General features: G+C 40.1%; 62 protein-coding genes and 2 pseudogenes (2 of these 64 only partly in view). 41 read left to right on the forward strand and 23 right to left on the reverse strand.

From position 1 onward, the window contains the following. The 4 genes in view from metF to I7X29_RS07030 are tightly spaced (at most 56 nt apart) and all read right to left on the reverse strand, a layout consistent with a single transcriptional unit that may run on beyond the window. A protein-coding gene (gene metF / locus I7X29_RS07015) for a methylenetetrahydrofolate reductase [NAD(P)H] (protein ID WP_198473565.1) crosses the window boundary here: on the reverse strand, positions 1-571 show its 5' portion. Its footprint begins 383 nt before the window's first position; only the first 571 of its 954 coding nucleotides appear in the window; its start codon is at positions 569-571; the stop codon falls past the left edge of the window. Further along, positions 549-1,142 carry a GrpB family protein gene (locus tag I7X29_RS07020; protein ID WP_198473567.1) on the reverse strand — a complete coding sequence of 198 codons (594 nt, stop codon included), beginning with the start codon at positions 1,140-1,142 and terminating at the stop codon, positions 549-551. The genes metF and I7X29_RS07020 overlap by 23 nt, the downstream gene beginning before the upstream one ends. A gap of 32 nt (positions 1,143-1,174) precedes the next feature. Next, positions 1,175-3,589, reverse strand: a complete 2,415-nt coding sequence (thrA, locus tag I7X29_RS07025) for a bifunctional aspartate kinase/homoserine dehydrogenase I (protein WP_198473569.1) — start codon at positions 3,587-3,589, stop codon at positions 1,175-1,177. A gap of 56 nt (positions 3,590-3,645) precedes the next feature. Beyond that, positions 3,646-4,623, reverse strand: a complete 978-nt coding sequence (locus I7X29_RS07030; protein WP_198473571.1) for an alpha/beta fold hydrolase — start codon at positions 4,621-4,623, stop codon at positions 3,646-3,648. 439 nt (positions 4,624-5,062) lie between these two features. On the opposite strand from I7X29_RS07030, the gene I7X29_RS07035 reads away from it, so the two are divergent. Then, positions 5,063-5,560 carry a lipocalin family protein gene (locus tag I7X29_RS07035; protein ID WP_198473573.1) on the forward strand — a complete coding sequence of 166 codons (498 nt, stop codon included), beginning with the start codon at positions 5,063-5,065 and terminating at the stop codon, positions 5,558-5,560. Positions 5,561-5,589: 29 nt separating this feature from the next. Here I7X29_RS07035 and miaB read toward each other — a convergent pair whose 3' ends face one another. Continuing rightward, entirely contained in the window at positions 5,590-7,038 is a 1,449-nt protein-coding gene (gene miaB / locus I7X29_RS07040; protein WP_009413742.1) for a tRNA (N6-isopentenyl adenosine(37)-C2)-methylthiotransferase MiaB, read from the reverse strand. A 160-nt stretch (positions 7,039-7,198) separates the two neighbouring features. On the opposite strand from miaB, the gene trpS reads away from it, so the two are divergent. From trpS to I7X29_RS07060, 4 genes are read left to right on the forward strand one after another with little or no spacing between them, the layout of a single operon-like run. After that, positions 7,199-8,167: a tryptophan--tRNA ligase gene (trpS, locus tag I7X29_RS07045; protein ID WP_198473575.1), complete on the forward strand. Its 969-nt coding sequence runs from the start codon at positions 7,199-7,201 to the stop codon at positions 8,165-8,167. A gap of 1 nt (position 8,168) precedes the next feature. After that, positions 8,169-9,131 carry a Gfo/Idh/MocA family protein gene (locus tag I7X29_RS07050; protein WP_009413740.1) on the forward strand — a complete coding sequence of 321 codons (963 nt, stop codon included), beginning with the start codon at positions 8,169-8,171 and terminating at the stop codon, positions 9,129-9,131. After that, entirely contained in the window at positions 9,128-10,543 is a 1,416-nt protein-coding gene (locus tag I7X29_RS07055) for an SPOR domain-containing protein (protein WP_088595014.1), read from the forward strand. The genes I7X29_RS07050 and I7X29_RS07055 overlap by 4 nt, the downstream gene beginning before the upstream one ends. Positions 10,544-10,549: 6 nt before the next feature. Further along, a complete protein-coding gene (locus I7X29_RS07060; RefSeq protein ID WP_198473577.1) occupies positions 10,550-11,182 on the forward strand; it encodes a 7-carboxy-7-deazaguanine synthase QueE in 633 nt (210 codons plus the stop codon). A 62-nt stretch (positions 11,183-11,244) separates the two neighbouring features. Here I7X29_RS07060 and I7X29_RS07065 read toward each other — a convergent pair whose 3' ends face one another. Beyond that, entirely contained in the window at positions 11,245-11,949 is a 705-nt protein-coding gene (locus I7X29_RS07065; protein WP_198473579.1) for a class I SAM-dependent methyltransferase, read from the reverse strand. After that, positions 11,949-12,917 (reverse strand): DUF438 domain-containing protein, encoded by a 969-nt coding sequence (locus I7X29_RS07070; RefSeq protein ID WP_198473581.1) that lies wholly within the window; start codon positions 12,915-12,917, stop codon positions 11,949-11,951. Before I7X29_RS07070 ends, I7X29_RS07065 begins: the two co-directional genes overlap by 1 nt. Before the next feature lie 109 nt (positions 12,918-13,026). Here I7X29_RS07070 and I7X29_RS07075 point away from each other — a divergent pair, with 109 nt between their 5' ends. Both I7X29_RS07075 and I7X29_RS15365 read left to right on the forward strand, forming a co-directional pair. Further along, entirely contained in the window at positions 13,027-13,311 is a 285-nt protein-coding gene (locus tag I7X29_RS07075) for a hypothetical protein (RefSeq protein ID WP_288868987.1), read from the forward strand. Positions 13,312-13,397: 86 nt separating this feature from the next. Next, positions 13,398-13,802: a hypothetical protein gene (locus I7X29_RS15365; protein ID WP_225883686.1), complete on the forward strand. Its 405-nt coding sequence runs from the start codon at positions 13,398-13,400 to the stop codon at positions 13,800-13,802. A 196-nt stretch (positions 13,803-13,998) separates the two neighbouring features. Here the strand turns inward: I7X29_RS15365 and I7X29_RS07085 are convergent, their stop codons facing one another. After that, positions 13,999-14,604: a superoxide dismutase gene (locus I7X29_RS07085; protein ID WP_198473583.1), complete on the reverse strand. Its 606-nt coding sequence runs from the start codon at positions 14,602-14,604 to the stop codon at positions 13,999-14,001. Between the two features lie 154 nt (positions 14,605-14,758). Between I7X29_RS07085 and I7X29_RS07090 the strand changes: the two genes are divergently transcribed. The 9 genes from I7X29_RS07090 (at position 14,759) to I7X29_RS07130 (ending at position 21,996) form a co-directional block, all read left to right on the forward strand. Beyond that, positions 14,759-15,631, forward strand: coding sequence for a hypothetical protein (locus tag I7X29_RS07090; protein WP_198473585.1), 873 nt, complete (start codon positions 14,759-14,761; stop codon positions 15,629-15,631). A 70-nt stretch (positions 15,632-15,701) separates the two neighbouring features. Beyond that, entirely contained in the window at positions 15,702-16,094 is a 393-nt protein-coding gene (locus tag I7X29_RS07095; RefSeq protein WP_198473587.1) for a hypothetical protein, read from the forward strand. Between the two features lie 82 nt (positions 16,095-16,176). Then, entirely contained in the window at positions 16,177-17,178 is a 1,002-nt protein-coding gene (locus I7X29_RS07100; protein ID WP_198473589.1) for an outer membrane beta-barrel protein, read from the forward strand. A gap of 30 nt (positions 17,179-17,208) precedes the next feature. Further along, positions 17,209-18,198, forward strand: a complete 990-nt coding sequence (locus tag I7X29_RS07105) for a hypothetical protein (protein WP_198473591.1) — start codon at positions 17,209-17,211, stop codon at positions 18,196-18,198. 3 nt (positions 18,199-18,201) lie between these two features. Next, complete coding sequence (locus I7X29_RS07110) at positions 18,202-19,023, forward strand: carboxypeptidase-like regulatory domain-containing protein (protein WP_198473593.1); 822 nt, start codon at positions 18,202-18,204, stop codon at positions 19,021-19,023. A gap of 105 nt (positions 19,024-19,128) precedes the next feature. After that, on the forward strand, positions 19,129-19,596 hold the full coding sequence (locus I7X29_RS07115) for a DUF192 domain-containing protein (RefSeq protein WP_198473595.1): 468 nt from the start codon (positions 19,129-19,131) through the stop codon (positions 19,594-19,596). Between the two features lie 87 nt (positions 19,597-19,683). Further along, entirely contained in the window at positions 19,684-20,223 is a 540-nt protein-coding gene (locus tag I7X29_RS07120) for an RNA polymerase sigma factor (RefSeq protein WP_198473597.1), read from the forward strand. A gap of 2 nt (positions 20,224-20,225) precedes the next feature. Further along, a complete protein-coding gene (locus I7X29_RS07125) occupies positions 20,226-20,912 on the forward strand; it encodes an anti-sigma factor (protein ID WP_198473599.1) in 687 nt (228 codons plus the stop codon). A 16-nt stretch (positions 20,913-20,928) separates the two neighbouring features. After that, positions 20,929-21,996 (forward strand): hypothetical protein, encoded by a 1,068-nt coding sequence (locus I7X29_RS07130; protein ID WP_009413723.1) that lies wholly within the window; start codon positions 20,929-20,931, stop codon positions 21,994-21,996. Positions 21,997-22,189: 193 nt separating this feature from the next. Here the strand turns inward: I7X29_RS07130 and I7X29_RS07135 are convergent, their stop codons facing one another. Continuing rightward, positions 22,190-22,408 carry a hypothetical protein gene (locus I7X29_RS07135; protein WP_009413722.1) on the reverse strand — a complete coding sequence of 73 codons (219 nt, stop codon included), beginning with the start codon at positions 22,406-22,408 and terminating at the stop codon, positions 22,190-22,192. 104 nt (positions 22,409-22,512) lie between these two features. On the opposite strand from I7X29_RS07135, the gene I7X29_RS07140 reads away from it, so the two are divergent. From I7X29_RS07140 to I7X29_RS07190, 11 genes and pseudogenes are all read left to right on the forward strand, one after another. Then, positions 22,513-23,049, forward strand: coding sequence for an isochorismatase family protein (locus I7X29_RS07140; RefSeq protein ID WP_198473601.1), 537 nt, complete (start codon positions 22,513-22,515; stop codon positions 23,047-23,049). 92 nt (positions 23,050-23,141) lie between these two features. After that, the gene (locus tag I7X29_RS07145) at positions 23,142-23,585 is read left to right on the forward strand and encodes a DUF2262 domain-containing protein (RefSeq protein WP_198473603.1); all 444 of its coding nucleotides are present in this window, start codon (positions 23,142-23,144) and stop codon (positions 23,583-23,585) included. 36 nt (positions 23,586-23,621) lie between these two features. Beyond that, positions 23,622-24,135 (forward strand): annotated as a pseudogene (locus I7X29_RS07150) (N-acetyltransferase family protein). A 29-nt stretch (positions 24,136-24,164) separates the two neighbouring features. Then, positions 24,165-24,494 carry a hypothetical protein gene (locus tag I7X29_RS07155; protein ID WP_198473605.1) on the forward strand — a complete coding sequence of 110 codons (330 nt, stop codon included), beginning with the start codon at positions 24,165-24,167 and terminating at the stop codon, positions 24,492-24,494. Positions 24,495-24,500: 6 nt separating this feature from the next. Further along, a complete protein-coding gene (locus I7X29_RS07160; RefSeq protein ID WP_009413716.1) occupies positions 24,501-24,872 on the forward strand; it encodes a hypothetical protein in 372 nt (123 codons plus the stop codon). Positions 24,873-24,972: 100 nt separating this feature from the next. Then, the gene (locus I7X29_RS07165) at positions 24,973-25,344 is read left to right on the forward strand and encodes a hypothetical protein (RefSeq protein WP_198473607.1); all 372 of its coding nucleotides are present in this window, start codon (positions 24,973-24,975) and stop codon (positions 25,342-25,344) included. Between the two features lie 218 nt (positions 25,345-25,562). Further along, positions 25,563-26,630 carry a hypothetical protein gene (locus tag I7X29_RS07170; RefSeq protein ID WP_009413712.1) on the forward strand — a complete coding sequence of 356 codons (1,068 nt, stop codon included), beginning with the start codon at positions 25,563-25,565 and terminating at the stop codon, positions 26,628-26,630. Continuing rightward, positions 26,618-26,773 (forward strand): YdeI/OmpD-associated family protein, encoded by a 156-nt coding sequence (locus I7X29_RS07175; RefSeq protein WP_009413711.1) that lies wholly within the window; start codon positions 26,618-26,620, stop codon positions 26,771-26,773. Before I7X29_RS07170 ends, I7X29_RS07175 begins: the two co-directional genes overlap by 13 nt. Positions 26,774-26,959: 186 nt before the next feature. Continuing rightward, positions 26,960-27,565, forward strand: a complete 606-nt coding sequence (locus I7X29_RS07180) for a DUF4304 domain-containing protein (RefSeq protein WP_034555813.1) — start codon at positions 26,960-26,962, stop codon at positions 27,563-27,565. Between the two features lie 72 nt (positions 27,566-27,637). Next, positions 27,638-27,814, forward strand: a pseudogene (locus I7X29_RS07185) (class I SAM-dependent methyltransferase); the annotation flags it as partial. Between the two features lie 5 nt (positions 27,815-27,819). Then, the gene (locus I7X29_RS07190) at positions 27,820-27,996 is read left to right on the forward strand and encodes a hypothetical protein (RefSeq protein WP_198466321.1); all 177 of its coding nucleotides are present in this window, start codon (positions 27,820-27,822) and stop codon (positions 27,994-27,996) included. A 41-nt stretch (positions 27,997-28,037) separates the two neighbouring features. On the opposite strand, the gene I7X29_RS07195 is transcribed toward I7X29_RS07190, so the two are convergent. From I7X29_RS07195 to I7X29_RS07220, 6 genes are all read right to left on the reverse strand, one after another. Next, a complete protein-coding gene (locus tag I7X29_RS07195; RefSeq protein ID WP_198473609.1) occupies positions 28,038-29,741 on the reverse strand; it encodes a bifunctional alpha/beta hydrolase/class I SAM-dependent methyltransferase in 1,704 nt (567 codons plus the stop codon). Between the two features lie 66 nt (positions 29,742-29,807). After that, on the reverse strand, positions 29,808-30,554 hold the full coding sequence (locus tag I7X29_RS07200; protein WP_198473611.1) for an SDR family NAD(P)-dependent oxidoreductase: 747 nt from the start codon (positions 30,552-30,554) through the stop codon (positions 29,808-29,810). Further along, on the reverse strand, positions 30,551-31,591 hold the full coding sequence (locus tag I7X29_RS07205) for a patatin-like phospholipase family protein (RefSeq protein ID WP_198473613.1): 1,041 nt from the start codon (positions 31,589-31,591) through the stop codon (positions 30,551-30,553). Before I7X29_RS07205 ends, I7X29_RS07200 begins: the two co-directional genes overlap by 4 nt. Beyond that, positions 31,579-32,355 carry a phosphatidate cytidylyltransferase gene (locus tag I7X29_RS07210; RefSeq protein ID WP_002679931.1) on the reverse strand — a complete coding sequence of 259 codons (777 nt, stop codon included), beginning with the start codon at positions 32,353-32,355 and terminating at the stop codon, positions 31,579-31,581. Before I7X29_RS07210 ends, I7X29_RS07205 begins: the two co-directional genes overlap by 13 nt. Next, complete coding sequence (locus I7X29_RS07215; protein WP_088594990.1) at positions 32,345-32,947, reverse strand: CDP-alcohol phosphatidyltransferase family protein; 603 nt, start codon at positions 32,945-32,947, stop codon at positions 32,345-32,347. The genes I7X29_RS07210 and I7X29_RS07215 overlap by 11 nt, the downstream gene beginning before the upstream one ends. A 228-nt stretch (positions 32,948-33,175) precedes the next feature. Further along, positions 33,176-33,523, reverse strand: a complete 348-nt coding sequence (locus tag I7X29_RS07220) for a hypothetical protein (protein WP_009413704.1) — start codon at positions 33,521-33,523, stop codon at positions 33,176-33,178. A 516-nt stretch (positions 33,524-34,039) separates the two neighbouring features. Here I7X29_RS07220 and I7X29_RS15370 point away from each other — a divergent pair. The 6 genes from I7X29_RS15370 to I7X29_RS07250 all read left to right on the forward strand — a co-directional run bounded on the left by I7X29_RS15370 (position 34,040) and on the right by I7X29_RS07250 (position 40,629). Beyond that, entirely contained in the window at positions 34,040-34,432 is a 393-nt protein-coding gene (locus tag I7X29_RS15370) for a transposase (RefSeq protein WP_225883687.1), read from the forward strand. Between the two features lie 254 nt (positions 34,433-34,686). Next, the gene (locus I7X29_RS07230; protein WP_034555613.1) at positions 34,687-34,965 is read left to right on the forward strand and encodes a DUF6794 domain-containing protein; all 279 of its coding nucleotides are present in this window, start codon (positions 34,687-34,689) and stop codon (positions 34,963-34,965) included. Between the two features lie 7 nt (positions 34,966-34,972). Beyond that, positions 34,973-35,497: an O-acetyl-ADP-ribose deacetylase gene (locus tag I7X29_RS07235; RefSeq protein WP_198473615.1), complete on the forward strand. Its 525-nt coding sequence runs from the start codon at positions 34,973-34,975 to the stop codon at positions 35,495-35,497. 30 nt (positions 35,498-35,527) lie between these two features. Then, positions 35,528-36,166, forward strand: a complete 639-nt coding sequence (locus I7X29_RS07240) for a WG repeat-containing protein (RefSeq protein ID WP_198473617.1) — start codon at positions 35,528-35,530, stop codon at positions 36,164-36,166. 8 nt (positions 36,167-36,174) lie between these two features. After that, the gene (locus I7X29_RS07245; RefSeq protein ID WP_198473618.1) at positions 36,175-37,041 is read left to right on the forward strand and encodes a DKNYY domain-containing protein; all 867 of its coding nucleotides are present in this window, start codon (positions 36,175-36,177) and stop codon (positions 37,039-37,041) included. 72 nt (positions 37,042-37,113) lie between these two features. Then, positions 37,114-40,629: a 1-acyl-sn-glycerol-3-phosphate acyltransferase gene (locus tag I7X29_RS07250; RefSeq protein ID WP_198473620.1), complete on the forward strand. Its 3,516-nt coding sequence runs from the start codon at positions 37,114-37,116 to the stop codon at positions 40,627-40,629. A 30-nt stretch (positions 40,630-40,659) separates the two neighbouring features. On the opposite strand, the gene I7X29_RS07255 is transcribed toward I7X29_RS07250, so the two are convergent. From I7X29_RS07255 to I7X29_RS15375, 5 genes are all read right to left on the reverse strand, one after another. Continuing rightward, entirely contained in the window at positions 40,660-41,325 is a 666-nt protein-coding gene (locus I7X29_RS07255) for a uroporphyrinogen-III synthase (protein WP_198473622.1), read from the reverse strand. A 58-nt stretch (positions 41,326-41,383) separates the two neighbouring features. Beyond that, on the reverse strand, positions 41,384-42,928 hold the full coding sequence (locus tag I7X29_RS07260; RefSeq protein ID WP_198473624.1) for an Rne/Rng family ribonuclease: 1,545 nt from the start codon (positions 42,926-42,928) through the stop codon (positions 41,384-41,386). Between the two features lie 224 nt (positions 42,929-43,152). Beyond that, the gene (locus I7X29_RS07265) at positions 43,153-43,446 is read right to left on the reverse strand and encodes an HU family DNA-binding protein (protein ID WP_034555618.1); all 294 of its coding nucleotides are present in this window, start codon (positions 43,444-43,446) and stop codon (positions 43,153-43,155) included. Positions 43,447-43,626: 180 nt separating this feature from the next. Next, a complete protein-coding gene (locus I7X29_RS07270; protein ID WP_198473626.1) occupies positions 43,627-44,877 on the reverse strand; it encodes a 3-phosphoshikimate 1-carboxyvinyltransferase in 1,251 nt (416 codons plus the stop codon). A 207-nt stretch (positions 44,878-45,084) separates the two neighbouring features. Then, positions 45,085-45,336: a hypothetical protein gene (locus I7X29_RS15375; RefSeq protein ID WP_225883688.1), complete on the reverse strand. Its 252-nt coding sequence runs from the start codon at positions 45,334-45,336 to the stop codon at positions 45,085-45,087. 900 nt (positions 45,337-46,236) lie between these two features. Here I7X29_RS15375 and I7X29_RS07275 point away from each other — a divergent pair. The 8 genes from I7X29_RS07275 to I7X29_RS07310 all read left to right on the forward strand — a co-directional run bounded on the left by I7X29_RS07275 (position 46,237) and on the right by I7X29_RS07310 (position 55,196). Next, complete coding sequence (locus I7X29_RS07275) at positions 46,237-46,419, forward strand: hypothetical protein (protein ID WP_198473628.1); 183 nt, start codon at positions 46,237-46,239, stop codon at positions 46,417-46,419. Between the two features lie 31 nt (positions 46,420-46,450). Next, complete coding sequence (locus I7X29_RS07280) at positions 46,451-46,807, forward strand: hypothetical protein (protein ID WP_225883689.1); 357 nt, start codon at positions 46,451-46,453, stop codon at positions 46,805-46,807. 107 nt (positions 46,808-46,914) lie between these two features. After that, a complete protein-coding gene (locus I7X29_RS07285; RefSeq protein WP_002673751.1) occupies positions 46,915-47,136 on the forward strand; it encodes a DUF2795 domain-containing protein in 222 nt (73 codons plus the stop codon). Positions 47,137-47,407: 271 nt separating this feature from the next. Further along, positions 47,408-50,770 carry a preprotein translocase subunit SecA gene (secA, locus tag I7X29_RS07290; RefSeq protein WP_198473630.1) on the forward strand — a complete coding sequence of 1,121 codons (3,363 nt, stop codon included), beginning with the start codon at positions 47,408-47,410 and terminating at the stop codon, positions 50,768-50,770. Positions 50,771-50,782: 12 nt separating this feature from the next. Beyond that, the gene (locus I7X29_RS07295; RefSeq protein WP_198473632.1) at positions 50,783-51,325 is read left to right on the forward strand and encodes a DUF3592 domain-containing protein; all 543 of its coding nucleotides are present in this window, start codon (positions 50,783-50,785) and stop codon (positions 51,323-51,325) included. A gap of 191 nt (positions 51,326-51,516) precedes the next feature. Beyond that, complete coding sequence (locus I7X29_RS07300) at positions 51,517-53,271, forward strand: DEAD/DEAH box helicase (protein ID WP_198473635.1); 1,755 nt, start codon at positions 51,517-51,519, stop codon at positions 53,269-53,271. After that, positions 53,271-53,846 carry a phosphatase PAP2 family protein gene (locus I7X29_RS07305; RefSeq protein ID WP_198473637.1) on the forward strand — a complete coding sequence of 192 codons (576 nt, stop codon included), beginning with the start codon at positions 53,271-53,273 and terminating at the stop codon, positions 53,844-53,846. Before I7X29_RS07300 ends, I7X29_RS07305 begins: the two co-directional genes overlap by 1 nt. Positions 53,847-53,927: 81 nt before the next feature. Continuing rightward, entirely contained in the window at positions 53,928-55,196 is a 1,269-nt protein-coding gene (locus I7X29_RS07310; RefSeq protein WP_198473639.1) for a DUF2851 family protein, read from the forward strand. Positions 55,197-55,291: 95 nt separating this feature from the next. Here I7X29_RS07310 and I7X29_RS07315 read toward each other — a convergent pair whose 3' ends face one another. The 3 genes in view from I7X29_RS07315 to I7X29_RS07325 are tightly spaced (each overlapping or abutting the next) and all read right to left on the reverse strand, a layout consistent with a single transcriptional unit that may run on beyond the window. Further along, on the reverse strand, positions 55,292-55,693 hold the full coding sequence (locus I7X29_RS07315; RefSeq protein ID WP_198473641.1) for a pyruvate carboxyltransferase: 402 nt from the start codon (positions 55,691-55,693) through the stop codon (positions 55,292-55,294). Then, complete coding sequence (locus I7X29_RS07320; RefSeq protein WP_198473643.1) at positions 55,690-56,322, reverse strand: HAD family hydrolase; 633 nt, start codon at positions 56,320-56,322, stop codon at positions 55,690-55,692. Before I7X29_RS07320 ends, I7X29_RS07315 begins: the two co-directional genes overlap by 4 nt. Then, positions 56,322-56,665, reverse strand: partial view of a Wzz/FepE/Etk N-terminal domain-containing protein gene (locus tag I7X29_RS07325; RefSeq protein WP_262895892.1) — the 3' portion only. The gene runs 799 nt beyond the window's last position; only the last 344 of its 1,143 coding nucleotides appear in the window; its start codon lies off the right edge, out of view; its stop codon occupies positions 56,322-56,324. Before I7X29_RS07325 ends, I7X29_RS07320 begins: the two co-directional genes overlap by 1 nt.

Consider the following 56,665-nt stretch of genomic DNA (forward strand, 5'->3'; position numbering starts at 1 on the left):
AGGTGAGTGAGGGGGCTTCAATGTGTTTTTCAGGATATCCTGCTACTCCTATACAGAAATTAGCCTTATGGTCGGCAGCAATGCCGTTGAGGTAAATCCCCTTGTTCAAATTACTGATTTGAGTAACGAGTTCGGTAGCGTAAGTATGTCCGCCCTCAGTAGGCTGAAAGTAGCGTTGTTCTTTCATCGCATCACCGCGCAATGCCATTATGTTGTCAATACCCAAGTAGAGGCAATCTACCAAAAGGTACTCAGTTTCTTCTTTTGAAAAACCACCACAAAGCACGTGAGGTACTGTATCTACCTTGTATTTATGCTGAATAGCCGCACAAATACCCACCGTACCAGGGCGCATACGGGTTACTTTCTTTTCCAATAACCCATTAGGGTGTTCAATGTAATAATACTCCTCGCGTGAGGTAGTTACATCTATAAACGGAGGATTGAACTCCATTAGAGGGTCTATGTTTCGGTATAGTTCTTCAATATTATTTCCCTTTTTAGGAGGTACTACTTCAAAGGAGAAGAGCGTTTTTCCTTTGGCATTCTTAATATGGTCTGTTATTTTCATATTTTCCTTTAAATTCTTCTTTTGCTATCAGTGTATATCGTTTTATAAAGTCTGTTTTGTGAGCGGTATAAGCATCTCGATCGTACTGGAAAGGTTTCCAAAGAGACAATTTAAGTGTTTCATAATCTTTAGCTACCGATGGGTGTGCTTGCAGTTCATCGCGAAAATAGAGTTCGTCATTATCGTCTTCATAATGCAAGTGCAGATGAAATACACGTTCTGCAAACCCATTAATAGTATAGCCTTTATTAAAAGAAATCCTATCGTTTGTTTCATTCATACATAGATAACCTGATTGTAATATGAGTTCCTTTAGCTTCTGAAATGAACTGTCCTTTTTCACTTCTAATAACATATCTACAATAGGTTTGGCTTGTATCCCTTCCACAGCAGTACTGCCTATATGGCTTAGCCGTACCACTTTGTTAGAGGGCAATTGTTTTAAAAGGAAATTGCGTTCTTCCTCATACCATTCTTTCCACAAAGGATTATGCTGCGTAAGATTGATAGGGAATAGTTGCCACAATTCCTGCAACGACATTTTTAACAAAGGATTTTCTTCTTTATTCATAGTTTTAGTCCCTAACACCTGAAACCTGATACCTAAAGCCTACTTTTCTCTGCTAACCTTAAAATATCGCCAAATACCCCACGTGCGGTTACCGAAGCGCCTGCTCCTGCTCCTTGTATCACGATAGGGTTATCGCCGTAAGATTCAGTGTAAATCTCAAAAATAGAGTCAGCTCCTTTTACCTGACCGAGGGCACTGTTGCGCGGAACGGATACGAGCGATACGTCTAACTGTACCGTTTCGGTAGAGGCTAAGTCGCCGTGAAGGTCGCCTACATAACGCAGTACGTGGTCAGGGGCTTGGGCTTCTTTGATTTGCTGATAAGGTGCGTTGAACTCATCTAAACGTTGCAAAAAGTCTTCCACAGAGCCTTCTCTCAAATGTTCTGGGATAAGGTTTTGTATCTTTACATCAGTAAATTCATTGCCTAAATCGAGTTCGCGGGCTAAGATGAGCAGCTTGCGCCCTACATCGTTACCACAGAGGTCTTCACGAGGGTCGGGTTCGGTATAACCGCTGTTGATAGCGTGTTGGAGCACCTCGCTAAACGGCTTGTTTTCTGCTGAAAAGGTGTTGAACAGATAGCTGAGTGTCCCTGAGAATATTCCCTTAATACGGGTGATGTTCTCGCCCGAATGGTGCAAGAGGCGAATGGTGTCTATCAATGGTAAGCCTGCCCCTACATTGGTTTCGTAGAGATAAGTTTTTTGATGTTGTTTGAGGGTTTTACGCAGTTCTTGGTAGAAACCAAACGAAATAGTATTCGCTATTTTATTAGCCGAAACCAAGTCGTAACCGCTTTTAATAAGTGGAATATAATTATCTACAAAGGTTTTGCTGGCAGTTACATCCACGGCGATGAGGTTCTCTAAGTGATTTTTATCTACAAAGGCTTGCAGAGTGTCGAAACTATAAGGCACAGCTTCTTTATCGAAGGTAGAGCGCCAATTGTTATTAATTCCTTTTGCATTGGTGAGTAGCTGTTGTGAATTGGCGATAGCAACGATACGCAAACTGATGTTCTTGCGGTGCAGTATATTGTCGTGTGCGGCAATCACTTGGTCGATGAGGGTAGCCCCTACGGTACCTTTACCAAAGATTACCAAGTTGATACGGCGCGAAACCCCAAAGATTTCACCGTGAATTACGTTCAATGCCTTGTGGAGTTTTTCGGTTTTGAGTACCAAACTCACATTTCTACCCGTTACGGCATTATTGATGAGTAAAGGAACGATTTGGTTGCGTATCAGTGCGTTATAAGGGTGGTGGAAAGTAGCAAGCGGTTGCCCTACAATAGAAATTACGGCTACATCTTCTACAATGCTCACACTGCTCACATCATTGGTGTAGAAATCGTGTGAGAATTCCTCGTCTATAGCAGCTTTGGCAAGTTTAGCATCTTTAGAAGCTACTACCAAACCTACCCCGCGCTCCGATGACCCTTGCGAGATGATACTCACACTGATACCTTTTTGTGCGAGCGCTTTAAAAATACGAGCATCTACACCCACTTTGCCCAAGAGTCCGCGACCTTCCATCACGATAAGGGCATTGTCTTTAATTACTGAAATAGATTTGATGCCCTCTTGCACGCTTTCTTGGTGAATGAGGGTGCCGGCGTCCTCACTGTTGAAAGTGTTTTTGATACGCAACGGAATGCCTTTTTCAATAAGAGGGATAATAGTTTTGGCGTGAAGTATAGAAGCTCCAAAATTAGCCAATTCATTAGCTTCTTCGTAAGAAAGATGGCGTATAATTTTGGCTTCGGGTACTAACTCAGGATTGGCAGTGAAAATACCATCGACGTGGGTGTAGTTTTGCAGTTCGGAAGCGTTGAGGTAGTTAGCCAAAAGTGCTGCCGAATAGTTGCTGCCATTGCGCCCCAAGGTAGTAGTGTCGCCTTTTTCGGTGGAAGCGATAAAGCCTGTAACCACCACCACGTGATGAGGAGGAATGGTTGCAAAGCGGTCGCGGGTGAGTTTTTCGGATACTGAGTTGATGATTTGTGCATTACCTACTACCGCATCGGTTTTGAAGATTTCACGACTATCTACAAAGGTACTTTCCAAGCCCTTGCGCTGGAGTAGTGCTACCACGAGCTTAGCCGACACCAGTTCGCCTTGTGCCAATACCAAATCTTTGGTCTTAGGGCTGTAATCTTTCAGTAGCGAAACACCTTCAAGGAGTTTTTCGAGCAACTGAAATTCAGGCTCAAACGACATAGCATCCTCATACTGCTGTTCGTCTTTCAGTTGTTGAAAGTCGGCAGTATAATCCTCGCCTTTACTCGCTTTTTCGAGCAAAGCCTCTAATTCATCGGTAGTGTTGCCTCGCGCTGAAACTACTACTGATATAGGTTCAGTTGTAGCAAGCCCAGCAATGATACTGAGTACCTTTTCAATGCCGTCATTGGCAAGTGATTTTCCACCAAATTTTAATATCTTCATCTTATAACAATTAACAATTGAAAATTAACAATTAACAAATTCTTATCTCTTACCTCTTACCTAACAAACACTTTCTTTAAAAACTGTTCTAACTGTTTGTGTTCTATCAGGAAAGCATCGTGACCGTGTACTGAGTGGATTTCGTAATAATCTACGGGTTTGCCCATTTCACGGAGTTCGGTTACGGTATCGCGGTTCTCTTGAGGAACGAAATACAAATCAGAATCGGTGCTTACGATGGTGATGTGTGCGGTGATAGGCGCTACAGCCTCGGCAAAACTGCCCCGTTCTTTTGAAATATCTATGGTTTTCACCAATTGGTTCATCAGTTTGTAGGCGGAGAGTGAGAAGCGTTTGTGCAGCTTGTCGCCGTGGTGTAAGAGCCACGTTTCTACATTGTACAACTGCAACGGAATGTTGGTGGTGCGCTCAAACTTGAGTTTCAACGATTGAGGCGTGCGATAACACAACATCGCGTGGAGGCGTGCATCGTGCAAGGGGTGTGTAGAGTTTTTGAGTATCTGCTCTTGCAAGAGGCAGTTGCCTATAATCCAGTCGGTTGCTTTCCAATCGGCAGCTACGATTACCAATTCTTTGAAAAGAGTAGGGGCGAGGGCTGCCATTTCCCAAGCAATACCACCACCTAACGAGCACCCTACAAGGGCAAATACTTCATTGAGACCTAAATGCTCAGTGAGCACTTGGTTGAAAATACGCGCTATATCTATACCTGCCCAATGCTCATAATTAGGAATCATATCTTCTTCGCGTGCTCCAAAACCATTGCCAGGGATATTAAAAGCTACTACCGTGTATTTAAGGGTATCTATCAATTTTCCTTCACCGATGGCTTCTTTCCACCAGCCGTTTTCACCCGTTACTTGTGAATTGCCTGTAAAAGCGTGGTTTACTACCACCACCGGAGCTGTGCCTAAGGCTTTTCCAAATACTTGATAATACACCCTAAGAGCGGGAATACGCACCCCGTAGGAGGTGACAAAATCAGTAAGAGTATAATGCAAAATATCTGACATAGGTTATGGGGAATATTTCTGTAACTATTATTTCAAATAGCGATTTTTTCTATTTGAAACGTAATGTACTCTGTATATGTAATTAAAGCGGCGCAAAAGTAAGAATGTTTTTCTTATAAAACAAGTTTTTGACAATGAATTGTTTAAATTTACTGATTTGTCAATAATCTTATATCATTTAGAATTATCGAGATAATGAAAATTGTTAAACAAAATAAACATTCGTAACTATACACTTATTTTCTTTGGTAAGAAGGAAGGTTATGAACGAAAAATAGCAGTTTTGAAGGCTAAATTTTCAGCTGAAGAGTTAAAAAAATGAAAGAATGTGTAGATTATTACTATAAATACAATCCACCTACTGAAAAAATACTATTCTCTTGTAGTATCTTCTAAATAAAATTTTGTACATTTGTAGCGAATTTTAAACTTTATAGCAATGAAAAAAATATTATTAATAGCACTTTCTGTGATAGCTTTCACAGCGTGCACTAAAAAAGACAATGAGGATACTAAGCATCCTAAAGAATTACAAGGTACTTGGGTTTATGAAAAATCAATTTTGCCTGATGGTAAATTGTTTTCTGAGATAACTTCTTCTGAACAAATAGAATGTTCCAAAAAGACCAAATATACCTTTTATGGTGAGTTTTTAACTTCAGAAGAACATATTTTCAAAGGGGGTAATTGCCAGCAAAATACAGCTAGCGTAAAGTATTTTGTAGAAAATAATAAACTATGTTTAGATAATGGCAATGGTGTTGTACTTAAAGCTTATGATATAGTTAGTCTCACCTCCACACAGTTTGTTTTTAAATACAATAGTGAACTTAAAACATTTTTGTACTCCCAAATACCTTATGACCCAGATCTTAAAGGAAAAGGTTATACTATTGATGACATTTTGAATGTAACAATCACTTATCGAAAACTATAAATAAAAAAGCTGCCTCACGGGCAGCTTTTTTATTGTCGTTTATCACTAATTCCTATCGCTTTTCCTATAAGGGTTGTTGAGGTGCAATTTGTTATTTCAACTAATACAAAATCACCTACTTTATAGTCTTCTTTCGGGAATACAACCACAGTGTTTTGGGTGTTGCGACCCATCCATTCAGCAGCTGATTTTTTAGAAGTCCCCTCAATGAGTACTTCAACAACCTTACCTACTTGGGCTTGAGTGCGGTACAAGCTGTGTTTTTGTTGTAAGTCAATAATTTCGGCAAGACGGCGTTTTTTTACTTCTTCAGGTACATCGTCTTCTATTTTGCGGGCGGCTAATGTGCCAGGGCGCTCAGAATAGGCAAACATAAATCCAAAATCGTACTTCACATATTCCATTAGCGAAAGTGTATCGCGGTGATCTTCTTCAGTTTCGGTGGGGAAACCAGCAATCATATCTTGCGAAATAGCACATTCAGGGATGCGTTCGCGTATGCTATCGATGAGTGTGAAGTACTCTTCGCGAGTGTGGAGGCGGTTCATTGCTTTGAGAATACGATTGCTACCGCTCTGTACTGGCAGGTGGATATACTTACAAATATTAGGATGTTTCGCCATTGTGTCAATCACATCAAGGGTCATATCCTGCGGATTAGAAGTAGAAAAGCGGATGCGCATTTCAGGCTGAGCTGTAGCCACCATATCGAGGAGTTTTGCGAAGTTGATAGCAGTAGCTTGTTGCATCTCACTTGCTTTGCTAAAATCCTTTTTGAGTCCGCCGCCATACCATAAGTAACTATCTACATTTTGCCCCAAGAGAGTCACCTCTTTAAAGCCGCGCGCTTGGAGGTCGGCTATTTCGTTAAGGATAGAGTAGGGATCACGGCTGCGCTCACGTCCGCGAGTGAAAGGCACGATGCAGAAAGTGCACATATTGTCGCAACCACGTGTAATCGATACAAATGCTGTTACTCCATTGCTATTGAGACGGATAGGTGCAATATCAGCATAAGTTTCATCTTTAGAGAGAATCACATTCACTGCCTCGCGACCTTCTTCTACTTCTTCAAGAAGATTAGGCAAATCTTTATAAGCATCAGGACCTACTACCATATCCACAATTTTTTCCTCTTCAAGGAAAGCGTGTTTTACCCTTTCAGCCATACAACCCAATACGCCCACTTTCATCGTTGGTTTCTTGCGTTTGTACACATTGAACTGTTCCAAGCGCTTGCGAATAGTTTGTTCTGCCTTTTCGCGCACCGAACAGGTGTTGATGAGCACCAAATCGGCTTCATCAACCGTGTCGGTAGTGTTATAGCCCGCTTTGGAAAGGATAGAAGCCACAATTTCACTGTCGGAGAAATTCATTTGGCAACCATAACTCTCGATGTATAGTTTTTTGGAATTGTTGTTATCAGCTTGTAGTACAAGGCTTTGCCCTTGTTTACTTTCGTCTATTTCTTTAGCCATAGAGGTTTTGAGTTTCTGAATTGAGGGCGCAAAGATACAAAACAATTGATAATTAACAATTGATAAGTAGCAAAAGAGGACTAATAGCTATTTTGCTATTTCTAAAATATTTATTACCTTTGCGCTTTGAACTAATAATTAACAACTAACGACTGATTATATGGCTCGTGTTTTAACAGGTATTCAAAGTACCGGTACTCCTCATTTGGGGAATATTCTGGGGGCAATTCTCCCCGCTGTGCAAATGGCGTCAGATCCTGCTAATGAATCGTTTCTGTTCATTGCCGATATGCACTCTCTCACTCAAATAAAAGACGGCGCTCTCCTTCGCGCCAATACTTATAGCGTCGCTGCCACTTGGTTAGCTTTTGGTTTAGATACAAACAAAGTTACTTTCTACCGCCAGAGCGACGTACCTCAAACTGCTGAACTCTCGTGGTATTTAGCGTGTTTTTTTCCTTACCAACGCCTCACCCTCGCCCATTCGTTTAAAGACAAAATGGACTACTTGCAAGATGTAAATGCAGGGCTCTTTACTTACCCTATGTTGATGGCTGCCGATATCCTCCTCTATGATGCTGAGGTGGTACCTGTAGGTAAAGACCAATTGCAACACCTCGAAATTACCCGCGATGTGGCTTCTCGTTTCAATCATCAAATGGGTGAAACTTTTGTGTTGCCACAAGCTAAAATAGAGGAGAAAATAATGATTATCCCTGGTACCGATGGTGAGAAAATGAGCAAATCACGCAACAACTTCATCAATATTTTCTTACCCGAAAAACAACTCCGCAAGCAAATAATGGCAATCCAAACTGATAGTACGCCTTTAGAAGCTCCTAAAGACCCCGATACTTGCAACGTGATGCGCCTCTACCGTCTATTAGCTTCTCCTGAGCGAATACAAACGATGGAAGCTGCTTACCGCGCTGGTGGTTACGGTTTTGGCAATGCCAAACAAGCCCTCTACGAACTGATATTAGAAAAATTTGCTACCCCACGTGAACGCTACAATTACTATATGGAGCATTTAGATGAACTCGATGCTATCCTCAAAGAAGGTGCTGCCAAAGCACACCGTGTAGCCGATGAAACTTTGCGTAGGGTACGTGCTAAAATAGGATATTAAAATGACAAAACTAAAAGCAGGCGTCCTCGGTGCAGGACATTTAGGAAAGATACATTTGCGATTGCTCAACCAATCGGATAGATATGAACTCGTAGGTTTTTACGACCCCGATGAAGCTAATGCTCAAAAAGTGAGCGAAGAATTTGGCTACAAGCGTTTTGATAGTATAGAAGCCCTTATTGCCGAATGTGATATGGTGGATGTGGTAACTCCAACTCTCAATCACTTTGTGTGTGCTGAAAAGATTATCAAAGCGGGCAAACACCTCTTTATCGAAAAACCTATCGCTACTACAGTAGAAGAAGCTGAAGCGATTATCGCCCTTGCCAAAGCACATCACGTGAAAGGACAAGTAGGTCACGTAGAGCGTTTTAACCCTGCCTTTACAGCTGTACGCAACCAAATTCACAACCCTATGTTCATCGAGGCACACCGCTTGGCTGAGTTCAACCCTCGTGGTACCGATGTACCCGTAGTGCTCGACTTGATGATTCACGATATCGACGTGATTTTGAGCGTTGTAAAATCAAAAGTGAAACACATTTCGGCAAGTAGTGCAATGGTCATCAGTCATTCACCCGATATTACCAATGCCCGTTTGGAGTTTGAAAATGGTTGTGTAGCCAATATCACCGCCAGCCGTATCTCTATGAAAAATATGCGCAAAAGTCGTTTTTTCCAGAAAGACGCTTATATATCTGTAGACTTTTTGGAGAAAAAAGTAGAAGTGGTGAAAATGAAAGACGCCCCCGAAGTGCCGGGTGATTTCGATATGATATTACAAAATGCGGAAGGAGAGCGCCGTCAAATTTATTTTGAATACCCTGAAATACATAATAACAACGCTATCTTAGACGAACTTGAGAGCTTTGCCGATGCTATAGAAAACGATACAACTCCTATGGTTACCCTCGAACAAGGCACTGAAGCCCTTAGAATAGCCAAACAAATTGTAAGTCTATGAAACAACTCATTACGCTCTTAATTTGTGTAGTAGTGAGCCCACTATCAATGGCACAATCTGCTACCGATTTTAAAATCCGCTACGAAACTTTTATCAAAGGGGATATTAAAATTATAGGGAATAACATCCTCAACCGCAAGGAAAAACGCGATACACCTAACGACCCTTACAACGATCGAAGTCCTAAAGCAAAACTCAACGATGAGTTTGATATGCAATACATTGATATTGATAGCGACCCTAGCACGTTTTCATCTAGTAGTGCCAACTTCGCGTATGAAAGTGCAGGGGGAGGCAAGGTGGCTTATGCAGGTTTGTACTGGTCGGCTACTTATCCGTATGCTAAAGGACAGCTAAAAGGTAGTAAAAACACTATTATTGATGCTAATAGAGAAGATGCGAGTAGTGTATTACTCAAAATACCTGAGAACAATACTTATGTGCCTATAAACGGCGAATTGATATTTGATGGTCGTACCGATTCCGATTTGAAAAACTCAGCACCTTATGTGTATTACGCCAATGTAACTAATTTGTTAGCAGCTGCAAATACTGTAGAAGGAGAGTACACCGTTGCTAATGTAAAGGCTGCCTTAGGGCAAGTAGAAGGAGGTTCGGCTGCAGGTTGGGCACTCGTGATAGTTTACGAGAATGCCAATAGCAATATCAAAAAAATAATTACTTACGACGGTTTTTCGGCAATTACTAACGACGCTGCTAAAACTTTCACCTTTAGTGGTTTTAAAACTCCTGAAGCAGGTGATTTCAAAACTCGCATTATGGGGGTCACCCTTGAGGGTGATTTTAATATGATGGGCGACAATGTTTCTATAGGTGTACCTGCCAGTGGTAAAACTACTTCTTTAGAAACCAAATTACGCCCTAATCAAAACTTTTTTAGTAGTGCCATTACTTATAACGATGAGATGGTGAAAACGCGCAAACCTAACAGTGAGAATACTTTAGGCTTCGATATTTTCCGTATGGATATAAAGAACGACAACCAATATCTCATTCCTAACAACGCTACCTCATTAGATTTGAGCTATACCCGTAGTCGCGACCGTTATTACTTGTTCCTCACAGCTTTGGAAATAGAGAACAACCCTAAAGAGATTACCCAATTGCACCGTAGTACCCGTGTGACTAAACTTACCGCAAAAGATACTGAAAAAGGATATTACGTGATTGTAGGGGTTTTCCTCAATATCAACAATGTGAATAATAGAGTAGAAGAGATGAAAAAATGGGGCTATGATGCTCAAGTGTATTACAACCGCGACCAAGTGTTGAACTTCATTTATGTGGCTCGTTACGACAAGTATGAAGATGCAGTGAAAAAGGTAGACGAAATACGCGAAAATACCGAAATCCCCGACCCTTGGATTTTGGATGTTGCCAATTACGATTAATTTTAGATGTTAAACAAGAATACACAAGTAGCCTTGCAGAAGGGGGAGCTTCTCCCCCTGATGGAGGCTTTTTACAGCTTACAAGGTGAAGGTTTTTACAAAGGAACTGCCGCTTACTTCATTCGCTTAGGCGGTTGTGATGTAGGCTGTCATTGGTGTGATGTAAAGGAAAGTTGGGCTGCCGAAGCACACCCTTTAGTGCCTGTAGATACTATTGTAACCGATGCCTTAGCACTCTCCAAAACTATGATCATCACGGGAGGAGAACCCTTGATGTGGAATTTAGATCTCCTTACCGAAAAACTGAGAGCTGCAGGGGCGCGCACTCATATCGAAACTTCAGGGGCTCATCCGCTGTCAGGTACTTTTGATTGGATATGCCTCTCTCCTAAAAAAATAAAACGCCCCGTAGGAGACGTTCTTCAAAAAGCTAATGAGCTCAAAATGGTGATTTACAACAACAACGACTTCCTTTTCGCTGAAGAAATGGCTGCACAAGTATCACCAGATTGCCTGCTCTATCTACAACCCGAGTGGAGCAAACGCGATAAGGTAATCCCCAAGATTGTAGATTATGTAATGGCTCACCCTCAGTGGAAAGCCTCCTTACAAATGCATAAATACCTTGATATTAGGTAATTAGATAATGTGATAATTAGAAAATGTGAAGCTACCCAATCATTTGCTAATTTCCTAATCTGCTAATTTCCTAATTTTGCAAGATAATCAAAGTGTTCACCTTCGGCGATAAGTTCACATTCTAAGCCTACTGAAATAGCTACATTCTGCAAAGTATTGTAATCTACATACATCCACGGGAAAGGTTTTTCTTTCTGTCCCTTGTACTTCACCACGTAATCCACTTCTCCGTAATAATCGAAATAGAGCGGTACATCATAACTGCCATCAGGGTTTTCATCGAACATATAGATAATATCAGATGAGTCGGTGAGAATTTGTCCGTGCGGAGCTAAAAGTGTTTTGAGGTGAGCATAGAAAGCGCCCATTTTTTTGAGTCGTCCACACATACCTGCGCCATTCATCAGTAAGAGAATGGTGTCGTACTGCCCTGAAGTTTCCAATACATTCTGTACTTGGGCGTTGCGTAAGCCTCTCAACAGGCACGCCTCAATAGCCTTAGGCGATAGGTCGATAGAATGTACTTCAAGTTTGCGTTCATTCTGCAAATAGAGACCGTGAGAGCCTGCCCCACAGCCTACTTCTAATACTTTTCCTTTTGCCATTTGTAGAGCTTTTTGCTCTAATGCAGGCATCTGTTCAAAGGAACGAAACAAATAAGGCAAGGGCAATACATCTTCCTCGGAAATAGTAGTTTCCGTTTTGATATCTTCAGTATATTGCCCTTGCTGATAATCTAAAATAGCTTGCCCGAATAAGTCTTTCATTAGTTATCCCATTCTAATAGGCGACGTTCCCCTTCTATTTTTTGAATATCGGTAATATCTTGCGACATTTCAATCACGCCTTTGTAGTTCTTTTCTTTATCGCGTACCGCAAAATAACGCACATAGATAAGGCGACCGCGATAATTGAACCAGAAATTAGCTTCGTTTTGAGTACCTGCTTTGAAGTTCTCTACGATTTTAAGCACCGTGCCCACGCTCTTAGGAGGGTGACAGAACTTCACTTCGCGCCCTATAATACCAGCACTGCGAGGGAATACACGTTCTTCGCCGCGGTTGTAGAAAATCACGCGGTCGTGTTCATCTACAAAAGTGATATCAATAGGGAGAGTTTTGAGCAAGAGGTTCACCTGTTCAACAGTCATATAGCCCTCATCATAATGGGCAGCAGCATCATCAAATTTAACATCGGTGCGGCGTTCGGTATCCATTGAAGGGTGTACATATACAGGTTCATTGGGGTTGTTGTTAGGGTAGGGGGCAGGTTCATCTTTCAGCATCCAGCCTATTTCTTCCTCGCCTTTGCGCATTTCAATCCAATCTTCTTCGGTGAGCAACTGCAAAGCATTAGGGAAGAGAATATTAGCTTCTACATTTAGCAAACGACCTAAGTTTTCTTCGATATAGCGCACATTAGTTTGTGCCGCATCAAGGTCTTTTTCTTCTAAGTTTTTGCGTACTAAGCGGAAGATATCGCGAATGGTATCGTGAAAAGACCACATATTCTGTGAAGGATTCATCCAGCCGCGTTTTTCCAAGAAAGGAAAGAGCTGGTTTTCCTTGCGAGCAAAGTGTTTTTCTACGGTTGCCAAATGGTTGAACACGTTGTAGAATTTCTGATAATCGGTATGAGGGTCTATGCTAAGTAGCTCGTCCATTAGTGAGTAAATAAGGTCAGCTTCAAGCATATAGGTATGCACGGGGTGTCCTGCGGGTAAAGTTTGTTCCATAAATGATTTTATTTTAGGAGGCAAAGGTATGAAATAATTTGCTAATTTACCAATTTGTTGATTAGCAAATCAAAAAAAGATGTATATTTGTACCTTAAAAAATAACATTGTGAAAGAGTTCATTCATATAGGGCAGCGGTTGATTTTATTAGTTGTAGTATGGATATTGTCATTCATTCCTATCTCGATATTCACTACTAAAAGTTCTTGTGCGACAGGTGATGTGTTTGTATTTGCCTTTTGGATAGGATTATTTTGTGGACTTTATGGTATATTTTTGGTGATAGAGGCTTATTTTTTGTCGCAGAAGCGAGAGCGAGGTTGTGCTATAGCAAATATAGTAATGGCTATTCCACTTTTGTTGTTACTATTAGGAGCATTAGCTTTGTTATAGCTAATAAATTGATAAGAAAGAGTAAATATAAAACCTTCTGAATCCAATGAAACTATATGGAATTATTTTTATAAAAATTACAACAAATGATGAACGTACTTTATTATTATATTTATCTTTTTAATGTGAAGTTTTTGCCTTATACTTTCTCAGATTTAAACACTGTTTGGATATTAGGATCTTTATTTGCTTTAATAGTCAATTCTTCACTTAATATGGGATTGGCATATTTTTTTGGTTATACTTTAGGTCGTTTTCAAATACTAAGTATAATAATACTTCTGGTGATTTTCTTTCACTTTAAATACGATAGAAGTGGTAGAGGAAAACGAATTGTTAAAAAAGAAAAACCTAAGTTTTTGGGTAGCAATATAGCTTCTATAATACTAACAATTTTATTTTTTTTGATAAGTATATCATTCTTTTTATTTAGTGAAGATGTAGTAAAAGAAATATTAGAAAAGAAAAAAGCTACTACCTTACCTATGTAATCAAAAAGATGTATATTTGTCCCTTAAAATCATTATAACTATGGAAGAAGTGCTACCTCATATTGCTAAACGCGTTTTATTGCTCATATTATTGTGGATACTTCCATTTTTTATAGCCATATTCGTCTTTAGAATATAAAAAATAAAGCCTCCTAATCTCTCAGGAGGCTCTTTTTGTATTGTGTTTGTCGTGCTACTACTTATGTGCGCTGTAGAGTTCAGCAACTTTTGCCCAATTGATTACGTTAAAAAACGCTTCGATATAATCAGGACGACGGTTTTGATAATGCAAGTAGTAAGCGTGTTCCCATACATCTAATCCTAAGATGGGGAAACCGCCACAACCTGTGTTAGGCATCAACGGGTTATCTTGATTTGCAGTAGAGCAAATCTCTACTTTGCCGCCTTTGTGAACACAAAGCCAAGCCCAGCCTGATCCAAAACGGGTAGCTGCAGCTTTGCTAAAAGCCTCTTTAAAACCTTCAAAACTGCCAAAAGCCTCATCAATTGCTTTAGCGAGTTCTCCAGTAGGTTTGCCACCGCCATTGGGGCTCATTATTTCCCAAAAAAGATTGTGATTGTAGAATCCACCAGCGTTGTTGCGAAGCGCAGCGTTGTTCATATCGAGGTTTGTAAGAATCTCCTCAATACTTTTGCCTTCTACCCCAGCAGAAGCCAAAGCGGCATTCAAGTTGGTTGTATAGGCATTATGGTGTTTTGTATGGTGAATTTCCATTGTACGCGCATCGATATAAGGCTCAAGTGCGTTGTAAGCATAAGGTAATGCAGGTAGTGTAAACATAATATATTCTTTTTAAATTTGTTGCAAAATTACTATAAAAATAAATGAGTGAGAGTATTTCAGTTATAGATTTTTCTTATAAAGCTATAGTTTTATTTGCAAAAGAGAGCGTTTCTACTTATTTTTGTCCTCTGAATAACGTAACTTATTAATTATGAAACATTATATTCTATTTTTCTTTGGTAGTTTTTTGTGGGCTACCTATGCACAAGAATTGCCCTTGTTAGACCGTCTTTCAGCTATCAAAAACGGCAATAGAGAGTTTTATGCGATTGATGGCTATACCATTACTAATGAAGATTTGAAGCTTCCTTTTGATGAAAAGGGTTTTAAGAAGGCTTACCGAAAGTTGAAAATCAATGCGCAAGACGCACAGCCTAACCCTCGCATACTCACTGATAACTATGTGGTTAATAGAGATAAAGAGGGGTATGTAGAGTCTCTTTATTTTGTGAAAAGCCCAGCAAATACTATTTCCCTTGTTTGGTTTTCAAAACTGAGAGATAGAGAGGTTGAGGTAGAAGAAGCCTTAGTAAACCTCATTGTTGAAAATAAAATCCCTCAGGAATTATTTGCTCCCACCGATGCCAGAAGTATTGATTTTGCAGGACGAAAAATCCCGATGTTAAACGACTGTTATTTCACGGGTATCAACATAGTGCAATGTCCATACAACGGCGAAATGAATTGGGGAGTGTACCGCACTTTGGAAGACGCTCAACAAGCTGTAGCCGACCAGTTTGCAGCCAACAAACAACGCAAGATTGTCAAACCTATAGAAGAGCAAGAAGTTGAGGTATTTTTTGAAGAGGTACCCACCAAAGCCAAGAGAGTAGTATTTGATATCAAGGGAATTGTATCGGCTTTAGCAGGGATGTCGGGCGGAAAAACCCTTACGGTGTACTATGTAGCACAAGTGGTGCGCAATCGCCCTATTGCTTGTGTGATGAGCTTTTGGAATAATGATAATATCAATGCTACAACAGGCTTGCCTCCGCTCTTGAGTCGTGTAATGCGATTGAAATAAATGGTTAATTTGCTAATTTGCAAATTATTTGTACTTTTGCACCATTAAATAATTCTAAAAATAACAAACAATGAAAAAAACAATTCTTTTATTAGTTGCTATCTTTGCGATGGTAGCTTGCGGCAAAAGCGATGACAGCAAAGACGGAGGTTCTTCCTCAGGAAAATTTAATCCTCCTGCTTGGATTCAAGGTAAATGGTTAAACAAATCAGCTGGAGGAAACATAGGTTATGAATTTGCAAAAAATGATATTTGCGTTATAGCCAATACTACAACTTTATGTCATGGTAGTGGGGTAAATGCAGATTTCACTACTAACGTTAAAGAAGAATCAACAGATAAAGTCTATAAAGTTTCTTTCACAGTGAGTGGTACTATAATGAAATCTTATGAATTTACTAAAGTATCAGATAAAACTATCACTTCTAATGAGCATCCAGGTATGATATTGACTAAACAATAAATAACATATCTAAAAAAAAAAGACTTAACGCAGAAGGAGTTAAGTCTTTTTTATTTATAAATCAAACAAATAAATCCCCATCATGAAACAAATTGTATCACTCATCACTCTATGCCTCGCCCCCTATCTTTGGGCACAAACCCCTTTTGAAAACATTATCCAGAAATCAAAAAATACGTTTGACTCCTTAAAACTTGCTGAAGATAACCAGAGGTATTATAAATTGGAGTTGCTTAGATACTTGTTCAACAAAGAGAAAATTACCTCAGAACAGTATGACAAAATGGCAAAGGAAATCCGCGAGGCTAACGAGCAACACATTCTGCTACATTACTACAAACAAGCCTTGCAATTGAACTCTGAACTCCAGCAAAAAAACTCTCAAATCGCTATAGATACCGTCCCTAAAACAACCACTCTCGACAGCCTCATTACCGATGAGCTGAAAGCTGCTTACGAAGAAGAAAAAAGACAGTTCTATATGAATAGAAGGCGATATAATGACGATAAATATAGTAAAATATACCCCCGACCTTATATGGCAATGGGCTTGCAAACAGCAACAGGCGACAGCAATCACCTTAAACCTCATCTCCATACCGATTTAGGTTTGGGACTTATAGCACGCATCAGCAAAAAACAACGACTCTTCTTTAGCACAGGCTTGGTGTGGCAAAACAACCGATTTGAAATCAAAGGCGATAACTATTTTGTAACAGAAAATGAAACCTCGCGCTTAGTGCCTTATGGAAAACCCTTGAAAAGCTCAAAATTGCGTCTGCATTACCTTATCATTCCTATCGAATTGCAAAAGAAAATTAGAGAAAGCCATATAGGAATAGGTTGTTATTTTGGTGCTCTCATAGATGCTACTCAAAAAATTAAATATGAAGAAAATGATGAGGATTACAAACTCGTTCTTCGCAACAATCTAAAGCCTAATAGAGCCACTTATGGGGTTTCTGCTCAAATAGGCTATGGAGGTTTTGCTATCTATGCCAAATACAGCTTAGCTCCTCTCTTCCAAAATAGCCCTACCGAGATACATCCCCTTTCTATAGGATTGAGTTTTTATCTCAATTGACAAATTGACAAATTGAAAAATCAAAAAACGATGAAACAATTTTTATCATTTATCTTCCTGCTTTTGGCAGCAAATCTCTTAGCTCAGAATCCTTTTGAAAGAGAGATTTTACAATCGAAATATACCATCGATTCATTGGTGGCTACCGAAAAGAAACTGATGTTACAGAAGGAGGAAGCTATTCAACAGCTGCTTAGTGAAGGAAAAATTACCAAAAAGCAAAGCGTGAAAATGCTTAAGGAAATTAAAGAGGTATGGCAACACAATGTACAAGTGCACAGCTATAAAGAGGGCTTGCGCCTCTCAACGCTTATCCAGAAAAAAGCTACTGAAATAAAATTAGACACCTTGCTTCGCTCTTCAAATCTCGATAGCGTAATGACTGTTGAAGAGAGAAAACAGTATCGCCAAAAAATACAAACTATAGATTCTCTCCCTGAAAATTCTTTAAAAGAAGAAGCTAAAACAAATATCAACATAAGCTTTGGAGTAGGGATGCGCGCTACTACAAACAGCAATTTTAAACCTGCTACCTCTGTTGAATTAGCTTTTATAGCCAATACACGTATCCATTCCGCTAAACGCTTGTACCTTCAATACGGTTTTTCGGTAGTAGGTGAAAATTTAAATATCAAAAACAATAAATATTTTGTTCTTGACAACGAAGTCACTAAATTGGTGCCTTATGAGCGTTCTTTAGATGTATCTCGCTTGCGCACAAGCTATTTCACATTGATGGCAGGTGTAGAAAAGAAGTTCCCTTCAAAAATTCGTATAGGGGCAGGAGGTTACTTTGGTAGCCTGATAAATGCTAAACAGAGAATAAAATACGGAGAAGGTGATAAAGACTATGATGTATGGCTAAAACACGATATAAAGGCAAATCCACTCACTTATGGGCTTTCAGCACATATAGGCTATGGCGTTATAGCCTTGTATGCCAAATATAGTTTAGCTCCCCTTTTCAAAAATAGTCCTGATAACACATACCCCTTTGTAATAGGTCTCAAATTCTGGTAATATATGCTGAAAATTTACTTCTTTCTGTTGTCAATATTCTTTTCACTGCCTTGTTTAGCACAAAATAGGGTGGTGAATACCCATCACGAGCCTATAGAATACGTGAATGTAGGGATAGTAGGCACTAATAAAGGAATTATTAGTGATGAAAACGGCTATTTTTCACTTGAAAAACTTGGGGTAAAACCTACAGATAGCATCTATTTTTCTCATTTAAGCTATCAACATAAAGTATTAGCTTATCGCGATATTTCCAAAGAAATACAACTTACCGAAGCTGTGTTCGACTTGCCTACTACTACCCTAAAAATGAAAAAACCTAAAGTGCGTGACGTAAAAAGTAAAGGAATCACAACCTTTTTTACGCTCTACGGCGAGATGAAACACTATTTTCAAGAAGAAAATGGAGTGTTATCGGAATTAGGTGATTTTGTAACCCTCCCTAATGATACCCAGCTCACCGAGTTCAGTATTGAGGTGAAAGAAAGCACTTTCTATTTAGCAGTATTACGCGTAGTAGTGTATCAAACCGATAAAGAGCACAAAACCTTTACCCCCCTGATTAAAGAACCTATCTACATCAATCTATTCCCTACCGATAAACCACAAACGTTTACCCATAAACTATCAATATTAGCACCCAAAGGCGAATTGTGGGTAGGGGTACAATTTGTAGAAATGAGAGGCAAGGACGATGCGACCCTCTCTTTCCACGGCACTACCAATACCTGCTGGTTACGTTTCCCTAACAATACCATTAGAAAAGTAAACCGAGGATTAGGCATTCCCTTTACTGTAAAAGGCTACGACCTCATTAAACAATAAAATCCAACTTTGCTAAAGTTAAATAATTTGCTAATTGACAAATTTTTTAATTATTTTCCAACCTTTTTATTTTTTCTTCGTTTATAAGGGCAAATTGGAGGACTTATGAAAAAGAAAATATTTACATCTGCTAAACTATTGTTGATGGGAGTTATCCTATTGTGCTACCTTGTTTTTAGCGCTTGTTCAGCACTCACGCTTGAGTTTGAAGAGAGGGACTTGACCATTACAAATCTTGACGGCAAGACCATTCCCATAAGAGTTGAGCTTGCTCGCTCCATACGAGAGATGTCAAAAGGTTATATGGGGCGTGAGAATATTCCCGAAGGAACGGGTATGCTTTTTATCTTTAAAAGAGACGAAAAGTTAAGCTTTTGGATGAAAGATACGCCTACTCCCCTTTCGATTGCGTTCATTAACTCGAATGGCGAAATTCGCGAAATTCGCGATATGACACCGTTCAGCCATCAAAGTGTGGACTCATCGGAACCTGTGCGTTATGCTCTTGAAGTGCCTCAAGGATGGTTTGAAAAAAACAACATAGGAAAGGGCTGTATAATCAAACTGCCGTAACCGATGAAGTTGAACGATCTCCTGTTTTTCTACATCGTACTTAATTTGAACCTTAAAAAGAATAAATCATTCATCATTTAAAGAAAAATGCAAATCGACCATCGTCTCATCGAGAAAGCCCAGCGCAACGACCGCTTAGCGCAAAAGCAGTTGTACGACCAGTACGCTCCTGCTTTGCTGAGTGTGTGCAGGCTGTACATCAACGATTTGCAATTCGCCGAAGATGCCCTGCTAAAAGCCTTCTTCAAAATTTTTACGAATCTCTCTAAGTATGAAGAACAAGAGCACTTCTATGCTTGGATGCGCCGAATCGCTGTAAATGAGTGTATAGATTTCCTCAAAAGCAAAGTCCAAAAGCTATCTTTCGCCGATTGGAGTGACACTTACGATATAATAGATGATGTCTACTTAGAGAATGAAACTTTTAGCGAATCCGAAATACAATCCTTTGTAGACCAATTGCCTACCGCGTGCCGTACCGTTTTCAACCTCTATGTGTTTGAGGACTATTCACACAAGCAAATTGCCGAAGAACTTTCTATCAGCGAAGGTACTTCTAAATCACAATTGGCGTATGCCAAAAAACTTTTGCAACAACACGTAACAACTTATAAAAAAAGAGCTTAAAAATGTGGAAAGACAATATACAACGCCTGTTTAGGTACAGAAAAATCAATCCTTCACCTGCTTTGTGGGAGCAATTAGAAGCCCAATTAGCCGAGAGTGAAACCTTGCCAACTGAGCAAAAGAGGCGGAAACTGTGGTATTATACTGCGGCAGCTGCGGTGCTGTTATGCCTTGCAATAGGATATTTGTGGCAACAACACACTGAAACCAATAATGACCTTCAAGTCTCAAAAAAACTCATTGTTGTAAAGTCATCAGTTCCCACAACCAGCCCGCACCCTACAGTGCCTACAACTCTTAAAGACAGCCAGTGCAGTTCATACCCTTCAATTCTCAAAAATAGCCAGTATGACTCATATCTCACTTCCTCAGAAGAGGTGATTACCCTTATTGATATCAATGCAGTAGATACTCTTTTTACCCAGTATACCGCCAATGCTATACAAAACCGAATCACCAAGCAGATGGAAACCCAAATGGCTGCCGATTTGCAGCACCTATCCCCCGAATATTTAGCACTTGTAGCTACTACTCAAGCAGAACTCAACCAGTATGTTACTGAAAAATATCAGCAAGATAAAACCTTCAACACCATTGAGAAAGAACAACTGAAGGACAAAGTAAAACTCTTAGCTGAAAAGCTACTCAAAGAAATAGGAACACGTGTCGTATTAAATAATAAAAGTTAAAAACAAGTATCAAAAAATGAAAACATTACATCTATTATGGATGACTTGCTTGTTGGCGACAAGCGTCATCACCGCACAAAATAATTCCGAAGAGGCTATCAAAAAATCAAAAGCCACAATTGATTCTATAGTTTCTTCAGAAAAAGAAACGCTCAAGAAAAAACTTTCAGCCGTTAATGAACTGCTCAAAGATAAGAAAATCACCGAAGAACTGGGCTTACAGATAAAAGAAGACCTCACAGCCACTACCGAGAAGAATATCAAAGAAAAAACAGCTGCCGAGGCTGAGCTTTTGGCAAAACTTATACGCGAGCAAGTAGATTCAAAGGCTACTGTAAATACTCTTGACACCCTTAATGTGAATAAAGCCAAGGACTATTTGCGTGCAATGCAAGAATTAGAAAAAATTCTCCGAAGAAAAGAAGACGAAAAACCAAATACCGATCGCGCTTCTCACGATATAAATCTTTATACAGCCATAGGTTTTCACAACTTAAACAGTAGTGATGGTTTTGGCGATAATCGTTTTAAAACTGCAGGATCTAAATCCTTTGAAATGGGATTTACCTCAAGCTTTCGTTTGCTAAAAACCAACAATCTATTCCATATCAACTACGGGGTTGCGTGGATGCACAACGGACTCAAATTCAAGGAAAGTGAGTATTTTGTAAGAGAAAACGATGTGACAAAATCGGTACCTTATACCGCTAATAAACTCAATAAATCAAAATTGCGCACCAATTACGCCATTGTACCTATAGATTTTGAGTTTGATTTTACTCCCCCCACTAAAACTAAAAAAGGAGTTACAATCTACCCCACTCACGAAAGTTTTAGAGTAGGATTTGGTGGCTATGTAGGGGTATTGATAGACAGCAGTCAGAAAATAAGATATGACGATGGGGGTACTCATAAAAATGTGATAAGAGAAGACCTAAATATCAGCCCTTGGATATACGGACTTTCAGCGCATTTAGGATATAAAAGTTGTGTGCTTTACGCGCGTTACAGCCTTGTACCACTCTTCCGCAACAACCCAGTAAACGAATATCCTTTCTCTATAGGAATACGCTTTGCAGATTAAACAAATAGGGGCTGTCCGAAAAGTCTAAAAATCGCTTTTGCATCATAAACTTTGTCAAAGTCCCAAAACTTTGACAAAGTCTATAAACCTGATAATCAATCACTTTTATAGTATGTTATGTAGGAAAGCCAGCGATAGCTGGGTATGTGCTGCAAACGTCCCCTCAAGAAAAACTTTTAGGACAGCCTCATTTTCAATATTTTGCTTTAGCTTCTTCAAACACTTGTTCACTACTTTTTATTCTTCCGTGCTTTATATCTTCACGAGCCAAAGCTACCGAACGAATGTCTTCCTCTGTTACCTCATAAGGATTATGAGGCTCCAATACTTCAACTCCTATATTTTCTAAAGCCTTTACAGCCAATTGGTAGTGTTGGAAATCTAAGTTATGTTTTAATATGATGGTATTCATAATAACCCTTTATTTTTTTTGCAAAGGTACAAAATAATTACAAAACAGCAAATTGGCAAATTGCCAAATTTTTATTACCTTTGTCGGCAATAAAAAACATTGTAATGACAACAGAAAATACTCAATTAGTAATCCTTGATATTCAAGGTAAATTATCGCAAATAGTTTATCAAAGTGAAGAAGTTTTGCACAATAGCACTATCCTTATCGAAGGTAGCAAACACTTGAATCTTCCTATAGTTTGGGTAGAACAAATGCCCGATAAGTTAGGAGCAACACACCCCGCGATTGCCGAACTATTAAGTTGTAAAACTCCAGTGAAAAAAAGTAGTTTTTCGGCTTGGGATAATACTGAGTTTCAGCAGCAACTTAATGACAATCAATGTAAAAATGTACTGCTTATAGGTATTGAAACTCACATTTGTATCTATCAAACAGCGGTTGATTTACTCGCCAATGGCTATAAAGTATCAGTAATTGCCGATGCGGTTTCTTCGCGTACCGAGAGCAACAAGCAAATAGGACTCACGATGCTCCGCGATGCAGGCGCAACTCTTTTGAGTACCGAAGCAGCACTTTTTGCTCTTTTGCGTACCGCCCAGCACCCTAAGTTCAAAGAAATAGCACGCTTAGTAAAATAAAACATCTATACCTAATGAGGGTATATGGCAGTGTAATGTTAATTATTTACTATCTTTCCTCTCATTATCAATAATCATTTGTTATATTGAATATGAATTTTATTACCGAAAACCAAACCGAGTATCAAGCACTCTTTACCTTTTGGCAAAAGCAAGAAGCTGAAATTGTAGTCCGTTTTGATGCCAAACGCCACTTTACAGAAGAAGAAAAGCAAGAAGTATTTCAGCAAGTAGCAACCAAAGTACAATGGTTGGAGGGCAACAAGGAAACTGTTCTGCAGTTTCTCCTCAAAAATGAAGAGGTAAGAGAACTCTTTGAAGTAGCCCAAGAAGACCTTGAAGAAGAAGGCGAGCAAGCAGTTTCTGATGAGCAATTTTGCGAGGCAGTGTATTTGCATAACCTGTATTGTGGAGTAAGCAAAGAAATAGCCTGTACTTTTGATGTGGATACTGACCCAGATTACTTTTTGGGGCATCTGGTGAATATCAGGCTTGATGATAACTATCGCCTTAGTTTAGAGACTATTAGTGGATAATAATGCTGAATTGTAACTTAATGTAATATAAAAATTATGAATATACATCCTGCCATTACAACTGATATAGCCTTATTGCAGGCTATTGGCAAACAAACTTTCTATGAAACCTTTGCTGATACTAACACTCCAGAGGATATGGAGCAGTACCTCACTACAAGCTTTGCGACAAGCAAAGTACAGCAAGAACTATCGAATCCAGATTCTCTTTTCTTCTTTGCTGAAGAAGAAAACAAGGTAATAGGCTATTTGAAGCTCAATTTTGCCTCTGCTCAAACAGAACGACAAGACCCTAATGCAATGGAAATAGAACGTATCTATGTGTTAAAGGAATTTCACGGCAGTGGGGTAGGTCAAGCGCTTTATCAAAAAGCTATTGAAGTAGCTAAAGAGCGAAGGGTACCCTATGTATGGCTGGGGGTATGGGAGAAGAACGAAAGAGCCTTACGTTTTTACAAAAAAAAATGGATTCGTAGCTTTTGATACCCACACCTTCGTCTTAGGTTCTGATGCTCAAACCGATATTTTAATGAAACTGTCGATGTTTTAAAATATCCCCCCTTACTTTAAAAAATACCAATGATTGATTACACTCCCAAAGAACACGGCTGGGCAATGGTAACTATTAGCAATGGCACTGTCGAAATAGCCTTTGTAGCCTCTCACTTGCACGATAGTAGGCAGGATTTGATACGTTCGGTAACAACCTTAGAAAAGTTCAAAGAAGCAACTGTTGTTTTTCAAGATGAACCCGATGGTTATGTGCTTCACTTAGAGCGCGAGGACAAACATTGCCATTATACCCTTCATTCCTTTAAAGGCTATGACCCAACAGCCCTTTGCGAGTTGGTTTTAGAAGGAAACATCAGTTTTGCGAGTTATAAAAACGATATAGCAAAGATTAAATAACACTATATGGAAATTACACAAGCCCTTAAAACAGAAATTTACCACACCCTTACCGACTTTTTAGAAGCCTATAAAGCTGAAGATGCCCAAGTATTAGCTGAAAAGTTTGATATTTCGGGAGAATTTTTAGAAGAAGTCTATGAAATGCTTGACTTTGTAGAAGATAAAAGCGTATTGCACCTTTTCCCGATAGAAGAAATGGACAAAGAAGAAGGTGGAGGGGTGAATTTAGAGGTGTATAACTTCAACAATGATGATACTGCTGTAGGAGTAGAAGCCCACTTGTGGGATGATCAAGAATATTTTGCCATCATCAAAGGATATTACAACCTTAGAGACCAATTTCCTAAGTTTGTATTTCACTACTTTAGTTGTTAATACACCCGTTGAGGCTATCTGAAAAGTCTCAAAATTGCTTTTGCGTCGCTATACTTTTGCGAGTTATAAAAACGACATAGTAAAGATAAAATAACACTATATGGAAATTACACAAACCCTTAAAACAGAAATTTACTACGCCCTTACCGATTTTTTAAATGCTTATAAATCGCAAGATACCCAAGTATTAGCTGAAAAGTTTGGTATTTCGGGAGCGTTTTTAGAAGAAATCAATGAGACACTTGATTTTGTAGAGGATAAAAACGTGTTGCACCTCTTTCCTATAGAAGATATAGATAAGGAAGTGAATAAACTACGCGAACTGACCTTGTATAAAGATAAAAAGATGAATAAACTTGTGGTAGAGGCTTGTGTATATAATGATAAAAATGAATGTATAGGGCTTATAGTAGGCGATTATCCTTTATTTGAATATTCTCCTAAGTTTGTGTTTACTTATTTTGATGTATAAATAAAAGAACAATTTACTCAGCTTGCTCAAGCTCTCTCTAAACAAGGCAAGAAATGAAATCAATAAAAATATTTAAAATGACACATAACAAAACACTTATTTACTTTTTCTTTCTACTTATACTATCTGCTTGTAGCAAACAATCGGGAGAAGAGGAACAGCAGAAGCATCGTAGGTAAACTGTAAAAGGATAACAAACATTTAAATAACATCCGACTATGAAAAAGTTCATAACATTAGTAGCAGCATTTGCCCTTGTGGCTTGCGGAAAGGACAGCAACGGAGGCGGCGGAGAGGATCCGATCGACCCCAGCGTAGTGTACAAAACTTCGGGCGACCTTTTCGGAAAGAACTATGTGGCAAAGGGGACCGTTTTTACGCGAAGGGTAGACAAAGAGATGCCTCTCGCGCCCAATTCAGCAGCGATTGCAGCCAAAATGAAATCGCTGGCAACCAATCCTTACGGGGTGATCACTACCATTACACGTCAGCACTATAATTACACCATAATTATAGTAGATAGTAATGATAAGAACCAGCATTATGCTAATTTTATCCCCGAAGGACACCGTGAGCGAGACGATGCTGACCTCTATAAATACACGGGAGGGCGTCAGCCTATCGTGCACGATGCCAAGCCTGCCGCTGGAAACGATGCGCATATGGCGGTGTACGACGTGGCAACGGGAGTGATGCGTCAGTACTTCGGAGTAACGTATGTGAACAGCGGTGAGTACAAATTTAAAGGCTCGGGCTACTTCATTGCAAAGCCAGGCCTGCGAGGGCTCGCTAAGGACAACTATTGGATGCGCCTTACCAAAGGCGGTAGCTCGGTAGTGGGAATGCTCAATCCGCTGTCGCAGATCGGTATCGAGGAAGTGAGGGCAGGGGAGATCAATCACGCCCTATCGTTCACCATAGCGCACGCCCGTAAAGGCTTTTCGTGGCCTGCGAAGGCTGGCGATGGCGATCTGGACGATGCCGACGCCCCAATGGAAGGGCAATGGTGCCGTATCGACCCGAAAGTGGACTTAGATAAACTCGGATTGAGTCCTATGACCCTGATGATTGCCAAGGCGGTGCAGAAATATGGGGCTTATGCCGCTGATAAGAACGCATTTTGCCACACTTTCACCACCGAGCACGGCATTTATGAGCTTGCGATCCACGGGTTAGACCCTTGGGAACACGATGGGGAGTTTGAGAAGAAGTACGGCAAGTTCGATAACATCAACGACTTCCCTTGGGAGCTCACACAATGGGCACCCGTTGATTGGGGAAAATAGAATATCAAAAAGAGTGGATAAACTATGTTAATGAGGCTAAAAAGGAAGAAACACGCCTCAAAAGAGTACTGAAAAAGCAATTATTGTTCTGTGAGAAGTATACATTGGAGGGAGAACCCCAAGTTATTAATCTGTTAGAGTAAATTATTAATATCAATTCGCAAGAAGGGAATGCCCCCGTTGGCGCGAGCTTGTAGCTCGTGCCTATTATAATAGACTTAGTTGGATACGGAGCAAGATGATACACCTTACCAGAAGCATTTGGCAGTAGTCTAGCAAACTTTTGTCAGTATAGAGATTGTCGCCTCGACAACTGATTAATGATTATTATGAAAACAGATACACAAATTAAATTCGATACAGTTGTAAAAGAAGGTTTTACGCCTTTGTTAAAGCCGCTTTCTTTTAAAAAGAAAGCCTTGAACTATTATCGAAGGCTTGCTGAGGTAGGGCATATCATCAATATACAGAAAAGCAGTTATGGGGATAGAGATCACATTAGGTTTCGCATCAATATAGGGATTTTTGAACCTAAATTTTGGTTGGGCTATTATGACTTTAAACATACAGGGCAAGTGCCTGATTACCCTACAGAACCTGTTTGTATTATCCGTAAAACTATTAAAGATTTACGAGGGAGAAAAGAGCTATGGTATGAAGTGGATGAAAATACCAATGAACAAGAGTTGATTAAGAGAGTACAGGAAGATATACAACAATATATTCTGCCTTTTTTTAAACAATATAATAGTGTAGAGAAGATTTTCTATTCAGCTGATTCAATATTTCCTCCTTTTGGAGCATTGGTGTTTTATGGAGAACATGGGTATATAGAGAAAGCTCAAAAGGAATATAATGAACTTTTAAAAGATGTGAATCCTTTGGCTGAAAGAACTTTAAAGGGGTATGCTAAAAAATATGACTTAAATATTTAATTATCAAAGTAAATCAAAAATAAAAAAATCACTCTTGCGGGTTGCCCCTCTCCTTGGGAGAAGTCCACGAGAGAGGAATTGCCTTTTGCCGATAATACTTTTGATATTGTGTTTCACAACGGAGGTATCAATTTCTTTAACGATAAAGCACTTGCTATAAGCGAAATGCTTCGGGTTGCCAAAGCAGGGAACAAACTCCTTATCGCCGATGAGACTGCCGACTTTATGGAATCACTTTTAGAAAAAGCAACTAAATGAATGTCTTACAGAAACGATTAGCACAAATAGAAACCGTTCCTCACGAAAATAGCTTGTGTGATGGAAAAGAACACGATACTTGGTACAATGAAACCAAAGTGAAATATCACCTAAATGAAGAATACAAAATACTTAGTTTTAAAGGAGGAAAAAAGCAATCACACTTAGGATAAGTGCTATTATAAAAGCATAAATTATTTTCATATATTCTCACCTAATATTTCTTTACTTGTCCTAAACTAACAGTAAAGATTCCAAAATCATCAATCAGCATACTTTTTTTCTTGACTCCTTGGAGGGAGAAAAGTCCGTCCAATTCACGCTGGCTACGGCGGCGCATCACCCAGTCTTTTTCCTGATGGCTCTTCAGGACAAAGGCAATGGTTTTGAGCTGGGGGTGCCATGGCTGTCCTGTATAGATGATATACCCATTGTCCGAGATAGAAACCACCCCCTTGATTGCCTCAGAGGCCAAGATATTATCGCCAAAAAGCTCAAAAATACCTGAGATGATGGTGATATTGGGCGAATAATTTAGTTTGCGGTAAGTATCAGCCTCAAAACAATTGTAATTGGTAAAGCGAATATTCTGGTAGCCACGCTCTTTGATAATTTGCTCTCCCTTCTGTATGTTGGCTGGTAGGAACTCATTGATAACGATCTCCACTTCAGGGTGGCGCTCTTTGATATCAAAAAGGTAGTTGCCCACTCCACCTGCGATGTCCAATATTTTTACCTCCTGTTCTTGGGCTTGTAGGGCTTGTATAGCCTTTTCTACCTGTTGTAGGAGGTGTCTCTTGCGGATACGTACCCCGCGCCAGCCTATGGCATTGAGATAGCTTTTGTCCATCCAACGACCTATACCCCACTTGCCTTGTGGCGTGTTTTTATATACATAATCCATGGAGGCGCCAGAATCGAAGCCATAGGTAAGCCCTACAGTCATACCACCACTGAGGTGACCAAGCTTGCTCAACGCCCATTTCTGAAGATGGTAACCCCAACGCTCTCTGGTGGGAATCAGTTCATATTGCATGGTCTCAAATTCTTTCTGAGTAAAGAGATCAGAATCAAGAGTAGGAGTAGGCAAGGGTGCAGAGAAAGCCTTTTGGATAAAGTGTTGTAGGAGCTTATATACTTCCTCACGGCCTTGCTCGAAGAGAATTCCATGATGGAAGCCCTCCAAGGTAACAAACTCTTTTATAGGGGAGGATAGGTTTATATAAAACTGCTTTTGCTGTCGGTTAATCACCACAAAGTCTTTTTTAGCGGAGAGCAGTAGGGTAGGGGTGGTGATTGCAGCGGCATCTTCCACCAATCGCTTACCAGCATTGGCAAGGTCAATGAGGAGTTTGCCATTGATAGAGCGGGTGATGAGAGGGTCATTATCGTAAGCCTGTTGCTGCTTAGTGTCGCGAGTGAGCATCTTGGATTTTACATAGCTCTTAACAATCAGTTTAGGATTGATTTTTAGAGCCAACTCGATGGCTTGCTTGGCCATAGGAACGATCAGGTTGATCTCAAAGGCAGGAGCCAAGAGCGCCATGCCAGCGATGCGGGGTGCAAAATCATGCACCCAAGCCGATGTGATTACCCCGCCAATACTATTGGCCACTACAAAGATATCTTCCTCGCGTACCTCATAGTGCTGCCCAAGGAACTTGGCAAAGGTATCCAAGTCCCGTACCGAATCCATGAAAATAGGAGATACAGCGGCTTTGGTGTGCCCATGTCCACGCATGTCAAAAGCAAAGATGTTGTAGGCAGCAAAGAGCGGATGGGTAGCAAATTCCTGTAGACGCTCCCCATACTCATGCCCTCTATGGATTACGATAAGGGTCTTTTGTCCGGGCTTGTAATTCCATTCGTAGAAGAATAGTTCTTCCCCTTCATGACTTTTGAAAAAACCTGTGTTCATGGTATAATGATTTTGATACGACAAAAATAGAAAATTATTTTTTGATTACCTAATTTTTTGTTAGAATTAGTTGTGATTTTGCATCCATTTGGCTTTTCTGTACATTAGTAAGGACAGCAAAGGCTTAGGCAGTAGCGAGAGTAATTGCATGAGCCACTTCATACGAGTAGGGAAGAGGTGTAGGCTTTTCTTTTGAGTAATAGCCCTGCTGATTTCGGCTACTGCTCTATCTTCACTCACCAGAAAAGGTTTCTTAGAGAGATTGTTTTGGTTGAGCTTGTAAAGCTTTTGGGTGGCTACATACCCAGGCGCAATAGAGGTGATATAGATGCCAAAGGGGCGTAAGGCACGCCTATAGGCATCGGCTATCTGTAAAACACTGCGCTTGGTCTTGGTATATAGGCTGGAGGAGGGATAGTCCAAAATCCCTGAGATAGATGCTAGCAGGACGATTTGGCCTCCATGATGAGCCATAAGTTCTCGGCCAACCTCCAAGGTATTGACGGCTCCTATGATATTGGTTTGTAGCATACTGACCGCCTCCTCGTAAGAAATTTCTCCTACCACATCCTCGGCATAGCTACCCGCACAGTTGATAAGTAAGGAGAGGGTGTCTGAGCCTACAAACTGTCGTATCACCTGGGTTAATAGTGCTTTGTCTATAACATCGGCCTTATAACTCTCAAAAGGAACTGCCTTGGGGAGCTTGCTAAGATCTCTGCCGCATACCCCAACCCGATGGCCGCTTTGCTGGTAGAAGTGAGCCAAGTCAAACCCTATGCCAGTGGTGCCTCCTATGATAAATACATTCATAAGCTAAAGGTGTTAAGAATAGTTTGGTAACCATAGTCCCATTGCCGCTCTATCTGCTCTCGGTAAGAGGGATAGTCCTTGGGAAAGTGAATTCCTATCTCCAGATGCTTCCAATTGATATATTTCTCAGAGTAAAAGCCCTTTAGAACGGTAGTTGCTCTTCGAGTATCTATCCATTGGGCAGGATAGGAAGCCACCGACGCCAACCGCTCGTTGCCACTAAAGCCCAAGACGGCACGTACCAAAGACTCTTCGGTAGGAGAGTAGGCCTGCTTGTGCTCAGCAATTACAGTAGTTGAAAGCGCATAAGCCAGCTCCATAGGAACAAGGTCAATAGCCCCGCCTGCATAGTATGTCCCCTGATAGCTTACAGGAGCTACATAGAACATATCCGAGACAGAAATACGGGCAGCCCAGAGCAAGGGAATAGCCGTTTCCACACTTATATCGGTTGCTACGGCCGAAAGCGTATAGTTGGATTCGGTATGTTGCAGTGTCTCAAGAGGGATCCTCTGGGCAGTCTCAGGGTCGGTTATGAGCACCTCTTGGTAGAGTTTTCGCTTACCCCTACGCTTGCCACACTCATGGGGGGCAAAGCACATCTTTGCTCCTATGATGATAGTGGGCAAGGCAGCAGAAAAAGCTAACTTGGTCAAGGAGGGGAGTAGCCCCGATAGGTCTTGGGCCATTTCTACCAAATAGCGTGTATATACATCCTCTACTAAGGGAGCACGACGCCAGTCATAGCGCTTCTGTAGGACTAAAAGCCCCAAGCGATATAGCTTGCTATAAGGGGTAAGGGACAGGCTTTGGATAAAGTGGTAAAACTCCTGTGATTGCAGATAGGCTTTTCTCTCTGTATTATTAGCAAAAGCATTGATTACCAAGGCAGCAAAAGCCCCACCACAGCTAGCAATAAGTAGCTCAGGAGCTTTGCCTATATCACACAACGCTGCATACATACCATTGTATAAGGCAAAGCGGGTGCCTCCTCCGGAGAGAAGCAAACTACGGGAAAAGGGCTTTATCGTATCCATAGGTAAAACCAAATACAGTTGAACAAGAGACTATCTATGCGATCCAAGAGACCACCATGACCAGGAATCAGTTGGCTGGTGTCCTTTACCCCCGCCCGCCGCTTGAGGTAAGAGAAAGTCACATCGCCCCAGAAACCAAAAAAGCTAATGAATAAGCCTACAAAAACTAATGTATGTAGTGCAATAGGAAGCCTCAGCAAGTAGCCTAAGCCCACACTCAAAAAAGGGGTGAGCAGTAAGCCGCCTACAAACCCTTCCACGGTCTTATTGGGGCTTATCTTGGGTAAGATCTTGTGCTTGCCAAAGCGCTTTCCAGTGAGGTATTGGAAGATGTCGTTGAGTTCGGTCGTTACCACCAAGAAGATGAACCACTCCACCCCTTGTGGCTTCATACGTAAGAAAGTCAGGTGAGGGTAGGCTGCCAAAACAATCAGTAGGGAAAGGGGCAATCCTAAGGGGATTTGCCTAAGGCATAGATATAGGATAAGGCCTATCCCCACAACCATACAAGCTTCTACCATATAAGTGGAGTAGTTGGGACAGCTCCATAGTAAAACCCCTTGTAACAAGGGAATAGCCATACGCCAATAGCTCGGATTAAAACCAAAGAGCCCGCCCAATTCCGTAAGGGCTTGAAAGCTTACCCATAGGGAAAAAAGACACATGGCGTAGGGGTGGGAGACAGCCGCAGCAAAAACACAGATAATCACTCCCCAGCTCCTGATACGAAGCGGTACATCGGCATATTTGTTGTCAAGCGGCATAAAGTCCTTTTTTTAAGCGGGTGAAAGTACTTAAAAGTAGCAAGGCAATAACTATGGCAAAAACCACTTGAGAGTAGGCTTGTATTCCCACACCAAAGTAGGCAAGCAGCCCATAGATACCCATCAGCAGTGCTCGGTCGCTCTTGCCCATAGGCCCCTCATAGCGCCTTTGCCCTCCTAAGACCTTGCCCATGACGCCAGCAAACTCATTGAGTACGCTCAGTACAATAAAAGCTACCACCCAGTAAAGGCTTTCGGGGTGGTACTTTAGCAAGGGGAAGAAGATAAATACATCCGAGACCACATCGCCCACCTCATTGAGTACCTCTCCTAAGCGGGAGGTTTGTCCGAACTCTCGTGCCATCATACCGTCAAGAGCATTGAGGATCATACGCACCAACAGCCCTATGGGCAGTGCCAAAAAGAAAAGTGGTACCGCCGAAGCCTCCCAAAAGAGCACGCCAATCCCAAAGGAGAACACAATGGCCACTACAGTAATCTCATTGGCAGTAACACCTCTCCTGTGTAGCCATACCAGTAGCGGGTGCAATAGCTGCTGGAATTTAGGTTTTAGTTTGTATACAGAAATCATAATAGGTTAATGAGTATATTAGTTAAAAAACTTATCAAAATCCGAGTAGCCACTTGCGGAACGACACCAACCTTTCCGAGTTAACCTTATACCTACCACTATAATTGCAGATAGATTATAGTGCTTGGTGTTATAGGTTTTTCCATCATCAGTAAGGTACTCCGCTACCAAAGCACGGATGATGTCTTTCAGAGTGTGTTTTTTCATAATAGGTTCATTTGTTAATTATCAGAGAGTTTCCCTCTCATATTTGTCTTCGTGAAAGTACTCATAAGCACTGGCTTCCAATTCTCCACAATCGGAAATAAGATTATTGTCTTGGTCATATATCTTATAATTCTGTTGGATCTCACCTATGGGGCATTCACCATCTAGGCCTAATAGGATAGTGTAAAATACATCTTCTAACAGAATATCAATAACTTCCTTAAGTTTCTCAGTTTGACTCTCTGTCAGAGCCATTTCTTTTATTTTTACATTTACAGCCGAAGCTTGTTCGGGTTGTGCTTGAAAGCATGACTTTAAAAACGCTAGTTTTTCAAGGTAAAAGTTCTTTGCAAATTCGTCTGAGGTCATAATGTTGATATATTATTTATAGAAGCTGTTTAAACTTTTTCCTATAATAAAGTAAAAGTTCCCGAAAATTAGTAATTTTGTGTTTGAAAAAAAAAGAACACCAAAATTCAGGAACTTTGGGCAAAGATACAATAAATATTTGGATTATTCCCTTTTTAAGTGTAGGAAAAAGAGGATTTAAAAGTAATTTTGATTTAGCTCAATATTTTTATTGATTCTCAAGAGATTAAAAATAGGGGTGCAATGGAGAGAACTTCCAATTGAGAGCTATTTTGAAAAAGGAAAAATCTCTTGGCAAAATGTCTATTACTACTTCAATAAATGAAGTAAAGATGGTAGTTTTCAGCGAGTATGGTTGAATCTATTAAGCAAGAAGAAAAGAAAATTAGATATGTCTTGCGTTCAATGGGATGGTAGTCATACACGTTGTCGCCAAAAAGGAGAATCTACAGGCTATCAAGCAAGAAAAAAAGCCGTAACCACAAATAGCATTTTTTTTGTGATAATAAAGGGCAAATGATAGCAATGGGAAGCCTTAAAGCAGGAAATCACAATGATTTATATGAAATAGAAGAAGTACTAAAAGAAATTTTAGCTTTATTAGAAGAAGCAGAGATAGAACACAAAGGTCTGTTTCTCAATGCTGATGCAGGATTTGATAGTAAGTCTCTTAGAGAGTTTTTAGAAAGCCAAGAAATTACAGCAAATATTAAACCTAATCCCCGAAATGGAGAGCAACCAGATGTTTATTTTGATGAAGAATTGTACAAAAATAGGTTTAAGATCGAACAAGCAAATGGTTGGCTTGACGGATATAAAGGTTTGATAATGAGATATGAGTATCTTGATGTAACTTGGATTGGAATGCTTCTATTAGGGTTTATATCCAAGTTCCTCAAAAAAGTTTAAACACGTTTATTGTGTAAATGATTTGAATCACATAAGAAGATTAAAAGAGTGTCTTATGAGAATGCCCTAAATTATAACAAAAATCACTCCTGCGGATTGCCCCCTTCCCTTCGGGAGGGGGAACGGGGGTAGGCTTTCAAACACGATATTTGCATTAAAAACAGAATTATAACAAAAAAATCCCTCTTGCGGATTGCCCCTCTCCTTGGGAGAGGAGGAACGGGGGTGAGGACTCCAAATAAAAAAACATTGATATGAAAAAACAAAAACCTAAAAACCTAACAGAATGTATCCAAATGCTGGATAAGAACCTCAAAAAGCAGGATAAGGAGTATATAAAGACGCTTACCGAAGATGAATTCTTTATGGAAAGTCATTTTACGATAGGAATGGGCATCCGCAATGAGTGGATTCGCAGTGGAAACCCCGAACTCGTGAAGTTCTTTTTAGACCAAGGCGTTAAACATCCCGATGATATGTCGGCTATGATACTCACAAGCTATTATAGGTATCTAACAAATTCTAATAATTGATTGAGTGATGATACATAGTAACATTGAAATTGTATTAGGAGATATCACTAAAATTTCCGTAGATGCCATTGTGAATGCCGCCAATACTTCTCTACTTGGTGGAGGCGGTGTGGATGGAGCTATTCATAGAGCAGGAGGCAAAGCACTCACTGAAGAATGTGAGAAGATAAGAAATAAACAAGGAGGTTGCAAGGTAGGTAGCGCAGTTATTACTACTGCGGGCAATTTGCCTGCTAAATATGTTATTCACACAGTAGGTCCGGTGTGGAATGGGGGGACACATAATGAAGAAAACCTACTGGCACAAGTTTATATCAGTTGTTTGGAGTTGGCTTTAGAGCATCAAGTAGCCACTATTTCATTTCCTAATATCAGTACTGGAAGGTATAGATTTCCGAAGGAAAAAGCAGCACAAATAGCGCTTCATACCATAGCTGATTTCTTGGAAAAAACGGATAAAATCAAGCAGGTGAAGATGGTTTGTTTTGATCAAGAAAATTACGATATTTATACAAACATACACAAGATTTAACAACTCACAAGATAATTAAAAGTTAAAACAATGAACACAAACAAGCAAGAAAAATATGATGAAATAACCGATTTTCACAAGGGCTTTGCTTGTGTAAGGCAAGGCGGCAAATGGGGCTATATCAATGAGAAGAGAACCCTTATTACCCCTATAAAGTACGATTTTGTCTATGACTTCTTTCAAGGAGTGGCAATGGTGAGAATAGGTGCACAATACGGATTGATAGATACCTCTGGCAAGGAGATTACTCCTATAAAATACGACCTTATAGATGACAACGACTTCTATAACCACCGTCCTGCAGCAGCCTTGTTGAATGGCAAATGGGGCTTTATCAATGAGAAAGGAGAAGAGGTGATTCCGTTTATCTATGAAGATACTACCTATTTTCATAAAGATTATGTAGCCGTAAAGAAAGACGGTAAATGGGGTTTTATCAACCAAAAAGGCGAACAAATCATTCCTTTTCTCTACGATGATGCCTCTTATTTTACTGAAGGGCTTGCTTTGGTAAAAAAAGGCGATAAATATGGTTATATCAATGACAAAAACGAAACCGTCTTCCCTTTTATTTATGACGATGGCGCTCTCTTTGAGAATGGTAAAGCGTGGGTACAGATAGGGGATAAACAATTTGAGATTAATAAATTAGGTATAGAAATAAAATAAGAAACAGAATGAAAATCAATAAACCTTTGGCTAAAAAACCTCCTTTTTTTGATATCGATATCCGCACTGTAGCAGATATTGATAAAGACCCGCGTTTTTATATGGCGGACACACAAGAAACGCCCTGCTATTGGACAGACGGCAAGCGGATATACTACCGCTATTCGGCTATAGAGAAGGCAAATCTTGATACTTTTGTTTATTTTAATGGCTTTTTTGCTAAAGACGATAAGCATTGTTATATCGTGGGGCGCCCTCTCAAAGGGGCGAATCCTAAAACTTTCGAAATGCTCAACGAGTGTTATGCTACCGATTACCAAAGTGTTTGGACATCGGGTGGGCGCTTTGAACCTGAGGATATTAGTACTTTTGAGGTATGTGATGAGGGGATACACAGAACGGATAGAGATAGAGAGACTTCGTGGGAGTTTAGCGATGGCATCAGGCGTGTGGTGCGTGTAGAGATTCCGTATGGCTATGCTAAAGATAACAAGCAGGTGTATTACGAGGATTATCACGGCAAGATAAAGATACTCGCTAAAGCCAATCCAGCGACTTTCATCTCAATGAACGACGGTGATTTTGCAAAAGATGATAGGTGTGTTTACTATGGGAAAACACCTTTACCTAAAGCTAATCCTGCTACGTGGCAAAAGATTTCACATTTTTATTCCAAAGATGATAAGCGTATTTATTACCAAAACAAACTCATCAAAGAGGTGGATTACGATACTTTTGAGGTGGTATTACTCACTTCTCCAGAGGGATACAAACTGCCCTATGGCAATGATAAAAACCAATATTATAACTGCGGAAACCCTCTTAGCGAAGCTGAAGCCCTACACGAGGGAAACAAACCGCTATGGGATGATTAGAAAAGTTTTTGTACTTCTGAAATTATTCCCTACTTTTGTCCCACAAAAAGAAGTATCGCAAACTTTGCCAATATGCTAAACAGAATTTACCAATATATCGCCACTCATAAACTTGCTACCTTCTCATTCTTTACCGCTTGGGCGCTCATAGCCATTTATGGCTTGAGTCAGTTGCGATTTGAAGAGGATATCACCAAAGTACTCCCTCAAAACGACAAGACGAACCTCACTTCTAAGGTGCTCAAGCAACTCAATTTTGCCGATAAAATCTCGGTAATGGTAACAGCCGAAAAAGGCGGAACGCTCACCGATATGCAGTCAGTTGCCGAAACTTTGCGCGATACCCTCAACGCTTCTATGACGAAGTATATCAAAAGTATTCAGGGGGTTATAAACGAAGAAGAAATCGACGAGACTTGGCAGTTTGTAAACGACCACCTACCTCTTTTTCTAAATGATGAAGATTACGCTTATTTAGAACGCCGTTTAGCCCCCGATAGTCTCAAATCAATGGTGGAGAGTCAGTACAAAACGATGCTCACGCCTGCGGGTATGGTGGCACAACAGTTTATCCGTAAAGACCCCTTTGGTCTCACTTTTCGCGGTTTGCGCAAACTTCAAGAGCTCAATACAGGCAACGATTTTAAGATTGCCAATGGTTTTCTCACTACTAACGACGAGCAGCATATCCTCTTCTTTATCAACCCTAAGTACGATGGCAACGACAGCGAGCACAATGCCGCTTTTGTCGTAAGTTTAGATAAGTTGCAAGACCATCTCAACGCCCAGTATCAAGGAAAAGTGCGTGTAGATTTCTTTGGGGCTCCCTTTATCTCGGTGAGCAACGCTTCTCAAATCAAAACTGATATCCTCACTACAGTACTCATTTCACTATCAGCACTTTATTTATTGCTTGTCTTTTTTTATCGAAGTGTTTATATCCCATTTATCGCGTTTATCCCTTCTGCTTTTGGGGTGCTCTCAGCTTTGGCGACACTCTATGTGCTCAAAGGCAGTATTTCGGCAATTTCTATCAGTTTAGGGGCAGTGCTCTTAGGGGTTACTATCGACTATTCACTACATATCCTCACTCATTACAAGGTAGCTAAAAACACTGCCGAGTTGTACCGTGCTGTAACTGTGCCTATCTTGCTCAGCAGTATCACTACCGCCATTTCATTCCTCTGTTTGCTCTTTGTGCATTCTGAGGTGATGCAAGATTTAGGCGTGTTTGCTTTCGTGGGCATAATGGTATCAGCCATATTATCGTTGGTGCTTGTGCCTCATTTCTACCGTGGCAATCGTAATATCGAGGTGCGCAAAACCTTTTTAGACCGCATAGGGGCTTATCCATTTCATCACAACAAGTGGGTGGTTGGAGCTTGCTTACTGCTGATAGCGGTGAGTTGTTTTACTTTTCATAATGTCCGTTTCAATGGCGATATTGCCAATATCAACTATATAAACGAACGTTATAAGGCAGCTGAACATCAATTAGAGAACATCACCGATAGTGAATACAAATCACTTTATGCTGCTGCTTATGGCAACTCTTTAGAGGAAGCCTTAGAGCGCAATTATACACTATATCAGCAGTTGCAAAGTTATAAAGCGCACGATAGTATCAAGCAATTCAGTTCTATTGGGGGGATTGTATTGCCTAAAAAAGAACAAGAAGCGCGATTGCAACGATGGAAAGATTTTTGGAATGCCGAAAGACAGCAATTTCTAAAACAACAACTGATAGAAAGAGGAAATGAAGTTGGTTTTAAAGAAGAAACCTACGCACCTTTCTACCAAAGTATAGCTGGTGATTTTGAAGTTATAAAAAACCTCGATGCTTATAAAGCCCTTTCAGTTATTCCGTTAGAAGATTTTATTACTGAAAAAGAGGGCTTTTATACCATTGCCAATCTCGTAAAGCTCACTCCCGCCGAGCGAGACTCTTTTATTCATTCAATAGAAAAACGCACGCCTACTGTTGTTATCGACCGCAAGAACCTAAGTGAAACGTTTTTAGGCAAACTCAAAGACGATATATTGCTGTTAGTAAACTATTCGTCTATCGCTATTTTCCTCATACTGCTTTTGTTTTTTAGGCGTGTAGAATTGGTGTTACTCACTCTTATTCCTATTGGGGTTACAGGGGTAGTTACTTCTGCTCTGATGAACTTTTTTGGCATAGAATTCAATGTGTTTAGTATGATTGTCTGCACTTTGGTATTAGGACATTCAGTAGATTTTAGTATTTTTATGACTTGTGCGCTGCAAAAAGACTATACCGATGGTAAAAATGAACTTCCTGTGTACAAAGTCTCAGTGCTTTTAGCGTCTATTACTACTTTTTTGGCTATCGGTACGCTTATTTTCGCCAAACACCCCGCCTTAAAATCAATTGCATCGGTATCAGTAATAGGTATTTTCACTGCTTTGGCAATAACTTTCGTATTTTACCCTACGATATTTAAGTTTTGTATCTTCCGCCGTTCTGATAAGGGTCGTTCTCCGGTGAGTTTGCGTCTTTTGCTGCAATCCATACTGCTAACTACCTATTATGCACTATCGTCTATTATTCTCTCCAATATAGGTTGGCTACTTGCCAAAATAACTCCTAAACGTACTATGTGGCTCAGACGTTTAGCAGCTTCGCTCACTACTTCAGTGCTTTATGCCAATCCTTTTGTGCGCAAAAAGGTAGAGAATCCACACCATATACAGCTTACAACTCCTTCGGTAGTAATTGCCAATCATACCTCGTGGCTTGATACTTTGGCAATAGGGCTCTTCACACATCGCGTCAGTTATATGGTAAATGATTGGGTGTATAACTCGGTAGTATTTGGACGTTATGTGCAGACAATGGGCTTCTTTCCAGCCTCTGAAGGCATAGAAAAAGGAATGCCCTTATTCGAAAAGAACTTGAAAAATGGTATTTCAGTAATGATTTTTCCAGAAGGCAAACGCTCTGATACCAACCAAATACACCGTTTTCACAAAGGTGCTTTTCTAATAGCCGAACATTTCCAAACACCTCTCGTGCCCGTGTATATTCACGGTTGTTCGGAAGTGCAACCTAAGGGCGATGTGATTATCTACGATGGCGCTATTACGGTAGTAGTAGGCGACCCTATAACACCTGATGATGAGCGTTTTGGCAACACTCCACGCGAAAGAGCCAAACAGATAGGCGCTTTCTACCGCCAGCAATTCCTCGCCTTGCGCAAGCGATTGGAAGGAGTGGATTACCTAAAAAAGAAACTGTTTTTGAATTATTTATACAAAGAAAATTATGTGGTGCGTGCTGTCAAAGAAGATTATAGGCAGCATCGCGAACACTATCACGAGCTTGTACATTCACTACCCGAAAAAGCGCGTATCTTGCATATCGCCGATGATTATGGTCAGTTAGATTTCTTGCTATTGCTCACCTATCCTGAGCGTGAAATTGTATCCGTCATCGCCGATGACGAGAAGCGCGCCATCGCACAGCATAGTTACCTCACCAAAATCCGCAAAATACAATATGTGAAAGAGCGTCCAGAAGGAAAAGATTTTGATGTAGTAATTAAAGGTAGAGAAACAGCTTAGTTTGGGTGTTTTACATTATTTTTATACCTCTTACCTTATATCTCTTACCTGAGCCAGCACACTGTCAATAGTTGGATTTTCAACAACTACCACTTCTTTCCAATAGCGTTGGGCAGCTTCGGCAGTAGTGTTGCCTATGCAAAACGCTTTTTCTTCGCCTGCAGGATTACACGAGTGATAACTCTCCACCCCCGACGGACTGAAAAATAGTATCCCGTCTACTTTTTTGTGAATAGTGATAGGTGTTAGTTCTGTTTGATAAGTTGTAATTTCCTCTACATTAGGCAAGTACTTCGCAAAGAACTGTGGGAGCGTTTCTAATCGCTGTGTGCCCGCAAAAAAAGCAATGCGCGTCATATTTTCAAATTCTTTTAAATTAGCTGAAAGATATTTCGTTAAATCGGTAGCGTAATGAAAAGAACAGCGCACCGTAAAACCGCTTTTTTCAAGTAGTTGTGCGGTACGTTCGCCTACACATAGTACAACACAATCTTTTAAGGTAGTAGCCAAAGGATGCTGCAAAACACTCCTCACCGCATTTTGGCTCGTGAAGATTAAGAGATTATAAGGAAGAGTGAGTTTTATCGGTAGTAAATTCACACTTACAAAATTGTGTTCAATCAGCTGTATATCGAGTCCCGAAAGCATAGATTGCTGCGCTTCGGTTAATATTTTTGTAGAGACAATGGTTTTCATTTTCTTCTAAGGCTTTAAAATAAAAAAACTCGGCGCTTGTGCGCCGAGTTTGGTAATGTTAAAGAGGGGTTCCTTCACTGGTTTTGAATCGATACTCTAAATAAGTATAGGCATCGCGTGGTAGGATTTTTATCCATCGTTTGTATTTCAAAAACCATTTAAAACGGATAGAGCTAAAGAGCCCTTTGGTTAAATAAGCCGCTATAAAAGGGTGAGCGTTCAGCACAATGCGCCCTTTATAGGCATCCTCCTTAATAATGCTTTCAAGTTCTATGTTGATTTTATCAACCAGAACGATAGGCGCTTCTATTTCGCCTTCTTTGCTTGGGTTCTCTTCTTTTGTTTTGATGTTGAGTTCTTGGCGCACACGTTGGCGAGTAATTTGTATCAAGCCAAACTTGCTCGGAGGCAATATTTTGTGTTTAGCGCGGTCTTCAGCCATTTCGTTGCGCAGGTGGTCAAATAGGATACGGCGGTTTTCACTATTGCCCATATCGATGAAATCTACAACGATAATACCTCCCATATCTCGCAATCGCAGTTGTCGTGCAATTTCGGTAGCGGCAATGAGGTTTACCGATAGTGCAGTGGTCTCTTGATCGTTGTTCTTGTTAGAATGGTTACCACTGTTCACATCTATCACGTGTAGAGCTTCGGTGTGTTCTATCACTAAGTAAGCCCCTTTAGGCATTGATACGGTACGACCAAAAGCCGTTTTTATTTGTCGTTCTATATGGAACTTCTCAAATATAGGCACCGATGAGCGGTAGAGTTTTACGATATTCTCTTTTTCAGGAGCAATCTCTTGTACATATTTTTTTATTTGTTCATAAAGATGCTCGTTATCCACGTGTATACCTGTGAACGTATCGTTGAACATATCGCGAAGTATAGCACCTGTTTTGCTCACTTCACTCATCACCTTTGAGGGGTAAACCGCTTTTTGTATTTTTCTACACATCAAAACCCAACGGTTGAAGAGACCTTGCAAATCCTTGTCGAGTTCCGCTACTTTTTTACCTTCTGCCACAGTGCGTACTATCACACCAAAGCCTTTAGGTTTAATGCCTTGCAAGAGTTTTCTCAAGCGTTCTTTCTCAGCTTTACCTTCTATTTTTTGTGAGATAGAAATACGGTCGGAGAAAGGCACCAGTACGAGGTAGCGCCCCGCGATGGAAAGTTCAGAGCTGATGCGTGGTCCTTTAGTTGAGATAGGTTCTTTTACTATCTGCACTAATATAGGCTGGTTAGGCTTGAGGGTATCGGCTATTGACCCATTTTTGTTGATGTCTGGTTCTAAGGGGAAATCTTTTAGTGAAAAGTCTTTTAGTTTTCCCGAGAGTATCCATTTGAGAAACTTTTGTAAGGAAGCCAATTGAGGTCCCAAGTCGTGATAATGCAAAAAAGCATCCTTTTCGTGCCCTACATTCACAAAGGCTGCATTGAGCCCTTGTATAGGTTTGCGCACTTTGGCTAGCATTATATCACCTACTCCTAATCCATTGGTATCTTCTTCTTTGTGAAGTTCTATGAGCCTACCATCTCTGAGCAAAGCAAAATCTACGTAAGAGGAACCAGAACGAATAATTAATTCTTTGTCCACTTTGTTGGATTTTTTTAGTTAATAATTAATAAATCAAGGTACGATTTGTCTGTTAAAAAGAAAAAGTAGTATTACACTACTTTTTCTTTTTGTGACGATTAGCTCTCGCTCTTTTTTTGCGTTTGTGGTTAGCCACTTTATGTCTTTTTCTTTTTTTTCCGCTTGGCATAACTTTATTATTTTATGTGTTAATTATTCAGTTACTTAAACTAATACAGGGTGTATTACTTTTTAACTTTCACTTTTGCTTTCACCCCTTCTACAAATACTTTTGCTGGCTTAAAGGCAGGAATGTTGTGTGCAGGGATTTTGATAGTAGTGTTTTTTGAGATGTTACGACCTGTTTTTTCAGCTCTTGTTTTGATAATGAAGCTACCAAAACCTCTCAAATACACATTTTGTCCACTTTCTAATGAGCTAATTACCTCATCCATAAAGTTCTCAACGGTAAGTTGTACGTCGTTTCTGTCAAGACCCAATTTGTCGGAAATCTTTGATACAATTTCTGCTTTTGTCATCTTTAATATGTTTTTGTATGAATATTCTTTTTTCTTTTCAGGCGGCAAAGATACAAATTAAATCTTTAATAAACACTATGTTACATAAAAAAAATAGTATTTATTTTTCTATTTTCTTTCAAAAATAAACTAATACGCTAATTATCAATTATTTATCTTTTTTCTAATGCCTCTTACCTCTTATCTCTTATCTGTTTCCTGAAACCTGAAACCTGACACCTCTTCCACTTGTTCCCAAAACTCTCGATACGATTTGCTTACCACCTCTTTGTCCTCTATCACTATAGGGGTTTTGAGCATCAAAGGAGCGAAAGCCATTGCCATACGGTGGTCGTTATAAGTCGCAATACTCACCCCCTCACGTAGTTGCTTACAAGGGGCTAAATGTAAACTCTCATCAGTGATGTTCACTGTCCCACCGAGTTTTGTCATTTCGATTTGTAGCGCCTGTAGTCGGTCGGTTTCTTTAATTTTGAGTGTGTGTAATCCGCTGAGGTGTGCCTCTAATCCCAATCCTAAAGCAGTAACAGCTATAGTTTGTGCGATGTCGGGGGTATCGTTTAGTTGAAATTCTAAACGAGTAGAGTAGGGGAGGGTAGTTTTTTCGATGTTCATTGTACTGCCTTTAAAAGTAGTGCCTACGCCAAAATGTTTATAGAGTTGTGGTAACGTGCTATCACCCTGCAAACTATCTTCTTTGAAGTGTGTGAGCGTGAGCTGTGTTCCTATAGGTGAGAGTGCCACAAACGAAAACCAATAAGAAGCCGACGACCAATCCGATTCTACTTCCCATATATTGTTTTTTAAAGGTTTATTTATGTGTGAAGCTACTTTCAGCACATTGCCTTCCCATTGTACAACCTCTTCACCCAAACAGTATTGCAGGAAACTCACGGTCATTTTCAGATAAGGCATAGAGGTGAGTTCACCTTCTAAAATCAGCGTAAGTCCATTCGGCAATGAAGGCGCGATGAGCAATAAGGCAGAAAGAAACTGACTGCTCACATCACCGCGAATACGCACTTCTTTTTTGCTAAGTGCTACACCTTTAATATATAAGGGCGGAAATCCATCGCGTTCTCCATAGCGAATATCAGCCCCTAAACGCTGTAGTGCTTCCACTAATAAGTGAATAGGGCGCTCTTTCATCCTTGCCGAGCCAGTGAGCAACACCTCTCGCCCTACTTGGGTTGCAAAATAAGCCGTGAGAAAGCGCATTGCTGTACCTGCGTGGTGAATATCTATAGTTGCCTCTTTGGATTGTAACGCGCGCTGTAAGAGAAGTGTATCATCGGCAGTAGAGAGGTTTTTTATCTGTAATTTGGGGAAGAATGCTTGTAGCAAAAGCGCTCTATTGCTCTCCGATTTTGAGCCCGAGAGCTGTAACGTTTTTCCTGAAACAAGTTGCGATAAAGGAAGGGTGATGTTCATTGCATAACTGTTTAATAACCGCAAAGATACGCGATAATTAGCAAATTAACAAATATGTAGGGCGCTGTCCAAAAAGTCTCAAAATCATTTTTGCGTCGCTAACTTTGCCAAAATCTGAAACTTTGGCAAAGTTGATTACCTTGATTATCAATTACTTTTGAAGTATGTTGTGTAGGGGCGTTTTGCAAACGCCCATAAAACAATAACCTAGTATATCTTGAGAATAAAACCTATTATTAAACACGTTTTCCATTTATTAAAGTAGTAATAGACATTTTGCCAAGAGATTTCTCCTTTTTCAAAATAGCTCTCAATCGGAAGTTCTCTCCATTGTACTCCTATTTTTAACCTCTTGAGAATCAATAAAAATATTGAAGCCAAATCAAAATTACTTTTAAATCCTCTTTTTCCTACACTTAAAAAGGGAATAATCCATTTATTTATTGTATCTTTGCCCAAAGTTCCTGAATTTTAGTGTTCTTTTTTTTTCAAACACAAATTACTAATTTTTGGAAACTTTTACTTTATTATAACGTCAGTTCGATATAACAGAACATTGATTTACAGCTTTGTAACATAATATATTCACAAAATAATTCACCGTCAGGTGAAAATTCGTAAGATAATAAAAAAATAAAGACTTTTATACACTCCCAATTTCGTGAAAATTCGTGTAATTCGTGGGAAATTAAAAATATTTTACTGATTGTTAAATAATTACTTACGCCGAACTCACGTTATTATAGGAAAAGTTTAAACAGCTTCAATATAAAGAATGAAAAGCAATACGAATGGAGGCTTTTTGGCGAAGATGAGTGGAAGTTCACAACAGAATGGCGTTACACATATAACAACAAACGCCATAAGGTTACCCAAGAATTACACGAAAGAAAGAGAGATACTCTCAAACACACAGCAACATTTCGTTATGAATATATTTATGATAAGCAAGGTAATTATCTTCAAAGCAAGAGATTTCTGCGTCTCATCAGGACAGGTAAAGAAGTTTTGAGCGAGATTGAAAAACGAGAAATTACCTATTATTAACCCAACTTCCGCATTAGAATATTCACTCTTGCAACTTTTATATCTTGAGAGTTAAACTTGTTAATAATACGAATTGAGAGTTGAAAAATAATAATCTCTGATTAACAGAGTGTTATCGCTTTTGCATCACATATTCCCCTTTGAAGAAAGTCGCGTAAGCGAGTATGTAAAGGGGACTTGATTACTCTGATAATCAATCACTTTTGAAGTATGTTGTGTAGGGGCGTTTTGCAAACGCCCATAAAACAGTAACCTATTGCAAACGCCCACAAAACAACAACCTATTGCAAACATCCATAAAACAACAGCCTATTGCAAACACCCACAAAACAACAATCTATATATCTTGATGAATTTAAATATTGCCAAAGTTTAGCTTGGTCAGGATTAGAAAGAACAGAAGAATATAAAAAACTATCTCAAGAAGAGAAAGAAGAAATAATTAAAATAGCAAAATATGAACGTGAAGCAATTCCTAACAATCTTTGTAATTAGTCTACTAATATTTCTTAGTAGTTGCAATTCTATGAAAAGGCAAATAGATACTTATCAAGAGAAAATTGGCAAGAAAGGCGATGATTACTCTTTGTCTTATTATAAAGCTAAAAGGGCGTCTGTTAAAAGTATTTTAAATATTAAAATTTTTGAAGGAGACGGCTCTTTGTCAACTAGTGATTTGTATTTGCATATTAATGGAGTGCCTATTATTTCAAATTATAAAGAAGCTAATTTTTATCTTTCTCCTAATAAAAAATACGATGTGCAAGTCACTACTTTCTCAGGATATAAAGGTGTGTATATAAATAATATAAAGGTGAAAGAGAAAGATTCGGTAGTGCTAAATGTATATCTGAAAGAACCTGCTCTAATATTTTGTGAGTAGCACAAAATGAAGAAAGGCTATACACGCCGTGACAAATTAGCAAATTATTTTGTATAATAAATAAAAAGTATTACTTTTGCGCGAAATTTATAAAATTCTATTAGTTTATGTATTGGACGTTAGAACTCGCATCTTATTTAAGTGATGCTCCTTGGCCTGCTACTAAAGACGAGCTTATTGATTATGCTATCCGTACAGGCGCTCCTATGGAAGTGGTAGAAAACCTTCAAGAAATAGAAGACGAAGGTGATATGTATGAATCTATCGACGAAATCTGGCCTGATTACCCGTCGGAAGAAGACTACTTATGGAATGAAGATGAATACTAAAAAATAAAAGTCTCTCCAAAGAGACTTTTTTTAATTTGCAAATCAGCAAAGTAGCAGATTTGCAAATGAGTATAGTGACAAATTGTCAGTTCCCATTCCTTTGGTATATTTATTGACAAACTTGCGGTATGAACCTTGCCAAAGTTTTAAATTGTCTATCGTGCTATGACTAACTGCTTGTCGTGCTACGACCTTTGGCAAAGTTAAAATATGACTTGTGCTACGACCTTTGGCAAAGTTAATTATTAATTATTAATCATTAATCATTATAATGAGCATTATCAATTCCCTTATTAAAATTTTCGTTGGCGACAAAGCCAAAAACGACCTAAAAGCAATCCAACCTATCGTTGAAAAGATAAAAACTTACGCCTCTCAGTTAGAAAATATCTCTAATGATGAGTTGCGCGCAAAAACTATTGAGTTCAAACAAAGAATAAAAGACGCTCGCGCCCAGTTCGATACTAAAATAGCCGAACTCGAAGCCCAAGCAAACGCTACCGATGATATCGACGCTAAAGAAGACCTCTATGCTGAAGTAGATAAACTCAACGGCGAAGCCTATCAAGCCTCAGAAAAGGCATTGAACGAAATTCTTCCCGAAGCCTTCGCTACTATGAAGGAAACTACTCGTCGTTTTGCTAATAATGAAACAATTACCGTAACAGCCACCGAGCACGACCGTGAACTATCGGCTACCCACGACTATGTAACTATCGAGGGCGATAAAGCCGTGTGGAAAAACCACTGGGATGCTGCTGGTAAAGATGTTACTTGGGATATGGTGCACTACGATGTACAGCTCATTGGAGGTATTGCCCTTCACCAAGGTAAGATTGCCGAAATGCAAACAGGGGAAGGTAAAACCCTCGTGGCTACCTTGCCAGTCTACCTCAATGCCCTAACGGGGAATGGGGTGCATCTGGTAACCGTGAACGACTATTTGGCACGCCGAGATAGTGCTTGGATGGGACCTTTATTTGAGTTCCACGGTTTGCGTGTGGATTGTATCGACAACCACCAACCTAACTCCGAAGCGCGTCGCCGTGCCTACAACGCCGATATTACCTACGGAACTAACAACGAATTTGGTTTCGACTACCTCCGCGACAATATGGCGCACACACCCGAAGATTTGGTACAACGCGCTCACAACTATGCCATTGTCGATGAGGTCGATTCTGTATTGATAGACGATGCTCGTACACCGCTCATCATTTCAGGTCCTACCCCTAAAGGCGAATTGCACGAGTTCAACGAACTGAAACCTTTAGTAGAAAATTTGGTAAACAAACAGCGTACTTATCTCACCAAAGTATTAGCCGATGCCCGCAAACTCATCGCCGAAGGGGATACCAAAGAAGGGGGATTCCAACTCTTGCGCGTGTATCGTGGGTTACCTAAAAACAAAGCACTCATCAAATTCCTCAGTGAAGAAGGAGTAAAACAACTCCTCCAAAAAACTGAAAATTACTATATGCAGGATAACAATCGCGAAATGCCAAAGGTAGATGCCGAATTGTACTTCGTGATTGATGAGAAAAACAACCAAATTGAGCTTACCGATAAAGGTTTTGCTGATATTGCCTACGATGGTGATAAAGATTTCTTCGTTTTACCTGATATTGGGGTAGAAATTGCCAATATCGAGAACCAAGGTCTTCCTATTGAAGAAGAAGCTAAACTAAAAGATAAATTATTCCAAGATTTTAGCGTAAAAAGCGAACGTATTCACACCCTCAACCAATTGCTCAAAGCCTACACTCTCTTTGAAAAAGATGTAGAGTATGTGGTGATTGATAACAAAGTGCTCATCGTCGATGAACAAACAGGTCGTATTATGGACGGTCGTCGTTATTCCGATGGTTTGCACCAAGCAATTGAAGCCAAAGAGAATGTGAAAATTGAGGCAGCTACCCAAACCTACGCGACTATTACTTTGCAAAACTACTTCCGTATGTATAGCAAGTTAGCAGGTATGACGGGTACTGCTATCACCGAAGCAGGTGAGTTCTGGGAAATCTATAAACTCGATGTAATGGAAATCCCTACCAACCGTCCTATCGCTCGTAAAGACCACAACGACCTTATCTATAAAACCAAACGCGAGAAATACAACGCTGTAATCGATGAGGTAGTAAAACTATCCGAAGCTGGTCGCCCTGTGTTGATTGGTACTACTTCTGTGGAAGTATCCGAACTCCTCAGCCGTATGCTTACAATGCGCAAGGTAAAACACAATGTATTGAATGCGAAATTACATAAAAAAGAAGCTGAAATCGTAGCTGAAGCCGGACATAGTGGTGTGGTAACCATCGCAACCAATATGGCGGGACGTGGTACCGATATCAAGTTAACCCCCGAAGTAAAAGCTGCAGGAGGTTTGGCAATTATAGGTACCGAACGCCACGACTCTCGTCGTGTCGATCGTCAGTTACGCGGTCGTTCTGGTCGTCAAGGTGACCCTGGTAGCTCACTCTTCTTCGTTTCTCTCGAAGATAATCTAATGCGCCTCTTCGGTTCTGAACGTATCGCCCGATTAATGGACAGCTTAGGTCATAAAGAAGGTGATGTAATTCAGCACTCTATGATGACCAAACGTATCGAGGCAGCTCAGAAAAAGGTAGAAGAAAATAACTTCGGTATGCGTAAACGTCTGTTAGAGTACGACGACGTGATGAACGCACAACGTAAGCAAATTTATAAACGCCGTCGCCACGCTCTTGAAGGTGAACGCCTAAAAGTGGATTTGGCAAATATGATATTTGATACTTGCGAGAATATAGTAGAAAACAACAAAGGTGGAAATAACTACAAGAATTTCACTTTCGAGCTCATCAAATATTTCTCACTGAAAACACAAATTTCAGAAGCCGAATTTGCTAAACAATCGCCAAACGACCTTACTTTCACCTTGTATCACGAAGCGCTCAAACACTATCAAGAAAAAGCTGAACGCAGTGCCGCTCAAGCCTTCCCAGTGATTAAAGAGGTATACGAAAATCCTAATAATACTTACGAGCGCATCGTCGTGCCTTTCACCGATGGCGAAAAGATGCTCAACATCGTAACCGACCTCAAAGAGGCGTACGAAACCCAAGGTAAGAAACTCGTAAGCGATTTCGAGAAGAATATTACGCTTGGCATCATCGACGAAGAGTGGAAAACGCATCTCCACCGTATGGACGAACTCAAACAATCTGTACAATTAGCGGTGCACGAACAGAAAGACCCACTACTCATCTATAAGTTTGAAGCCTATCAGTTGTTCAAAGCTATGGTCGATAAGGTAAACAAAGAGATTATTTCTTTCTTGTTCAAAGCCGAGTTACCTACTCAAAATCCACCAGTGCAGGAAGCCCACGCGCCACAACGCACCCGTGAGCACTACCAAACCAATAAGGAAGAAGTCCTCAACAGCGATGAAATGGCACAACGCGCCCGTGAAGTAGGGCAACAAGCCTCACAGCGCCGTTCGGTAGTAGAAACCATCGTACGCCAACAACCTAAAATTGGTCGTAACGATAAGGTAGTAATCCAAAACATCCGCACCGGTGAACGCAAAGAACTCAAGTTCAAACAAGCTGACCCCCTAATAAACAGCGGAGAATGGATTTTAGTATCCAATAAATAAATTACTAAGGTAATGGACAACCAAATGAACAACCAAATGGGAATGTTGCTAAGCTCTGGCATATTCTTTTTGTTTGCGCTTGTATTCTTGGTTACTGCTGAGATTAACAAAAGAATTACCGAAAAGAACAAAAAACTATATCAAGGGAAAGCACAAGGAGAGGTATTAGAAATTGTCAAATCAGGCAGTCAAGGTGTAGGAGGTATTGGTTTTAATAATAGGACTTATGTAGTCTATAAGTATACTGTAGGAGAAAATACTTATATTGTAAAACCTCTTGTTCTAAACTCAAACGCCCCTATAAACTTGAAATATGCTAATTCAGCTCATACTTTTTGTGTAACCTATTTTGGGGCTCATAGTGGTAGCCGTCAAACCAATTATCGAGCAGGCGAGAGTATTACAGTAGCTTATTTGCCCGAAACTCCCAGTGAACACCAAATAGTAGACGATAAAGATAAAACGTTTTTTTATAAGGGGTTTCGCGTAGCAGGATTCGCAATAATGTCCATTGCAGTAATTTTCTTGATTGTTTCCTTTTTCATAAAAAAATAAGCAGAAACACAATATAAATTATTTATTATATCATACTTTGCCAAAGTTTCCAGCCGTATGGCTCGCACCTTTGGCAAAGTTTTTTCTTCTTAATTGTCAATTATCAATTGTCAATTGAAAATATTATTGTACCTTTGCGCTTTAAAATACATTAGCAAATTGGCAAATTTGCTAATTTACAAATTGTATTAATGAATTTATTTGAACAATTAGGTCTTGATGAACCTATCCTCAAAGCCATCAGCGATATGGGCTTTGAAACTCCTTCTGAAATTCAGCAAAAAGCCATCCCTACTCTTTTGGCAAATGGTGCTGATATGGTAGCTTTAGCCCAAACGGGTACTGGTAAAACAGCCGCTTTCGGCTTTCCTCTCCTCCAACTTATCGATACTGATAGCCGTGTAACTCAAGGTCTTATCCTTTCACCTACACGCGAACTCTGCTTGCAAATCGCTTCTGAACTCCGCAATTATGCTAAGTACCTCCCTAAGGTGAACGTAGTGGCGGTATATGGCGGCGCAAGTATTGAGGAACAAGCGCGTAGTCTCAAAAAAGGCGCACAAATTATCGTGGCTACTCCTGGGCGTATGCAAGATATGATACGCCGTAACTTCGTAGATATCAGTCATATCAACTATTGTGTGCTCGACGAAGCCGACGAAATGCTCAATATGGGCTTCTATGAAGATATTACCGCTATTCTATCGCATACTCCTCAAGAAAAAAGCACTTGGCTCTTTTCGGCTACTATGCCTAACGAGGTGGCTAAGATAGCGCGCAAGTTTATGCGTAAGCCTATCGAAATAACAGTAGGAACTCGCAATCAGGCTACTAACACCGTGCAACACGAGTACTATATAGTGAGCGGTCGCCATAGATACCAAGCCCTAAAACGCCTCGCCGATGCCAACCCCGATATCTTCTCGGTAGTATTTTGCCGTACCAAACGCGATACACAAGCAGTAGCCGAAAAACTCATTGAAGATGGCTACAACGCTGCTGCCCTTCACGGTGATTTGAGTCAGAATCAACGTGATTTGGTGATGAAATCTTTCCGCGCACGCCAAATACAAATGCTCGTCGCTACCGATGTCGCTGCCCGCGGTATTGATGTAGACGATATCACTCACGTAATTCACTACCAATTGCCCGACGAAATAGAAACCTATAACCACCGCAGTGGACGTACAGGTCGTGCTGGTAAATCGGGAATTTCGATGGTAATTTTGCCAAAAAGTGAGGTGAAGAAAATAAAAACTATCGAAAAGATGATAGGGCAACCTTTTGAGCAGAAACAATTGCCATCGGGTATGGAAATCTGCGAGATACAACTCTATCACTTGGCTAACAACCTCAAAAACACAGAAGTAAACCCTGCCATCGACGATTATTTACCAGCTATTTATAAAGAACTGAAAAACGTAGATCGCGATGAGTTGATTAAAAAAATATTCTCAGTAGAGTTTACGCGTTTCTTCAATTATTATAAAAATGCTGAAAACTTATCGGTAGAGAACGAGCGCGAAAGCCGCAGTGCGGGAAGTAGCGATGAAGTGCGCTATTTCATCAACATAGGTGAACGCGATGGCTACGACTGGAAATCTCTCAAAGATTTCCTCAAAGCAACCCTTAATTTAGGTCGTGATGATGTTTTCAAAGTAGATGTAAAGAACAGTTTCTCTTTCTTCAATACCGATGCCGACCTCTCCGATTTGGTGATGAGCACCTTTACCGATTTTCAAATGGACGGTCGCTTCATCAATGTGGAGCTCTCTACCAAAGGAGCTGGCAGAGACCGCAGCGGACGCAAACGCGGAAATGATGACGATAGAAAACACGGCAACGACGAGGGTAGAAGTCGCAAAAAAGGACAAAGAGAAAGTCGCAAACAAAAGACTGCTGAAGCTCTCCAACAGGCTTTTAAAAAGAAGAAAAAACGCAAATAATGTTAGAATACCTTATAGAAACGGATAAGCAACTGCTCTGTTCCCTCAATAGTTGGGGAACGCCCGAAGCCGATAGCCTTTGGTTAGTAATTACCAATGAACTCTCGTCTATCCCCCTCTATGCTTTCTTGTTATACTTGTGTTTCAAGTATTTCTATTGGAAACGAGTGTTGCTCATCTTGGTATTCATCGCCCTTCTCATCACCACTACCGACCAGCTGGCGAACGTTTTTAAACACGGATTCCAGCGCTTGCGCCCTTGTCACGATGAGAGTCTTATCGGGCAAATGCGAATGGTGATTTGCGGTGGTAAGTATGGGTTCTTCTCAGCTCACGCCGCCAATACAATGGCAATAGCCGTATTTTTTAGTTACTTGCTTAGGAAAAACACCCGATATATCGTCACCCTACTGCTCTGCTGGTCGGTGATTGTGAGTTATAGCCGTATTTATTTAGGCGTGCATTTCCCAGGTGATGTATTGGTAGGTTGGATCTTTGGAATACTCTTAGCTACCCTTTATTATTTTCTTTTTCTATACACAGAAAAAAGATTAAAAATCCCAACTCGAGAATAATTTGCATTGTTACAACCTTTACTAATTAAATAAGCTGGTACTATTTCTTACCTCTTACCTCTTATCTCTTACCTAAATAAAATGAAAGAAGATTTCTTACACTACCTATGGAAATACAAAAAAGTACCTCTCAACACTGTACTTACTACGGGAGAGCGCTTGCAAATTCTCTCATTTGGTGAGTATAATTCTCTTTCAGGTCCCGATTTCCAAAGTGCCCAACTGCTTATAGGTGAGCAGCAATGGGCAGGTAATGTAGAAATGCATCTCAAATCATCGCATTGGTATGTACACGGTCACGAGAGTGATCCTGCCTATCGCAATGTGATTCTGCACGTAGTTTGGGAACACGATATAGAAGTATTCGATGCTAACAACCAGCCAATTCCTACTTTAGAACTCCGAGAACTCATCTTCCCCGAACTCATAGAGCGATACAATACCACTGTAGCCTCACACTATCAGTTTATTCCTTGTGAAAAGGAATATACCACTGTGCCTGCTATTACTTTGCTTTCGTGGAATGAACGTCTGTTAGTAGAACGTTTAGAAGAAAAAGCCACTGCTGTAAACCAGTTGTGGAAAGTTGCTAATTTCGATTGGGAGAAAGTACTTTTTTGTATGCTTCTCAAGTCTTTTGGAGGCACTGTAAACGGCGAAGCCTTCCTACAATTGGGCAAACATCTCGATTTTAGTATTATCCGTAAAGAGCGTTCACACCCCTTACATTTAGAAGCACTACTATTGGGGCAAGCAGGCTTACTCCCTCAAGAAACTGAACTCACCTACCCGCGTGAACTCTTGCAAAATTATCACTACCTACAACAGAAATACAATCTCTCTGCACCCGTAATAAAAATACACTTCACCGGTTTGCGTCCGCAAGGTTTCCCTACTATCCGGCTCTCGCAACTCGCACAGCTATACGAACTTAACGAAAGTTTGTTTTCTCAAATCCTCGAAGTGAATGATTTTAAAAGTATCCAAAAACTCTTTTCGGTAGGAGTCTCCGAATTTTGGGAAACCCACTATACCTTTACAAAGACTTCTAAAAAAGTAAAAAAGCCTATTAGTGCAAGCCTTATTACACTTATTTGGATAAATGTATTCATTCCACTCAAATATGCCTATTACCAAAGTTTGGGCAAGGATATGAATGAATCTCTCATCGAAGAACTCAAAACAATGACAGCCGAGAGCAACAGCATTATCACCCAATACCAACAATTAGGAGTCTCTGTTACTACAGCTTTTGATACCCAAGTACTTCTACAACAATACAAACACTATTGCCAGTCGAAACGCTGTTTAGATTGTGCTATAGGGATTTCGATTTTAGGGAGGAAGTAAAAAACAAAGTACGATTTAAAAAAGTCTCCAAATCAACTTCACACCACAAACCTTATCAAAGTTCTTGGACTTACTCACTTACCCAGCTTTACTTGTTACCTATTACCTGTTAACTGATGTAGCGCTTCATTATAAGCACTCTCAAAAGCGAGCAGGTTCATACCCGTAGGGAGATGTTGGGATTGGAAGAAGGTGAGAAGTTTTTCAGTAGGAAGATAGCCGCCATAACCTTTGATAGCACTGTAAAAACGCGTAGTACCGGCTTGGTAGGCAGTAGCCAAACTGCTAATAGTAATGCCTTGTTTTGCAATAGCAGGCAGTTCGTCGTTTAAAAGCAGTATTTTAGTTTGGGTATTTGAAAAATCTAAATCTTTGGTTAAGGAGAGGAGGCTGGCTTCGAGGGCAAGAGCATAGTAACCTACTGATAATAAAGATTGCAAATAATCCTCATTGGCTATCGTTACACATTCTATGAGTTGTATGTTACTGTTTGTCATAACAATTCTTGCATTGAATGGATAAGGCGGTCGGCTTGACTTAAATCTTGTCCGCCTGAAAGGGGATTTTGGAAGCCTACACACTGCATATTAGCACTTTTGGCAGCTTTGACGCCATTGGTACTGTCCTCTATCACAGTAAATTGTGTTGCTGGTAATCCATACCATTGGGCTACCTTTAGGAATATTTCGGGGTTGGGCTTACTGTATTGCACATCATCTCCGCTCATCATTACTTCAAAATAGTGTGCTATATTTGTTTGTTGAGTAAAAATATCGATGAGTTTGCGTCCGGAAGAGGAAGCTAATGATAAGTGTTTTCCTTCATTTTTGAATTTCTCTAATACATCCTTTACGTGTGGCACTAAAGGTACTTTCATTTCGGGTAATCGTTTGAAAAAGTAATTGCGGTGAAACTGCATTAGCTCCTCTACACTTTCTGTTCGCTGGGCATCGCGTTTTACCTTTTCCCACATTGGAAAAGCCGACATTCCCGTGAGAGTTTGTATATACGCCTTGTCAAACGGAATACCTTTCAACTGAAAAGTCTCATAAATAATCTCTTGGTGCATTGGTTCACTGTCTAATAGCACCCCGTCCATATCAAAAATAATATAGTTGTTAGTCATTAGTCGTTAGATTTGAGTTGTCGTCTAAAGTCTTTAAGGAATACATTACCAATACCTACGAGTACTCCTAAGAACGTCCAGATAGCGATAATCATCATTCGTTTGGGTTTAGAGGGAGAGTTTGGTATGCTCACGGGCTCGATAACAGCAAAGATAGGCTGGTCTTCTTTCATCTTGATGCGTTTGGCTTCCAGCTGTTTAGCGAGCTCGGTATAGACGTTGAAAGCCAAATTGTACTCCGCTTGTAGTTGTTGTAAACGAGTTTGAGGAAGGTTGCTAAAGAGGTCGCGGTTGCGGTCTTGGAAACCTGCCACAGCGTATTGTTTGTTTTTAAAGTCTTTTT

It is taken from the genome of Capnocytophaga periodontitidis (genome assembly GCF_016126015.1).
GTDB classification, from domain to species: Bacteria; Bacteroidota; Bacteroidia; order Flavobacteriales; family Flavobacteriaceae; genus Capnocytophaga; species Capnocytophaga periodontitidis.

Excerpts from the sequence above, each read along its gene's own strand:
- I7X29_RS07155 (WP_198473605.1), top strand. The coding sequence starts at position 24,165 with ATGATTGATTACACTCCCAAAGAACACGGCTGGGCAATGGTAACTATT.
- I7X29_RS07305 (WP_198473637.1), top strand. The coding sequence starts at position 53,271 with ATGTTAGAATACCTTATAGAAACGGATAAGCAACTGCTCTGTTCCCTC.
- I7X29_RS07060 (WP_198473577.1), top strand. The coding sequence starts at position 10,550 with ATGTTAAACAAGAATACACAAGTAGCCTTGCAGAAGGGGGAGCTTCTC.
- I7X29_RS07065 (WP_198473579.1), bottom strand. The coding sequence starts at position 11,949 with ATGAAAGACTTATTCGGGCAAGCTATTTTAGATTATCAGCAAGGGCAA.
- I7X29_RS07255 (WP_198473622.1), bottom strand. The coding sequence starts at position 41,325 with ATGAAAACCATTGTCTCTACAAAAATATTAACCGAAGCGCAGCAATCT.
- I7X29_RS07245 (WP_198473618.1), top strand. The coding sequence starts at position 36,175 with ATGAAAATCAATAAACCTTTGGCTAAAAAACCTCCTTTTTTTGATATC.
- I7X29_RS07315 (WP_198473641.1), bottom strand. The coding sequence starts at position 55,693 with ATGACAAACAGTAACATACAACTCATAGAATGTGTAACGATAGCCAAT.
- I7X29_RS07210 (WP_002679931.1), bottom strand. The coding sequence starts at position 32,355 with ATGCCGCTTGACAACAAATATGCCGATGTACCGCTTCGTATCAGGAGC.
- I7X29_RS07170 (WP_009413712.1), top strand. The coding sequence starts at position 25,563 with ATGAAAAAGTTCATAACATTAGTAGCAGCATTTGCCCTTGTGGCTTGC.
- I7X29_RS07250 (WP_198473620.1), top strand. The coding sequence starts at position 37,114 with ATGCTAAACAGAATTTACCAATATATCGCCACTCATAAACTTGCTACC.
- I7X29_RS07240 (WP_198473617.1), top strand. The coding sequence starts at position 35,528 with ATGAACACAAACAAGCAAGAAAAATATGATGAAATAACCGATTTTCAC.
- I7X29_RS07115 (WP_198473595.1), top strand. The coding sequence starts at position 19,129 with ATGAAAAAGAAAATATTTACATCTGCTAAACTATTGTTGATGGGAGTT.
- I7X29_RS07180 (WP_034555813.1), top strand. The coding sequence starts at position 26,960 with ATGAAAACAGATACACAAATTAAATTCGATACAGTTGTAAAAGAAGGT.
- I7X29_RS07110 (WP_198473593.1), top strand. The coding sequence starts at position 18,202 with ATGCTGAAAATTTACTTCTTTCTGTTGTCAATATTCTTTTCACTGCCT.
- I7X29_RS07235 (WP_198473615.1), top strand. The coding sequence starts at position 34,973 with ATGATACATAGTAACATTGAAATTGTATTAGGAGATATCACTAAAATT.
- I7X29_RS07070 (WP_198473581.1), bottom strand. The coding sequence starts at position 12,917 with ATGGAACAAACTTTACCCGCAGGACACCCCGTGCATACCTATATGCTT.
- I7X29_RS15370 (WP_225883687.1), top strand. The coding sequence starts at position 34,040 with ATGATAGCAATGGGAAGCCTTAAAGCAGGAAATCACAATGATTTATAT.
- I7X29_RS07300 (WP_198473635.1), top strand. The coding sequence starts at position 51,517 with ATGAATTTATTTGAACAATTAGGTCTTGATGAACCTATCCTCAAAGCC.
- I7X29_RS07230 (WP_034555613.1), top strand. The coding sequence starts at position 34,687 with ATGAAAAAACAAAAACCTAAAAACCTAACAGAATGTATCCAAATGCTG.
- I7X29_RS07050 (WP_009413740.1), top strand. The coding sequence starts at position 8,169 with ATGACAAAACTAAAAGCAGGCGTCCTCGGTGCAGGACATTTAGGAAAG.
- I7X29_RS07205 (WP_198473613.1), bottom strand. The coding sequence starts at position 31,591 with ATGGATACGATAAAGCCCTTTTCCCGTAGTTTGCTTCTCTCCGGAGGA.
- I7X29_RS07030 (WP_198473571.1), bottom strand. The coding sequence starts at position 4,623 with ATGTCAGATATTTTGCATTATACTCTTACTGATTTTGTCACCTCCTAC.
- I7X29_RS07105 (WP_198473591.1), top strand. The coding sequence starts at position 17,209 with ATGAAACAATTTTTATCATTTATCTTCCTGCTTTTGGCAGCAAATCTC.
- I7X29_RS07285 (WP_002673751.1), top strand. The coding sequence starts at position 46,915 with ATGTATTGGACGTTAGAACTCGCATCTTATTTAAGTGATGCTCCTTGG.
- I7X29_RS07085 (WP_198473583.1), bottom strand. The coding sequence starts at position 14,604 with ATGTTTACACTACCTGCATTACCTTATGCTTACAACGCACTTGAGCCT.
- I7X29_RS07265 (WP_034555618.1), bottom strand. The coding sequence starts at position 43,446 with ATGACAAAAGCAGAAATTGTATCAAAGATTTCCGACAAATTGGGTCTT.
- I7X29_RS07140 (WP_198473601.1), top strand. The coding sequence starts at position 22,513 with ATGACAACAGAAAATACTCAATTAGTAATCCTTGATATTCAAGGTAAA.
- miaB (WP_009413742.1), bottom strand. The coding sequence starts at position 7,038 with ATGGCTAAAGAAATAGACGAAAGTAAACAAGGGCAAAGCCTTGTACTA.
- I7X29_RS07055 (WP_088595014.1), top strand. The coding sequence starts at position 9,128 with ATGAAACAACTCATTACGCTCTTAATTTGTGTAGTAGTGAGCCCACTA.
- I7X29_RS07035 (WP_198473573.1), top strand. The coding sequence starts at position 5,063 with ATGAAAAAAATATTATTAATAGCACTTTCTGTGATAGCTTTCACAGCG.
- I7X29_RS07270 (WP_198473626.1), bottom strand. The coding sequence starts at position 44,877 with ATGAACATCACCCTTCCTTTATCGCAACTTGTTTCAGGAAAAACGTTA.
- trpS (WP_198473575.1), top strand. The coding sequence starts at position 7,199 with ATGGCTCGTGTTTTAACAGGTATTCAAAGTACCGGTACTCCTCATTTG.
- I7X29_RS07145 (WP_198473603.1), top strand. The coding sequence starts at position 23,142 with ATGAATTTTATTACCGAAAACCAAACCGAGTATCAAGCACTCTTTACC.
- I7X29_RS07280 (WP_225883689.1), top strand. The coding sequence starts at position 46,451 with ATGAAAAGGCAAATAGATACTTATCAAGAGAAAATTGGCAAGAAAGGC.
- I7X29_RS07190 (WP_198466321.1), top strand. The coding sequence starts at position 27,820 with ATGAATGTCTTACAGAAACGATTAGCACAAATAGAAACCGTTCCTCAC.
- I7X29_RS07200 (WP_198473611.1), bottom strand. The coding sequence starts at position 30,554 with ATGAATGTATTTATCATAGGAGGCACCACTGGCATAGGGTTTGACTTG.
- I7X29_RS07310 (WP_198473639.1), top strand. The coding sequence starts at position 53,928 with ATGAAAGAAGATTTCTTACACTACCTATGGAAATACAAAAAAGTACCT.
- thrA (WP_198473569.1), bottom strand. The coding sequence starts at position 3,589 with ATGAAGATATTAAAATTTGGTGGAAAATCACTTGCCAATGACGGCATT.
- I7X29_RS07135 (WP_009413722.1), bottom strand. The coding sequence starts at position 22,408 with ATGAATACCATCATATTAAAACATAACTTAGATTTCCAACACTACCAA.
- I7X29_RS07215 (WP_088594990.1), bottom strand. The coding sequence starts at position 32,947 with ATGATTTCTGTATACAAACTAAAACCTAAATTCCAGCAGCTATTGCAC.
- I7X29_RS07195 (WP_198473609.1), bottom strand. The coding sequence starts at position 29,741 with ATGAACACAGGTTTTTTCAAAAGTCATGAAGGGGAAGAACTATTCTTC.
- I7X29_RS07320 (WP_198473643.1), bottom strand. The coding sequence starts at position 56,322 with ATGACTAACAACTATATTATTTTTGATATGGACGGGGTGCTATTAGAC.
- I7X29_RS07295 (WP_198473632.1), top strand. The coding sequence starts at position 50,783 with ATGGACAACCAAATGAACAACCAAATGGGAATGTTGCTAAGCTCTGGC.
- I7X29_RS07120 (WP_198473597.1), top strand. The coding sequence starts at position 19,684 with ATGCAAATCGACCATCGTCTCATCGAGAAAGCCCAGCGCAACGACCGC.
- I7X29_RS07220 (WP_009413704.1), bottom strand. The coding sequence starts at position 33,523 with ATGACCTCAGACGAATTTGCAAAGAACTTTTACCTTGAAAAACTAGCG.
- I7X29_RS07130 (WP_009413723.1), top strand. The coding sequence starts at position 20,929 with ATGAAAACATTACATCTATTATGGATGACTTGCTTGTTGGCGACAAGC.
- I7X29_RS07100 (WP_198473589.1), top strand. The coding sequence starts at position 16,177 with ATGAAACAAATTGTATCACTCATCACTCTATGCCTCGCCCCCTATCTT.
- I7X29_RS07090 (WP_198473585.1), top strand. The coding sequence starts at position 14,759 with ATGAAACATTATATTCTATTTTTCTTTGGTAGTTTTTTGTGGGCTACC.
- I7X29_RS07125 (WP_198473599.1), top strand. The coding sequence starts at position 20,226 with ATGTGGAAAGACAATATACAACGCCTGTTTAGGTACAGAAAAATCAAT.
- I7X29_RS07165 (WP_198473607.1), top strand. The coding sequence starts at position 24,973 with ATGGAAATTACACAAACCCTTAAAACAGAAATTTACTACGCCCTTACC.
- I7X29_RS07095 (WP_198473587.1), top strand. The coding sequence starts at position 15,702 with ATGAAAAAAACAATTCTTTTATTAGTTGCTATCTTTGCGATGGTAGCT.
- I7X29_RS07160 (WP_009413716.1), top strand. The coding sequence starts at position 24,501 with ATGGAAATTACACAAGCCCTTAAAACAGAAATTTACCACACCCTTACC.
- secA (WP_198473630.1), top strand. The coding sequence starts at position 47,408 with ATGAGCATTATCAATTCCCTTATTAAAATTTTCGTTGGCGACAAAGCC.
- I7X29_RS15365 (WP_225883686.1), top strand. The coding sequence starts at position 13,398 with ATGATGAACGTACTTTATTATTATATTTATCTTTTTAATGTGAAGTTT.
- I7X29_RS07020 (WP_198473567.1), bottom strand. The coding sequence starts at position 1,142 with ATGAATAAAGAAGAAAATCCTTTGTTAAAAATGTCGTTGCAGGAATTG.